Raw genomic sequence first — 42016 nt, 5'->3', positions numbered from 1 at the left:
TAGCATACCCGATAGTCAATCGACTACCCAAAGGTAGACTACAATTGCGAATTGTGAGTAAGTGCGAATTGTGTGGCAAATCGGCGAATGCGACAAGAAAACCCTCAGGGGTGCGAGCCGAGCAAGATGCTTGATATGACCGCTTGGAACATGCGGTCCTATCCACTGGTCGATATGACGGCGATCAGAGCGTGTGAAGCCGCCCCTAGAAGGGCGGTTTCGCTGGATCACCGCGGCTGTAGCTGCACGATTGACAACCCACGTCAGGGTGAAGTAGCTTTCTGCGTGGATTCAGCCCTTCTTTGAGATCACAGATCTCTGCTCGTTCCGAATTCAGAGTTGTGATAATCATTCCGTCGATAAGCGCTCTTACGTAAACGGCGAGACCTGCCATCTCGGCGCTTGCGGGAGCTTGTACTGTCGGAGTTGTGCCAGCGTTGATACCGAGCGACTGCAGCTGAGAGGAGATAAGGAACCACGTCGCCCGCCAGAGTCCGACGGCATCCGCTTCGGCGAAGCCCAAACCGCGCGCACTAGCGATGAAGGGTTCCGCGACGAGGATGGGCGGTGCTCCAGCCTGGGTGCTGGCACGTAACACGTCTGGTATCCAGCTGTTGGTTGCTAGGGCTTGGTACACGTCTAGAGCGTGGCTGACCAGCTCATCACGCGGAGACTCGGGTGCGCTGGTCCACGCGATCTGCTCCGCAACCTCTGCCACGATCAAGTTCAACAACACTGCCTTATTGGGCACATAGTAGTAGAGCGTCATGGGGCGGACGTTGAGCGCGGCTGCAAGCGCCCGCATACTAAGTGCAGACGCGCCACCGGTGTTCGCCAGATTGACCGCGCAGGCGATGATCTGTGATCTACGCGCGGACAAGGGACTTGACACGGATGTACCACCGTTTCGTCATTTCATAAAAGCTCTATAGTGGCAACCCGTGCAGATTGCGCAGTTGTTCATCGCGGTCCGCGATCTGAGCAGTCGTTGTGTAGCAGCTCTGAATCAATTGATCCGGTCAGTACTGTGATCTCCGACACGTTCTGTTGTTATGGTTTACGAAAGTTTCCAGTCGATCAACGATAATAACGACGCAAGGGTGATCTTGATGTAGTCCGGTCGGACGAATCTGGCGTGAGGTGAGTATGGCATGGGGTTCCCTAAGTGTTCACTTTCATTCACCGAGTGTGTGGTTCCTCTGTAGGTTGAGCATTGCGAGTCGGTGGGACGGTTGAGCAGAAAACTTGTCGTGCAACATAACTCAGCGTCGCCGAGATGGGTTCCGGTTGGGCCTACCTGGGCGTAGACCACGGAGTGGGCGTCATCTGAATCGATTGATTTAGATACTCCGGATTGCCTGTTCGCGTGCTGAGCCTTATCTTTTTCGTACACGTGCGAGACGTGTGGAGCTCGTCAAAATCGAACGATCAACCAGCCCACGGGCTGCGGGTTGCAGAACTTCGGTTCCGGCAGGCCGCCAGGAATGAAAGGTGCCGCCGCCGATGCCGCAGGGTGATCGACCGCTTCGTACTGTATGGGGGCAGACGTGACAGCAGAAGGTGGTTTCGACTTCGGGCCAGCCGGGGCCGAGTCGCGAGGATGGTCAGTCGATACTGACCGGCGTGTGGACTCCAAGCGTCGGCCTTGGGTCGATGCATACCTCCGCAAGGTCGCGTGTAGCGATGTCGTCATAATTGCGCTCTCGCTAGTAATCGCCCAGTTCGTGAGATTTGGGTCGCCGGGGTTGATGGCGCCGCATGGACCGTTCGGTATTCCTGCGCTCCTGGTGTGCCTCACGCTCGGCGTCGTATGGGCAGTCGCACTGCGTCTGGTTCGAACCTATGATTCGCGGATCGTCGGCGCAGGTGCGCAGGAGTACAGCCGAATCGTGACAGCAAGTGTATGGGTCTTCGGAGGGCTGGCGATCCTGGATCTGTTGTTCCATCTGAACATCGCACGCGGCTTCTTGGCTGTTGCGCTGCCCGTCGGCACCCTTGGCCTACTGACATGTCACCGCTTCTGGAGGCATCAACTCCACCGGCGCCGCGTACGTGGAAGCCACCTAGACGACCTTCTCATCGTAGGAAGCTCGGAATCAGCGCTTCCACTTGCCAAGCGCGTACTTAAGGACCCGTCACTCGGCTACCGGGTTGTGGGCCTTTGCACGCCACCCGGCCGGCCCAGTGCGCCGGCGAGCATCGCAGTTGCCGGACATATCGTCCCTGTGATCAACGATGTAGACGCCGTTAGCGTTGCCGTGAGGCAGAGTTGTGCGACAGCTGTTGCCGTGAGCTCGACAGACGAGTTTGGGTACGAGGCGCTCCGGGAACTGTCGTGGGAGCTGGAAACCGACAATATCGATCTGATGGTTTCCCCGGGAGTAGTGGACGTGACTGGCCCACGAATGCTCGTTCGCCAGGTAGATGGACTTCCTCTTCTTCACATAGACAAGCCCAGATACGGAGCGGCGCAGAGCTTGCTCAAGTCCACTCTCGACTATGCCCTCGCTACGACCGTGTTGATCATCCTTACGCCAGTGATGATCGTAACTGCATTGGCCATCAAATCCCATGACGGTGGGCCGGTATTCTTTCGGCATTTGCGTGTGGGGAAGGACGGCCAGACATTCCGAGTTTGGAAGTTCCGGTCAATGGCCACGGACGCTGACAAGCGTATTGGTGAAGCGCGAGAAAAGGCGCCGAGCTCAAGTTCAGTATTCTACAAGTCTGAACATGACCCGCGGATAACTCCGATAGGACGTTTCATACGAAAGACCAGTATCGACGAACTGCCGCAGCTATTCAACGTTCTCGCACGGCAGATGAGCATTGTTGGCCCCCGTCCTCTGGTACCTGGGGAGGGATCTGAGATACCAAACTTCGTGGAGCGAAGGCTACTCGTGAAACCTGGGATAACCGGACTATGGCAGGTATCTGGCCGCTCCAATCTTGCCGAGGAAGACCGCATTCGGCTCGACCTTGTTTATGTTGAGAACTGGACAATGGTCCAGGACCTAGTGATTCTCTGGCGCACAGTTAAAGCTGTGATAGCCAAAGACGGTGCGTACTAGGACCTAGTGGGTCCAGTAGCCAGCAACTGCCGAAACTCAGATCTTGAACAAGAAAAGCGATGGACTCTACGAATGACTAGCTCTTCCACCTATATTGTGCATGAGTGGATCGAAGGGGTGGGTGGAGCAGAGAAGGTACTCAACGAGTTTGCGCGCATGTTTCCAAATTCCGATATTCGATGCTTGTGGAATAGTGCGCCCGGGCAGCATGTCGAACTGGACAGGCGGACGACACCAAGCGTGATCGGACGGATTGGACTGCGCAATAAGGCTCTAACGCTACCTTTCATGTCTCCCGTGTGGAGGACAATGAAGTTAGACTCGGCGGACTGGATATTGGTGAGTAGTCATCTATTCGCTCATCATATTGCCGCAAGTCGGCCAGATATTCCCACGTTCGTATATGCACATACGCCAGCCCGATATATATGGTATCCCGAACTTGACACTCGGTCCGCTAGGGTTCCCCTAGTTAGACCACTTCTTAAGACCCTACGCGAGTACGATCGCTATTGTGTCACCAAGGGGAATGCCAAGTATGCGGCAAACAGTCGATATGTGCGTGACAGAATATCGGCCTGTTGGAATGTTGAATCTGACGTAATCTATCCTCCTGTCGAAGTGGACAAGATTATCGGCGTTCGTGACTGGACAAACGAGGTTACCGGGACCGAGCAGGGCATCCTAGACAATCTACCCGAGACGTTTGTGCTCGGCGCTTCTCGATTTGTGCCGTATAAGAGACTCGACCTAGTGATCGAGGCAGCTGCACGCGTGGGTGTCGATGTCGTTCTGGCTGGGTCTGGCCCCGATCGACTCAAACTCGAGCAGATCGCAGAGCGTGCTGGCACACGGTGTCTCTTCGTTGACCGTCCGTCAGATTCCCTACTGTATGCACTGTACCAACGTGCCGAGGCGTACGTGTTCCCAGCGATCGAAGACTTTGGGATCATGCCGGTCGAGGCGATGGCGGCTGGAGCGCCGGTGATCACTGGCAGCCTGGGTGGCGCGACGGAGTCCGTAATAGACAAGAAAACCGGAGTCCATCTAGCGGAATGGGACCAATCTAGCTTTGACAGCGCTCTGCGTCTTTGCAGTCAGTTGAAGGGAGAAGCACCGAGGTTGCGGGCAGCAGAATTCTCCAATCTGCGGTTCGAAGAGAGGATCAAAACGTGGATGCACAGCGTGTTGTAGTGAATGGATACTTCCGTAGTCAGCAAGTCACGGGGCAACAACGCTATGCCCGTGAAGTCGCCGACCGATTAGTGACCCGCCCAGGTTTTCGGGAGATCGGTTCGAAGTCGGAATCGAGCAAGTACGCAGACTGGATGGCTGTGCAGCTCCTTCCTTTCCGAAGTGACGGCAGCGTCGTCCTCTCTCTGACATCTAGGGCACCATATGTCGGAAGTCGCCGCGTCTGTGTAGTACATGACCTCTTCCCAATAACTCACCCTGAGTGGTATTCCGCTACGTACGCTTCGGTTCACGCGAATCTTCTCCGTAGAAATATTGCGACAGCAGAGAAGCTGGTTGTGGTCAGTCCGGTTGTTGCAGATGAGATAGCCGAACTATCTGGCCGGCGATGCGAGGATATCGTGGTGGCTCCCAATGCGCCTAGCTCCATCTTTTGTGAAGAAAAGATCAGTTCAAAGTTTGATCTTCGCAAAAGATTCGAGATACCTCCTGAAAACTACACGGTCCTGGCGGTAGGTTCGCTCGAACCTAGGAAGAATCTTGAAAGGCTGATACGCGCCGTATCAATGATTAACGATACGGGCATCAACCCCACCACTCTCTTGCTTGTCGGTTCTTCGGCATCAATCTTCGCCCCCGTTGGAGATCTGGGTGCTCTCAATAACGTCGTGTTTGCGGGCCGCGTAACAGACCAAGAGTTGGCTTCTTTGTATAGCGAGGTTGACCTTGTCGCGTTCCCGAGCTTAGCCGAGGGTTTCGGTCTTCCCGCTGTCGAAGCACTGGCATGTGGAGCACGTCTTGCGGTCTCGGATATTCCAGTCTTCCGATGGATTTGCGGGGATCATGCGCAGTACTTTGATCCGTACGATGAAGAGTCCATAGCGGCAACGATATCTATGGATCTAGTTCGAGGCTCTAGCGTGCCAGACGCTGAGCGGATGCGGGATAGTCCTCGACATATACTAGCCGAGTTCGACTGGGATAGAACTGCTGAGCTGATATCGACGGTTTGCCTAGGACTCCGATGACAGTCCGGCAGAACGTCGCCAATCAGGAGAAGCATCAGGAGAAGCTTGGGGCTAGAAAAGCCCCTGCAGTCCTGCGGAGTATTGCCAGGCTTTCTTCACCTACGCTCTCGGCGATCTTGAGTCGGATGTCGCAGTTCTTGATCTTGTTTAGTCTAACGGCAATCTCCGACGCAAATGACCGCAGCTCTGCAGTGGTGGCATTTGGGCTGATTAGCGCCGTCGGGATAATGGCGGACACCGGCGCGGCCAACTATCTGTTGACCCGCACTCTCGATGAGGCTACGCAAAAGACATTCATTCGGGTGGTTGGTGTGCAAGCTGTTTCCTCTCTAGTCGGGGCTGTCGGCTGTATTGCGTACGCATCTGCCGTCGTTCACCTATCCCACACCACGATTTCTGTAATAGTGGCGCTGTCTTGTGTACAGGTGTTTGAGGCTGTGGGTAAAGCTGCGCGGGCGCCATATCTGGTTCTTCACCAACCGGTCCGGTATGTGGTCCCGGAGGTTCTTATTGCGATAGTGAAAGCGTTCTGTGCAGGTTATGTACTGTTGGTTGGCGCATCAGCGCTACCGTACTGGCTGTTGGCCGTCTTCTCCGCGATGGTGATCGGTATTGTCGCCATACGAACCAAGAAGCTGCTAGTGAGCACGGGACCCGAACGCTCGAGGGTAACCGAGTTGCGGGACGTGCTCCGCTTTGGACTATCTGGAGCAACGAGTGCAGTATATTCACAAGTTCCGCTCTTGATCGCTCCACTTGTAATGCCAGTTGGTGAGGCAGCAATTGTAGCCTTCGTGCTCCGAATAATTCAGCCTCCTGAAGTTGTTCCTGCAACGATTTCCGCGCAGCTACTTCCTAGGCTGCGTGACGCAACCAGTCGAACGACTATCCTAACCTGGTGGGGATTCTTAGCAATCGGGCTTGTTACGGCAGTGTCGATTGGCTCAGTTAGTGGTTGGGTAACCGAGATATTCTTTGATTCACCGGTCAGTCTATTCGTACTGATTGCATTCTTGATGTCTATGGTCATAAAATCTGGAAACTACGGGTTGGTCGCTGTCGTTCTTGCTCTTCGGCGTCCTAACGCTAGGTCGATATGCAACATTGGTATTGGGGCCATTGCGGTTTTGGGCGCATGGTATGGCGGTACCTCGGCTGGCGCACGAGGGATCGGGGTCTCGATGCTCCTATGCGAGGCTTTGCTATCGGCCTGCCTTCTCCTAATAGTTCTTGTTCCAAGGCGGGTGCACAAATGAAGATTGCGATTATATCTGCTGATCGAACTGTGGATGGCGGGTACCCGCAGAACATCGGTGATGCATTTCTTACCGATCGGCTTGCGCTTCAATTGGCGAAGCTGGGCCATTCGGTTGTGGTACTGGACCTGGGGCCTTGTAGGTTGGGCGAAGTCCGAAGGGCGCGGTTGGTGCCGTTTATTCGCGAATTGCGATCATCGGATCTTCTGATTGTCGGCGGTGGCACATTATTGCAGGATGACCAGGTGGATACTCTATTCTCGGGGCTTCCACGCTTGTGCATTTTTGCACGGCTACTGGGCCTAATCTCACGAACGCGAACCTCCTTTTGGGGTGTCGGTGCGGAGGAGATCGAAAGAAGGCGCGCCGTTCTCGCGCTCAGGCTATCTCAAGTGGGATCATGGATCTGGGTACGCGATGAACGATCGCGGGAGATTGTTCGGGGTCAACTGAACGCGAAGCAAGTCCGTATATCTAGGGACGCCTGTCTATTGGGCGGAGCTATTTCCATCGGTAGTGAAGATCGGTTTGGCGGCGCAATTGTGGCGCTATCGTCGGCGGAAGCTGGAGATCTCAGAAGAGCCGATGTCCAGCATCTTCGCGAATTATATGGGAGTGTTTCCTTCATTTCTATGGACCAATGCGGTGCGGGGTCGGATCTGGACGCGATGGAAAAGGACGTCGTCGGCGAGTTCGATCAAGTGTATATTGGAATTGGATGGGATGAGTGCCTCACTATTATCGGTAGTTCCCGGATTCTACTCGCATCTAGAATGCATGCACTGTACATGGGACTACTCACGCATTCCGATTTACTGGCAGTAGGAGAACGTCCGAAGGTGCGACAGTTTTGCGTTCAGTACGAAGTCTCGTGCAATGCCGGTGTGCCCGAGGCTTTAGCGCACCTTGTAGATCGTGGTGCTGATTCAAACAAGCAATCACGTGAGAGAATGACACGCGATATTGAAGAGGCTTCTATCGCGTTGGCTGAGATGTTGGCTGGAGTGGCGAAGTGACTTCAGCCGGCCGATATCCAAGGATTCCTGCGATTATTGGCATGGGCTGCCTCGGGCTGCTAGTCGGATTCCTATCCAGTCTCTCGATTTCTGGGCTTCTTGCTTTGGCAATTTTGGCCGGATCAATTATGATTGTTTGTGTTAGTGTGGTAGCTATCGAGTTTCGGCTGTATGGAGATATACTAACGGCGGCAGGATTGGCGGCGGTTGCTGCGTGTGCATTTTTCGTAGTGCGACCCGTCGGTGTATTGCTAGAGGGTAGTACTACGGCTGGTGCTATGGCCGACTCCCGTTACTTGTCTGCGTCTTTGTCTGACGCGTTGACTAACTCTCTGCATCAGGCGTTGCTGTTTCTTGTGGCGTGCTTCGGTGTCTATTGGCTCTTGACTGCTAATAGGGGCGGCGACGGAATTCGTGAGCGGGTCAAACGCCGCTCGGCGGTACGCGGTCCGGTATGGACTCCGTCTGCCGATGTGACTAGATGGGCAGTGGTGGTAGCGTCGGCAGTTGCGCTTATCTGCGTGGTGGTTCTCGTATCTCGCGCCGGTGGGATTGGTGGGTATTTTGGCCAGATTGCCAATCGGAGCAGCTATCTGCGTGGCTCAAACTACCTGGTTTATTCATACCTGCCGCTCCTGGCTTCATGCGTAGTGCACATTCTTTCGAGGCGCAGGGAATCTCTTGCACCAGGACTCATTGCCTATGTCGGCGTTTCGTGCCTTTTTATTGTTACATTCGTTAGCGGCGGCCGGGGGCCGTTAATATTTGGTGGTCTTATCCCTATGTTGCTCGTCTTCCAGACGGGTAAGCGGCCGCTATCTATTGGTAAGCTGGTCGGTGTTCTGGCAATAGGTGCCGTTGGTGCAATGGCCTACTCTGTCAAGTTTCGTGAGAGCCAGTTCGCCACTGGAGATCAGTTGGGTGGTGGTGCAAGTATCTCGCCATCGTATCTATTTGAGCGGTTTATGGCCGGTACTGAACTTCGGCCAGTCGATAGCCTGATTAGACTAAATGAAGCAAACAGCGTTGGACAGCTCGATTTTCAGAACGGTTCAACGTACGCTGCGAGCTTGGCGTGGTTCGTTCCTCGTGCGGCCTGGGCATCGAAGCCTGGTGGTGGTGCAAACACCTGGTTTACTCAGCGTTATCTTCCTCGATTTTACGGTAGTGAACGTGTGGAAACGAGTATCTCTGCTGTTGGCGAGGCATTTGCGAACTTCTCGTGGTTGGGCGTGATAGTTGCGGGGATGGCCTTTGGTTTGGCTCTGTTCGGGCTTCGTCGGTCTCTGGTTCGTAGCGACCGGGTTTTTCAATCTTCGATCGTTATCGTGTGTACGCCGTATGTGGTGTCGTTGATGCGAGGAGACCTCTATCAGAATCTTGGTCAAGTTGTGGTGTTGATTTGTATTGTTGCCGCACTGTGTTGGATTGGGGACGTGCGATCGAAGGCCGATCGAGTTTTGGAAACGAAGTCTGTTGGTATTGTTCGGGGATCGTTCGGGACTTCTGAACCGGTCATGAGATAGTCGCAGTGGCCGCGGCACGTGGCATCTATTGTTTCGAAATATTCATGAGAGGTGAGGGTGATGAGAAGTCTGGCGGCAGTTTTTGTTCGTAGATGGTGGGTAGTAGCTTTGGTGTCCCTTCTTGCGGGCGTGGGATCTTTGATTTCATCGATGCTGTCGACACCCGAGTACCGTGCGTCTGCACGGTTGTTTGTGTCGAGCTCATCTGGGGCATCGGGAAATGACCTGTACCAGGGAGGTCTCTACTCGCAGCAGGTTGTGGCGTCGTACACCCAGTTGCTGACGGGCGAAACGCTTGCACGACGTACAGTTGAAAGGCTGGGGCTTGACGAGTCGGCGGACGATCTCCGTTCGAGGGTGAGAGCAACTGCGGCTCCAGGAACGGTTCTCATTACGGTGACTGTGAGTGATGAGTCTCCGTTCCGAGCCGCGGACATTGCGAATGCGCTGTCTGATGAGTTCGTTGAGTTTGCGTCTGAACTGGTCGGCTCCGATAGCGACGTGAAGGCAGAGGTTGTCCCGACACGGGTCGTAGTAGAGCAGCATGCGACACCGCCGGCAACTGCGGCGACACCTAAGGTGGCAAGGAACCTTGCGATCGCTTTGATCCTTGGTGGGTTCGTTGGTTTTGGGCTTGCATTTGCCGTGGATCGTTTTGACCGGCGTGTACGCACGCGTGATGATGTAGAAGCACTGGAGCTTGGGCCTGTTTTGGCCAGCGTGCCAAACGACAATGGTTTGGCGGAAGGTGGGGTCGTGAGTTTTTCGGAAGGTAGCAGCGGTGCTGGCGAGGCCTTTCGGCGGCTTCGTACGAATCTGTCCTTCGTGAGTGTGGACAATGGTGCTGATGTTATTGCTGTGACTAGCTCGGTAGCTGGAGAGGGAAAGACATCGGTCACGATTAATTTGGCAGCGTCGTTAGCTGAGTCTGGTAGGTCTGTAGTAGTGGTTGATGCGGATCTGCGGAGGCCAAAGGTCGGCGAGCGGCTAGGTGCGGTGGGAACGGTGGGATTTACAGATTTCCTCCGTTCTGGTTCGTCGATTCTAGATTTCGTGACTCCGACTAAGGTGGATGGCCTTAGTGTTTTGCCTGCGGGATCTTCAGCCCCGAATCCGACGGAATTGTTGGGGTCGCAGCGCGCGTCTGATGGTATAGCTGCGCTTCGCGATTGTTTCGACTTCGTACTGATTGATACTGCGCCTGTCTTGCTCGTAAGTGATCCGACAGTGATTGGCGGTTGTGCGGATGGGGTTGTAGTGGTTGCACGTCGCGGAGTGTCGGATATGAAGAATATTGGTTCTTCGGTGTCTCAACTTTCGATGGCTGACATTCCCCTGCTTGGATTTGTCTACAATGGTGACCTGTCGACATCTGGAGCCTATGGCTATGGTGAGTCGTACTCTTCGGTGTGAGCGGAATAATTTACTAGCGATCTAGCGATCGCTTGGTGTTCCAGGTGATTGGGGAATTGTTGCTGTTGGTTCGGTATTGAGGGATCGTGTTTCATCTGGCTGAATTTATTGTGAAGTAGGGGTCATTGTGACGTCCGGAGCGCTTCATTGAATCATCGTGACATCTTTGCGGTTAATTGCACGCAATTTGCATTGCGTGCAGTTCAGCGCCTGAACCCAGACGTTCCACTGAATGTGGTTCAGTATGTCGAGCTGCGTGGTCGCATTGACGTTGGGGTGTTCGTTGAACGTACTAGTACGACGACTCGTGCGGCTAAGTTCGCGCAGGTGAGGTTCGAGGACGCTCCGGATGGCCTCATTGGGATCTATGATTCGGGTCTGGATTGTTGGCTTAAGGTAGTTGACCTGCGAAGCGTGGAGCACGGCACGTTGGTGGCGTTGCAGGCTATGCGAGAGGATTACTCGAGTCCAGTCGACCTGCGTGTAGATCGCACAGCTCGTGGCATTCTGTTCCAGCTCGCCGACGAACACTTCCTGCTCTACAACCGTGTCCACCATCTGATCACCGACGGGTACGGCGGCAAGGAGCGGATGAGCGAGGCTCTCCGCGCCTACTCGGCGGGTGTTGCCGGCGAACCGCTGCCCGAGATCGAACCGGTGGACTTGGACCTTCCGGCTCGCGCTGATGCCGAGTACCGGGCCTCGCGGCGGTACGTCACGGATCGGGCGTACTGGCGTGAGGCGATGGAGGGCGTTGGCCTTCCACGAACGTTGGCACGTCGGTTTGCCCGGCCTGAGGCGGTTGCTCGTCGTGTCGCCGAGCCGGTTCCCGACCGGACGATGTCGCTGTTGCGGCAGGTGGCCGAACAGCACTCGGCGATTCCGCCGGCCGTGATCGTGGCGGCCTGCTCGGCGTACATGGCCCGGGTGGCCAGTGGCGACGAGGTGATCTTCCAGTTCCCGGTGGCCGCACGCACCACAGCGGCGTTGCGGCGGACACCGTTGCCTGTCTCGAACGTGGTTCCCCTGCGGACCGGCGTCACCTCCGAGAAGACCGTCGCGGACGCCCTGGTGAGTGTCCGGACCGCGCTGATGGGTGCGTTGCGCCATCAGCGTTTCCGCGGTGAAGAGATCTGGGCCGACGTCGCGGCGGATGAAGAGAGCGGTCGCACCCCGCGCACCGATGCCCAGCTGCGATCGGGACCGATGCTCAATCTGATGCTGTTCGAGCGTCAGATCCAATGCGGCGAGGCCATCGCCACCTACCATGTCCTCTCGACCGGCCCCGTCGAAGACATCGCCATCAACATCTACAACCAGGCCGGCGACGGAGACCCCGACGGCCTGATGCTCTGCCTCGACGCCAACCCCAACCGGTATGACGAGGCAGAGGTCGCCGAGCATCATCGCCAGTTCATGACGATGCTCGACACCTTCGCCCACGCCGTCCTCGACGCACCCGAAACGCTGGTCGACGACCTACCACTGGTGGTCGACGAGCCGCGCGTCGTGGATTCGGAGGCTGTTGACGAGACCGCGTCGTCGGCGAGTGCCGATGAGTCGCAGCGGGCGAAGCGGTGGTTCCGGCGGCGCAAGCGCAAGAACGGGAGTGAGGGCGGCGCGCTTGGCGCGGACAGTCTCTCGCTCACCTGCGGTGTGTCCGGAACCCGGGTGGAGATGCCGGCCGCGGCCGTCGAGACGATCATCGCCTCGATGGCGGAAGCCTTCGACGCCGTCGCCGATGGAGGCACGCTCGCTCTCGACGTGGTGCCCGAGCTGGGCCGAGTCATGTCCGCGGCGTACGGCGTTCGGGTGGTCGCCGATCGGGCGGAAGCCACCCACTGGATCACCACCCCGACCCGGCTGGCGAATGCGGCGTCGGAGACCCTCCCGCACACCGTGATCACGCTGGGCGAGCGGCTCTCCCCGGCACTCGCCGCGCATGTGGCCCGCGACCATCGCCTCTACGACCTCGGCGGCCACCCCGAACTCCTCGGCGCCACCAACGCACTGCGCGTCGACGCCGGCATTCCACTCGACCGGCCGCTGCCCTGGGGAGCCACCACCACGGCGTGCACACCGGTGGTACTCGACCACCGACTCCGCCCCGTACCACCCGGAATCACCGGAGAGCTGTACGTCATCGGCGCACCGGTGGTGGGCTACGCCGACGAATCAGGGATCACCACAGGCTCATTCGTCGACTGCCCGTGGAGCCCCGCGCACCGAATGTGGCGCACCGGCGATCGCGGCCACCTCGAGGCGGGCACCGGGACCGTCGTGGTGGACCATCGGCCCGGAGAGATCGTGTTCCCGCAGGGAATCCGCGTCGACACCGCCGAACTCGCCCGCACCGCAGCACCCGCCGACGGCGTCGTCGACGTGGTGATCGTCGACCGTGGCGATGAGCTGGCCGTGGGAATCGTGGCGCAGCGAGACGCCGACCGCTCCCGGGTACGCGCTGCAGTACGCCGACGCGTGAACGGTGCACTCCCGCAAGTATTGTGGCCCCGCCACGTCGCGGTACTCGATGCGTTGCCGGTCGATGACGCCGGCACACTGGACCGACCCGCCGTCGCCGAACGGATCGCAGCAACCCCCGAACCCGCGGCGCCCTACCGCGCCCCCGCGACCGACACCGAACGACTCGTCGCCGACGCCGTGACCGACATCCTCGGCGTCACCAGCCCATCCATGGACGACGAACTGGTCAAACTCGGCGCCACCTCGCTGGCGTTCATGCAGCTGGCCGTGCAACTCGGGCCCGCGCTCGGCGTGGTGGTCAGCATGCGCGACCTGGTGGACGTCACCACCCTCGCCGAACTCGCCACCGCGATCGACGCCGCCACACCGCGTCGGACCTCCGCCGACGGACAACCCGAATACCGGCCCACCCGCACCCAACACGAGATCTGGCTGCTCAACCGCGCCGACCCGAACGCCATCGTCTACCACCTCCCACTGCACCTCACCGTGGCTGCCGGTGTGGAGGTGTCGGCCGTGCGGGCCGCACTGATCGACGTCGCCATCCGACACGAAGCACTCCGGACGATCCACCCCGACGTCGACGGCGAACCCGTAGCGCGCATCCGCGACACCGACGGACTCCGGGCGACCGCGCCGATCAGCGAAGGCATCCTCGACGTCGCCGGCACCGAACGCGCCGTCGCTGCACCCTTCGACCTCACCGTCGACCTCCCATGGCGCGCCGTGATCGACACATCCGGCGACATCGTCGAGCTGGTGCTGGTGGCCCACCACATCGCCATCGACGAGTGGTCGGTGCCGATCGTGCTCGGCGACTTCACCATCGCCCTCGACGCCCGCACCGCCGGACGCGCCCCGGAATGGGCAGACGAACCGATCGGATTCGGCGCCACCCTCGAAGCGCGCGCATCGACCGACACCGGGGCCAGCGGGCTGTATTGGATGCGTGCCCTGCGCGGTGCGCCGGAACGGCTCTCGCTGCCGGAACCGGCCCAGCGCACAGAGAACGGACTCACCTACGGTCCCGCCACCTATCTGACCCGGCACATCGACCCTGAGGTACGGCGCCGCGCCGAAGCACGCGCGCAGCAGGCGGGCACCACCCTCAACACGCTGCTCAGTATGGCCCTGGCACAGACACTGTCGGTGTTCTGCGACACCGACGACGTCGTCTTCGGGATGCCGGTCGCCGACCGGCGCTCATCGGACGAACTGCAACAGGTCGGCATGTATGTGCAGACCGTTCCGGTGCGGGTCACCGGGGTGCGGGAGATGGACGTCGACACCGCCCTGCGCCGCGTCGGGGGAGTGGTCGGCAAGGCCGTACAACGCGCCGCGACCGCGCCGAGTGGGCTACCCGATGTGGTATTCGCCTATCACGGCGTAGACGTGGCACCCCCATCCGGTGGTGCCGGTGCGGTGCGCGCATTTGAGGGACTGCGGACATACCGAGCGCGCGTTCCGCTGGAACTTGTTGTCGACGACGGGGAATCGCCGCTGGTGACGCTGGTTGTTGCCGGGGGAGCGGTGGATGTTGTTGCGGCGGAGGGGATGGTTGAGTATTTCGTTGGGCGTGTTTCCCGCGTAGCCGGCTTGGGTGCCTCGGGTGACGGAGGTTTCGACACGGTCTCGGCTAGCGCCTCGACCGGCTCAACCATCGTTGGGGGCGCCTCGACCGGCTCAACCATCGTTCGGGGCGCCTCGACCGGCTCAACCACCAAAGACTGCGCCTCGACGGGCTCAGCCATCGTTGGGGGCGCCTCGACGGGCTCAGCCATCGTGGGGGGTGGGGCGGGTCTGCTTGATGTGATCCGGTCGCATCCGGCGGGGGCGACGGCCGTCGTCGGCGATGGGGAACACCTAACATATGGAGAAATTGTCGGGCGGGCCGACGCGTTCGCGGCGCGCCTGCGAGATACCGGTGTCCGCGACGGCGACCGCGTCGCCCTGATCATGGGGCGTTCCGCCGACACCATCGTCGCGATCGTCGGCACCCTGATCGCCGGCGCCGCCTACGTACCCATCGACCCCGACCACCCGACGTCGCGGATCGAACACCTCCTCGCGGCCACGCAGCCGGCCGCGATTGTGCGCGACGGACTGCAGATCACCGACGGCCCGGGCCTCGGGACCGCCGAACCGATGCCGGGTGCGGCGTACATCATCCACACCTCCGGGTCGACCGGCGTGCCCAAGGGCGTGGTGGTCACCCTGGACAACCTTGCGGCGCTGCTCGATGCGGAACTCGGCCGACTCGGTGCGCGCGCCGACGACGTGTGGACGTGGGCGCACAATCACATCTTCGACTTCTCCGTGTGGGAGATCTTCGGCGCGTTGACCTCCGGCGGCTCCGTGCTGGTGTTGTCCAACGCGGTGCTGCGCGACCCGCGCCGCCTGGCCGCCACCCTCGACCGTCACGGCGCCACCCTGCTGTCGCAGACCCCGACGGCGTTCGCCGCACTCACCGACCCGGCCGTCGTCGGTGCTGCTGCACTGAGCACGCTCCGCATCGTCACCCTCGGTGGCGAGGCCCTCGCACCCGCCACCCTGCGGCATTGGGCCGCAACGCATCCCGACTGCCGGCTGGTCAACCTGTACGGTCCCACCGAGACCACCGTCGGTCTCACCACCGCCGAGGTCGACCTCACCGACGAACGCAGCGTCATCGGTACCCCGCTCGACCACGTCGAGTGGGCCGTGCTCGACGCCCGGCTGTGCCCGGTCCCGATGGGGGCGATCGGCGAACTGTACGTGTCGGGAGCCCACGTCTCCCACGGCTACCTCAACGCGCCCGCACTCACCGCCGCCCGCTTCGTCGCCGGACCCGACGGCACCCGCCGCTACCGCACCGGCGACCGTGTCCGCGAGATCGCCCCCGGTGTGCTCGCCTACCTCGGCCGCTCCGACGACCAGATCCAATTACGCGGGCACCGCATCGAACTCGGCGAAGTGGCTGCCGCGCTGCGCGCCGTCGACGGGGTCGGTGACGTCCGCGTCCTTCTCCAGCCCGGTGCGCGCCCCGGCGACGAGCGGCTCGTGGCGTTCGTGACCGCCGACGGATTCGCCGACCGCGCCGCACTCGACGGACTCACCGAACCGACCCTGCTCGCCGCCTGCGCCACACGGCTTCCCGCCTATGCCGTCCCCGCACGGATCGGCGTCGTCGAGGGATGGCCGGTCACCCCCACCGGCAAGGTGGACAAGATCGCGCTGCTCGCCCAGCTCACCCACATCGAGACCACCCGCACCGACACCGCACGGGCCCTCACCGACGACGAGCAGACCATCGCCGATGCGGTACGCGAGATCGTCGGCGAGATGGCCGGCGAGCTCACCCCGCACACCAATTTCTTTGCCGCGGGCGGAACCTCGCTCTCGGCGGCACGACTGGCCGCCACCCTCAACCGTGACGGACATGCCGTCGGTGTGGCCGACATCTTTGCCGACGCCACCATCGAAGGCCTCGCCCGCCTGATCGGCACCGCCCCCGAGCAGCCGCTTCCGGCCCTCGCCGAGCACCGCGTCGAGCCCGACCGGCTGCCGCTGACCCCCGAACAGCTCGACCTGTGGCTGCGGTGGCGCGCCGAACCCGACTTCACCGGCTACCTGCTGCCCATCGCCCTGCCCACCACCGCCGACACCACCACCCTCGGCGCCGCCCTGCGCGAGGTGCTGGGCCGCCACGACGCGCTGCACACCAGCTACCCCAGTCACGACGGCGTTCCCCATCAACAGCGCTGGGGCACCGAAGAACTCGACTCCTTCATCGCGACGCACTGCATCGTCACCCGGGTGCACGACGAGGCCGAGCTGGGGGCCGTGCTCGCCGAGGTCGCCACCCCGCTCGACCTGGCCACGGCCCTCCCGTGGCGCATCCGCATCGTCGAGATCACCGATGCCGGCACCGGTCCGCGCACCTGGATTCTCGGCGTCGTCCACCACATCGCCGCCGACGGCGAGACCCTGGCGCTCTTGCGCGCCGACCTGCAGGCCGCGCTCGCCGGGACACTGCCGCCCGCACCGCCGGTCGGCTACCGGCAGTACAGCCTGTGGCGTGCTGCGACCCTCGCCGCCCGCCACGACGAGCTCCTCGCACACTGGACCGCAGCCTTCGCCGAACCCGTGACGTCCCTGCGGCTCCCGGACATGAACCTGCAGGCCGTCGGGGGTGCCGCCACCACCGTGCACCGCGCCCGCCACACCCTCGACGCCGAGCTCACCGCCACCCTCGACCGCCTCGCCGTCGACCACCACACCAGCGGATTCATCGTGGTGCACACCGCCCTCGCCGCCGTCCTCGCGCGGCAGAGCGGGGCCGGGGTGATCACCGTCGGCACCGCGGTGTCCGGGCGGATCGACCCGCTGCTCGCCGAACTGCCCGGACTGTTCGCCCGCGGCGTCCCACTGCACACCCCGATCGACCTCGACGCCACCTTCGGGGCACTCCTGCGCGAGATCACCGGCATCGACGTCGGGGCCTTCGCGCACGCCGACCTGCCGCTCACCGAGATCACCGCGCTCGCCGATCCCGGCCGAGCCCGCGCCGGCACCCCGCTGTTCGAGGTGTCCCTCGGCGCGGTACCCGACGACCTGTTCGCGAACGACGCAGGCCCCGGCGGACTCTCGGCCGATAGCCTCGCCGCCCTCGCCGTCCCGCTCTACGGAGTGGACGTGTCGGTGCACCGCAGCGGCGGTGCCCTGCACCTCACCATGACCTGCCGCGACACCGTCGCCACCGCCGCCCGCCTGGACGCACTGTGCGCGGCGGTGGTGGAACTGCTGTCTCGCGGTGTGGCACAGCCGGATCGGGTGGTCGGTGAGCTGCTGACCGGGACAGAGAGCGTTGTCCCCGAGGCGGCGGCGCCGGACATGCTTGCCGCACTGCTGGAGAGCGGACTACGGACGGCTCCCGATGCCCTCGCCGTGGTGGACACGCGTCACCCGGTGCCCGGATACGGTCCGCACCTGACCAATGCCGAGCTGGATGCGGCGTCGGCGGGGCTGGCACGCCTGCTGATCGCCCGCGGTATCGGCTCCGGTGATGTGGTGGTGCAACACCTTCCGCGCTCGGCGGTCGCCGTGGTCACCACCCTGGCGGTGGCGCGTGCCGGGGCGGCCTTCGTCAACGTCGACCCGGCCGACCCCGACGAGCGGCGCCGGGTGATCATCACCCGTGCCCGCCCGGCCGCCGTGCTGGCGCTCGATGCAGCTGCGGTGCCCGGCGAAGCGCCGGTGATCGTGGTGGACGAGACGGTGTGGGCGTCATCGGAGATGCCGTTCGACGCGCGCGAACGTGTGCGACCGCTGACGGCCGACGACCTGGCCTATCTCACCTTCACCTCGGGAACCACCGGAACCCCGAAGGGGGTGCAGGTCACCCAGCGGGGGCTCGCCGGATTCGCGCGGAGCACCGTCGAACGCCTCGGCCTGCAGGCCGACGATCGTGTACTGCACACCTACGCACCAGGATTCGATGCGCAACTGATGGGGCTGCTGCCTGTCCGGGTGGCCGGCGCGACCATCGTCGTCTGCCCGCCCGAGGTGATCGCCGGTGACGACCTGACCCACCTGATCACCGACACCGCCGTGAGCATGCTGTTCACCACCCCGTCGGTGCTCGCCACCCTCGACCCGGCCGACATCCCCGGGGTTCGCCACGTCGCCGTCGGCGGTGAACCACTTGGTGCGGGCCTGGTGCGCGACTGGACGCAGGGCCGCTCGATCACCAACGAGTACGGACCCACCGAGACCACCGTGGCCGTCACCTCCATCCGCTTCGACACCGCCGAAACCGGGGCCGACGGCATCGGGATCGGGATCGGGGGCATCGGGATCGGGGCGGCACTGCCCGGCATCGGACTCCACGTACTCGACGAGGCGCTGCGCCCGCTGGGCGATCACACCATCGGCGAACTGTACGTCTCCGGGCCGGCCGTGGCACGCGGCTACCTCGACGACCCGGCGCGCACCGCAACCACATTCGTCGCCGGACCCGACGGCCGACGCCGATACCGCACCGGCGATCTCGTCCACCGACGCACCGACGGCACCCTGGTGATCCACGGCCGCAGCGACGACCAGGTCAAGGTCCGCGGAATCCGGCTGGAACCGGCCGAGATCGACGCCGCGGTGTCGGCGCAGGACGGGGTGGCCACCTCGGTCACCGCGGTCCGCGCCAACGGCGGCGGCGAGAAAGTCCTCGTCAGCTGGCTGGTGCCCGAGCCCGGCCACGCCGTCGACCTCACCGCGGTACGGACCGGCCTTGCGCAAGTACTGCCGCGCAGCATCATTCCCACCTACCTCGTGGTGGTGGACGAACTGCCCGTCGGCCGCAACGGCAAGGTGGACATGACCCGGCTGCCCGAGCCGGTGGCCGACGGCGTGGCGTCGGAACTCGTCGGCGCCACACAAGAACTCGTGGCCGCGGTGTGGGCCGAGGTACTCGACGTGGAACCCGCCGGGATCGGCGCCGGCACGGACTTCTTCGGGATCGGCGGGACATCGTTGTCGGCGACGCAGGTGGCCTCGCGGCTGTCGGCGGCGACCGGCATCGACGTCGGGGTGCGAGTGCTGTTCGAGGCACGCACCGTCGCCGGGGTGGCCGCGCGACTCGCGGTGTCCGACGGCGCCGACGACGAAGCGGCCTCCGACGGAGTCGATCTGATCGTGCACCGCGAGATCGACGGGCCGGTACTCCTGGCATATCCGCAGCAGCGCATGTGGATTCACCATCGCTACGATCCCGATTCGACGGCCTACCATGTGCCGCTGGTGCTTCGGCTCGGTGACGCGGTGGATGCCGAGCGGCTCACCACCGCGGTGGATGCGCTCGTCGCCCGGCATGCCGTGCTGCGCACCGTCTACCCGGACGTGTCCGGGGAACCGATGCAGCGGGTGCTCGCCGCCGGACCGCAGATGGCGGTGCGGGAAGTGGCCACGGCCGACGTCGACGACGCGATCGAGGAGTTCCTGGCGGCACCGTTCGACCTGGCCGTCGAACCCGGATTCCGGGTGGCGCTGTTCGTGGTTCGGGACGGCGACGGGGAGACCGATCGGGTGCTCGCGGCGTCGTTGCATCACATCGCCGTCGACGGCTGGTCCATGCGTCTGCTGTTCGAGGATCTGCTGCGTGGCTACGCCACGGGTTCCATCGAGGCGACAACCGCGTTGACGTATGCCGACTTCACGCTGTGGCAGGCGCAGCGGCTCGGGGACCCCGCCGATCCGGACAGCCGGTATGCGCGGGAGATCGCCTACTGGCGTGCGGTACTCGACGGTGTCGGGGAGCCGGTGCGGTTGCCGGGGCTGCTCGAGATGTCGGGGCGTGCGGCCGGGCGGGCCGGACGGATCGTCGAACATCTGGATGCCGACGTCGCATCGAAGCTCTCCGAACGTGCGGATGAGCTGTCGGCGAGCATGTTTCACGTGGCACATGCCGCTCTGGTGTCGGTGATCGGTGGATGGACCGGCCGACGGGATGTTGTTGTCGGCGTGCCGGTGCACGGGCGCAGCGCTCCCGAATGGGAATCGGTGGCCGGCATGTTCGTGAACACCGTCGCGATCCGGACCGTCGTCGCCGACGATGCGCCGTTCGACGACGTCGTCGGCGTGGTGCGCGAAGCGGCGCTCGGTGCCGCCGCCCACGCGGAGGTGCCGTACGAGGCCGTCGCGCGCGCCGTCCGCCCCGATGCCGCCGGTGGCGACCCGCTGATCTCGGTACTTCTCGTCAACCAGGACGTGGTGCCCGAGGTGTCGGCGGGTGTCGGGGAGCTGGTGTCGGTGGTGGATTCGGCTGTCGACGTCGTCGATGCGAAATACGACATCGAGGTCGTGTTGTCGGCGTCGGGTGGATCCCCGGCGGGGCTCGACGTTCGAGTCGTGCACTCGGGTCGCGTGCCTGCCGTGGTGGCGTCGCGGTTCCTGCGCGTATTTGTGGAGGTCTTGGCGCGTGTTGCCTCGGGGGATGTCGGGGTGAGGCGTGCTTTTGGTGCTTTTGGTGCGTTGGGTGCGTTGGGTGCCTCGGGTGGCGGAGGTTTCGACACGGCCTCGGCTAGCGCCTCGACCGGCTCAACCATCAATGACTGCGCCTCGGATGGCTCAAGTAGCAATGACAGTGCGTTGGGTGCCTCGGGTGACGGAGGTTTCGACACGGTCTCGGCTGGCGCCTCGACCGGCTCAACCATCAAGAACTACGCCTCGGGTGGCAATGACAGTGCCTCGGGTGGCTCAACCAGCAATGACTGCGCCTCGGGTGGCAATGGCGATGAGCTGGTTGCCGCGATCATGGCCGAGGTGCTCGGCGTCGATGCCGTCGGTGCCGATGACGACTTCTTCTCGATCGGCGGGTCGTCGCTGTCGGCGACGCGGGTGACCTCGACGCTCGGCCGCGAACTCGGTGTCCGCGTCCCGACCCGCCTGCTGTTCGAGAATCCCAGCCCGGCGCTGCTCGCGGTGGCGGTCGACGGCCTGGCGGCCGAACCGGAGATCTCCACCCCGGTGGTGGCGGCCGGTGTCGACCTTCCGCTCGCGCCGACACAGCGTCGGATGTGGGTCACCGCGCAGATGCTCGGGCCGCTGTCGATCTATGCCGTGCCCGTGGTGGTTCCGGTGCCCGACGGCGTCGACGACCAGCGTGTGGCCGCGGCGATCGCGCACGTCGTCGACCGTCATCCCGCGCTGCGCACCCACTACCCGTCGAGTGCCGACGGGCCGCGGCAGCGCGTCATACCCGGCTGGCTCCCCGAGCTGCGGCGGGTGGCGATCGCGCACTTCGGGGCGGGGACCACCGACCCGGAGGCGTTGCTGTCGGTGTTCGGCCGGCCCTTCGACCTCGAGGCGCAACCGCCGGTACGGGCCTGGATTCTGGTCGATGGCACCTCCTCGGCGGTGGTGATCGTGGCCCACCACATCGCCTTCGACGGAGAATCGGCGGCGGTGGTGGCCACCGAGCTGGGCATCCTGCTCAACGGTGGCGACCTGGGCCCGGCACCGCTGGGATTCGATGCGGTGTCGGCACGGATGATCGACGAGCAGGCGCGCACCCACACCGCCGACCTCGCGTTCTGGCGGCAGACCCTCGACGGCTACAGCGGCCGGCTCGACCTGGTGCCGCACCGTCCGGCGGCCCGCGACCTGCTCACCGCAAGCGTGGACATAGCGCTCGGCGGGGATCGCTCACAACGGATCGGGGAGACCGCACAAATCCTGCGCGCCACCGACTTCCACGTGCTGCACGCCGCGCTCGCGCTGGCACTCGGTGCGCAGGCCGGTGTCGACGACGTGGCGGTGGCCACCCCGGCGTCGATGCGCCGCGACACCGATGCCGCCGACGTCGTCGGCATGCTGGTCTCCACCGTGGTGTTGCGCACCCGGATTCCCGGTCGCGTCAGCATCGGCGACTGGGTGACCGCGGTGCGCGACGCCGACCTGGCCGCCTTCGACCACGCGCTCACCGCCTTCGACGACGTCGTGGCGGCGGTGGACCCGGTCCGCGAACCCGGACGGCACCCGCTGGTACAGGTGGCGTTCTCCAGCATCACCGCAGGACCGGACACCGTGGCGCCCGGCGCCTTCGACGACGTGATCGCCGCCCGCAGCGAGTTCGACCTGCACGTGATCGCCGTCGACGACCGCGGACGCCGACGCCTTCGCCTGGAGTACGCACGAGACCTGTTCGACGAGAACATGATCGATGCCTTCGGTGCGCGGATACTGGCCGCCGTCGACGCCGTGGTGGGCGACACCGGGCGCACCCTGGCGAGCCTGGATCTGCTCGGCGACGACGAACGGGCCACCGTACGCGCCCACGCCACCGCCACCGATGCCGATCGGCCGCTGTTGCTCGCCGATCTGCTCGCCGATGCCGTGGCGCGGTATCCGCGCCGGGTCGCCGTCGACGACGGAGAACGGGTACTGACCTATCGGGGCCTCGACGACTGGGTGTCGGTGACTGCGCGAGCGCTGCGCGACAAGGGATTCGGTGCCGGTGATGCGGTGGCCGTCGGGGTGGCGCGCTCGATCGAATCGGTGGTGGCGATCTGGGCGATCAGCCGCATCGGTGCGGTGTGTGTCCCACTGGATGTGAGCTATCCGGCGTCGCGGCTCGCCCAGATCGTGTCGGCGTCGGGTGCCCGGGTGATCCACGCCGACGACATCCCCCGACGACCCGTCGACCGGGTTGTGCCGGAACCGATCACGCGGGTGTCGCCGGATGCGTTGGCCTACATCATCACGACGTCGGGGACCACCGGCGCACCGAATCCGGTGGGCGTCAGCCATCGGGGCGTGCACCGCGTCGCCGGGCTCGGGGACGTGCGCGACCGCGATCGCGTGGGCATGACGATCAGCCCCGGATTCGACGCGACCTTCCACGACATGCTGCTGCCGCTGGCGACGGGGGCGACGCTGGCCGTGGTGCCCGCACAGATCATCGGCGGCCCGGAGCTGACCGCGTGGCTACGGGATCAGCGGGTCAGTGTCTTCACCGCCACGCCGTCGGTGATCCGCACGCTCGATCCGGCGGCCATCACCTCGTTGCGTCTGGTGTACATAGGCGGTGAGGCGCTGACCACCGACCTCGCCGATCTGTGGTCGCCGTATGCGCAGGTGATCGACATCTACGGGCCCACCGAGACCACCGTGACCGTATCCACCGGGCACTACCGCCCGGGTGATCCGGTGCGGATCGGACGGCCGGTGCCCGGCGTCGGGTGCATCGTGCTCGACCCGTGGCTGCGCCCCGTACCGCCCGGCGTGGTGGGTGAACTGTATGTCTCGGGAAGCGGCGTCGCCCGTGGCTACCTCGGTGACCCGGCACTCACCGCAACACATTTCGTCGCCGGACCCGATGGACGTCGGATGTACCGGACGGGCGACTTCGTGCGGTGGGAGAGCGTCGCCGGTGCCCGGTCGACGGAAACGAGTGCCCGGTCGACGGGATCTGGCGCCCGGTCAACGGAAACGAGCGCCCGCTCGATGGAAACGGGTGCCCGGTCAACGGGGGGCGGGGAGCCGGCGATGGAGCTGGTGTACGTCGGGCGCGCGGATCGGCAGATCAAGATCCGTGGGCAGCGCGTCGAACCGGCCGAGATCGATGCCGTGCTGACCGGTGCCGGGGCAACCGGATCGGCCACCGTGCTGCGGGACGGCCCGGCCGGACCCGCCCTGGTGTCGTATGTGACTGCGCCGACCGTGTCGACCGTGGCACTACGGGCCGCATGCCGTGCCGGCCTGCCGCGGCACATGGTGCCCGCGCAGATCGTCGTGGTGGACGAGCTACCCCGTACCGGCGCAGGCAAACTCGACGAACGCGCGCTGCCCGAACCTCAATGGGCGCAGTCCCGTCGCGCCCCCGCACCGGGTCCCGAGTCCGAGCTGGTGGCGTCGTTCGAGGCCGTCCTGGAGGTGCCGGTGGGCGTCGACGACGACTTCTTCGCCGCCGGCGGCAACTCCCTGGCCATGCTGCTGCTGCGTGACGAGATCACCCGGCGGACGGGCGTGCAACTGTCGGCGACCGATCTGTTCGCCCACCCGACACCTGCTGAACTCGCCGCACTGATCGTCGACCCCACCCGGATGAGCAACGACCGCGTCGTCGAGCTGTCCGGTCCGACAACCGAATCCGACGATGTGCCGATCGTGTGGTGTGTGCACACCGCGGCCGGGATCGTCGAACCGTTCCGGCCGCTCGCCGACGCGATGGAACATACGCGGGTGCTGGGGCTGCAACTGCCCGAACTGGTCGACCCGGCGCTCGAGCTCCCGGCCACCCTGCCCGAACTCGCCGCACGGCATGTCGCGGCACTACGGTCGGCGCAACCGAGCGGACCGTACCGATTGGTGGGCTGGTCGCTCGGCGGACTCATCGCCCACGAGGTGGCCCGACAGCTCGTCGCCGCCGGCGAGCAGGTCACCCACCTCGCGCTGCTCGACGCGCGCACCCCCGCCGAACTGCAGAGCGCTCCCGACGACGAGCTGCACGGGGAATCGCCGCTGCGGCAGGCGGCATTGCAGCGTGACCCCGACGCGGTGCGGCGCTTCGACGAACGATCCGAGGCGCTGGCCGCCGCCGCCCGAGGCTACGCGCTGGTAACCGCGGGAGTGGGTAAGGTTCTGTATCTCGCGGCCGCGGAGAATCCCGACCCGGACGCGTGGGCACGGGAGGTCGGCGACGGGGTCGAGGTGGTCCGTGTGGACGCCCGCCACGCCGAGCTGGGTGACCCAGGGGTACTGAAAACACTTGCGCGACTACTCGAGGAGGAGCAGCTGTGAGCGCACCGGAGGACCGTCCGACGTCGATCCTGTTCGTGTGCACCGGCAACATCTGCCGGTCACCGATCGGTGAGCGGGTGCTGCGCGACCTCGCCGCCTGGAGTGGCGCGCAGGTGACGGTCACCAGCGCCGGTGTGGGTGCGGCCAACGGGCAGCCGATGCACCCGTCGTCGGTGGAGGTACTCACCGAACACGGCTATGACGCAGCGGGATTCGAGTCGCGGTACCTGCGTCCGCAGATCCTCGAAGAATCCGACCTGGTGCTCACCATGACCCGCGAACACCGTGCCGCCTGCCAGCGTGCACTCCCGGCCAGGTGGCGCCGGATGTTCACCCTCGCCGAGTTCGTCAAACTGCTCGGCGATGCGCCCGCCGACGCGGAGGGACTCTCGGAGCTGGTCGCCGACCGCGGCCGAGTCGACACCAACGCCGACGACCTCGACATCGCCGACCCGATGGGCAAACCCACAGCCGAGTTCGAACGCTGCTTTGCCGAGATCGAACCGCTTGTCGGGTCGGTTGCCGCGTGGTTGGGCGGAGATGGGGAAGTGCTCGGGCGGGTGGGGGCGTTGGGTGCCTCGGGTGACGGAGGTTTCGACACGGCCTCGGCTAGCGCCTCGACCGGCTCAACCATCAATGACAGCGTCTCGGGTGGGGCGACCGGCAACAGCAGCGCCTCGGGTGGGGCAACCACCAACAGCGGCGCCTCGGGTGGGGCGACCGGCAATGACAGTGCCTCGGGTGGGGCGACCACCAACAGCGGCGCCTCGGGTGGGGCGACCGGCAATGACAGCGCCTCGGGTGGGGCGACCGGCAATGACAGCGCCTCGGGTGAGGCGACCGGCAACAGCAGTGCCTCGGGCGGGGAAGACACCAAGGATGGCGCCTCGGGTGGGAGTCACCGTCGTCGCAGGATGCTGATCGGTAGCGGCATCGTGGTGGCGCTGATCGTCGTCGTGGTGGGCTGGCTGGCGTACTCGGCGTTCGGGATCAAGTCCGATCTCGAGGATGCGCGGGTCGACGCCAATGCCGCACGCAAGGCGGTGCTCAGCGGTGATCAGGATGCGGCGACGAGTCGTGCGCAGGCGGCGGCGTCGTCGGCGAAGAGTGCCTCCGATCGGGCGCACGGTGTGGTGTGGGCGGCGGCGGCGTCGGTGCCGTTGCTCGGCTCTCCGCTGAAGTCGGTGCAGGAGATGAGCGACACCGTTGCCGACTTCGCCACCGAGGTGCTGGTGCCCACCGCGGATCTCGGTGCGGCCCTGGACCCGTCGGAGCTGCGTCGGGGTGACACCATCGGCACCGCTCCGCTCGCCGCCGCCCAGCCGCAGCTGGCGAAGCTGGCCGCCGCATCCGACGTCTACGTCACCCGGGTGGAGGGGATCGATCCGAGCTGGCTGGGGCAGGTCGCCGACGCCCGCGACGAACTGTACGGCCTGGTCCACGACGCATCCGGCACCCTGAACGGGTCCAATGTTGCGGCGCAACTGCTTCCGGCGATGACCGGTGCGGACGGACCACGCAACTACTTCGTCGCATTGCAGACGCCGTCGGAGTCGCGCGGTACCGGTGGTCTGGTCGGTGGTTTCGCCATCCTCAATGCCACCAAGGGGCGGCTGACGGCCCCGGAACTCGGCGCCAACAACGACTTCCGGTATCCCACCACCCCGCAGACCGATCTGGGCTCCGACTTCAACAGTCTGTATGCCACGTTCCACCCGTACACGGACTTCCGGAACGCCAACATGTCGCCGAGTTTCCCTGATGCGGCACAGATCTGGATCGCGAACTGGCATGAGGTGACCGGCGAGCAGCTCGACGGTGCGATCGCGCTCGACCCCATCGCGCTCAGCTATGTGCTGAAGGTGACCGGCCCGCTGACCCTGCCGGGCGGGGAGAAGATCACCGCCGACAACGTCGTACCGATCACGCTGTCGACGTCGTATGAGCGGTTCGCCGACAACAACCAGGCCCGCAAGGACTACCTGCAGTCGATCTCCAAGGCCGCGGTGAAGCAGCTGTCGACGTTCAAGGGCGACACGTCGGCACTGCTGGAAGCGCTCGGGCGCGGGGTACACGAACGACGGATCATGGTGTACAGCACCGATCCCGACGAAGAGAAGATCCTGCAGACCACCAACCTCGGCCACGAGATCGGCGACGTCGACGCACCGTATGCGTCGGTGACGATCCAGAATGCCGGCGGCAACAAGCTCGACTACTACCTGCGGCGCAAGCTCGAGTACGTGGCGGCCGGATGCAGCAGCGACAAGCGGGATTCGGTGATCACCATGCAGCTCACCAACACCCTCGACGACCTGTCACTGCCCGACTACGTGATCGCCCCCAACGGCACCGCCTTCCCGATCGACAAGGGCACCGCGCTGAGCAACGTGGAGTTCCTGCTCAGCAAGGGCGCCACCGTCAAGGGCGTGTTCGTCGACGACCAGGAGGTGCTCTACCAGGACGGCACCCTCGGCGGGCATCCCTATGTGGGTGCGATGGTGCAGGTGCCGCCCGGCAAGACGGTCACGGTGAAGGTCTTCGCCACCGAACCCACCTGGCCCGGTGAGGCCGTCGTGCCGGTGCAGCCGCTGGTGGACAACCCGGAGGTCACCGTCCGCGTCCCGGAATGCGGGTCATAGGTTTCGCCAGAAGGTGGCGGTCGAACGCGGGGCGTGTGGATCATCCACACGCCCCGCGTCAGCTCGCCAGGTTCTGGACGGGCTTGCGCTGACGCGGGCCGCGATGGTGGCCGGCGCGAACGGTCGCGATGATCGTTTCCTCCGTCCGCGCCCAGTTGAACACCACGTCGGAGTAGGTGAGTCGCATCCGCAGATACCCGAGCCGGGCCGCGACCTGGTCACGGCGACGATCTTCGGCATAGTTCTCGGCGCCGGTGTGGTGGGCGACGCTGTCGACCTCGATGATGAGCCGGTCGCCGACGAGGAGATCGACCCGGCCGAGATCGGGGATGAAGACCTGCGGACGCACCTTGATCCCACGCCTGCGCAGGCGGAGCCGCACCAGTGTCTCGGTTCCGGACTGGGCCCGCCCGTCGGACAGATCCAGACAGCGTCGTACACGCTGTGGGGCACCGGTGAAGGCAGCGGTGACCTGGGCTGGTGTCAGAACTCGGGTGGACGGTTCGCGTGACAGGTCGAGCAGGGAGTCGACGACGATGACGATCCCCTCATCGTCGAGGCATCGCAGTGCGTGGCGAAGGGCGGTCTGGGCGTCGTCGACGGCCGCGGTCACCGCGAACGGACGGTCATAGCTGCGGCATAAACGGCGGGGGTGCTCGGCATGGGCGCTGCGACCGCCCCGGATGTGGACCTCGCGCGGGTGGTCAGGAATCCACACGCCGTGTCGGGCGAGGGTGGTCAGGCAGGTGAGTGCACCGCCGAGCCGCACGGCCTCGACGAGTTGGATGTCGGCATCGGGAGTCGAGTACCAGCCGTACCGGAGCTTGGTCAGCGTCTTGTCGGCGAGATGGTGTCTGATCGCGGTCTGGTCCAGGCCGAGACCGAGGAGCTGGGCCCAGGTGTACACGCCGTCGGAGAGCATGGGTCGAGTGTGGGGGAGTTCGAGGTCTGCACCGATCGTGCGTACACAGCCTGTGGATCGCGGTTCGGTGGCGGTGCCGACTTCCGGAAGAGCCCAGAAACCGGCGGCATTTCGTGAGCCGTGGGGATAGTCCCATCGGCCCTCCGAACCCGTCCAGTTTGTGGCAGAAGTGAATTCAATACGCCAAATAGTCTGTACTGCTAAAGAAATGATGCGGTAACGAAAGGTCTTGCCGTACAGTCCTGTCCGGGTCGGGCCCAAAATACTTGTGAGGCGTTTCGTATGCGTGTGGGTGGACTGCGGTCGACGGTTGCCATGATGACGGCGGCAGCGGTGAGTGCATTGGCGCTCGGAATGGCCGGACCGGCCCATGCCGTCGACCCCGACCGGCTGCGGGACGGCTGCAGATGGCTGTCCGACGCCGACGAGGCCAACCATGTGCAGACGTGCACCATCCACTCCGAGGCGTTGGGCCGAGACGTCGTGGTGCAGATCCGCGCCTCCGACAATGCGGCCGGCTCGACCGAACACGCCGTGTACTTCCTCGACGGCCTGGGTTCCAACGACGAGTACTCGACGTGGTCGAAGGACGAGGCCGGGGCGCTCACCTCCTACAGCAGCGCCACCAACCTGGTGATGCCCGCCGGTGGCGCCGGTGAATGGATGACCAACTGGCAGGATGCGCCCACCGGCAGCGAGACCGCGCCGCAGTGGGACACCTTCATCGGCGACGAACTGCCTGCCTACCTGGACGAGAACTTCGATGTCCAGCAGACCGGCAATGCGATTGTCGGGGTGTCGATGTCGGGGGCGCCGGCGGTGATCATCGGTCTCAACCACTCGGACACGTTCACCGTGATGCGCTCCTACTCCGGCTACTACGAGACGAACAATCCGCTCGGCTGGATCCTGATCCCCTACATCCAGGGGGAGCGCGCCGACATCGACAACGGGTTGTCGGCGATGTGGGGACTGCCGTGGAGCTCCGGTAACCAGTGGGCTGCCAACGACGTCTTGACGCGCATCGCCGAGGCGAAGGCCAACGGCCAGACCGTGATCATCTCCACCGGAAACGGCCTGCTCACGCCGAAGGAACTGGAGATCGCGTGGACGGTGCTCCAGGAGGCCGTCCGCGACACCCCCGAGCAGCTCCCCACCCTGCTGGCGGCCGCGGCGTCGGGCATGGTGCTGGGCGTGACCCTGGAACTCGGGGCGCTGGTGTCGACGGCCATCCTCAACGTGGGCGCCGTCGCCCTGGATCTGCCGGTGGAGTTCCGGTACTCCAACGGCGGGCACAACTGGTTCGCCTGGGCGCAGGGCGAGGACGAGGACGCCGCCCACATCGAGGATCTGCTCGGTATCACCTCGACCACCCAGACCGCCACGACCCAGAAGACGGCTGCGCGTACGGTGGCCGCCGCTGCGGTGGAGGGTGACAACACCGGCACGGGTGAGGCTGCAGCAACGAATGATGCTGGGACGCCGACGACTTCGACGGTGCAGGCCCCCGCCGTGACCGAGACCCCCGCCGTGGCCGAGACCCCCGCCGTGACCGAGGCTCCCGCGGTGACCGAGAGCGATGTTCCGGCGGCGACCACACCGGCCGAGACGACTCCCGAGACGAGTGAGCCCACGGAGTCATCCGACACCGATACACATGACACGGATGCACACGACACCGATGCACCCGACACCGATGAGACCGTGCAGACTCCCGAGGTGGTCGGGGCCGCCTAGCCGATGCCGGTGGCCGGGGAAGACGCCGGTGGCCACAGGGAAGCCCGCAACGCCCGCCGGTCGATCTTTCCCGGTCCACGGAGGGGGAGGGCGGCCACCGTCACCACCTCCCGGGGTGCGGCATACCTGCCGAGCCGGTCGGTGACGGCATCCTGGATGCGGTGGGCATCCACCGTCATTCCCGGCTCCGGAACCACCACGGCCACAACCTTTTCCCCGAGCCGTTCGTCTGCGACGCCCACCACGGCACACTCGGCGACGGCCGGGTCGTCGGCGATGACGGCCTCCACCACCTGCGGGACGACGGTCAGTCCGCCGGTGGAGATGGCCTCGTCGGCGCGGCCGGTGATCTGTAGGACACCGTCGACGACGCGACCGAGATCGTCCGTGCGGAAGCCCCCGGCGTGTGCGAAGGCGGGATGGTCGGGCAGCAGCCGATAACCTTGCGCCACCATCGGTCCCGACAGCGACACCCGCCCCACACCGTCGGGGCCGGCGTCGACGATCTCGATCTGCACACCGTCGAGCGGGATGCCGTCGTAGACACATCCGCCGGCGGTCTCGCTCATCCCGTAGGTCCGCACGATCGGGATGCCGGCGTCGATCGCCTTGTGCAGCAGGGCCGGTGGGGTGGCGGCACCGCCGACCAGCAGGGCGTCGACGCCGGTGAGGGCGGCGACGGCGCGCGGCGAGTCGAGTGCCTTGCGCAACTGGGTGGGAACCAGCGAGGTGTAGCGGCGCGGACCGTCGAGCGCCTCGAGGGCGTCGGCGAAGGCGTCGGGGTGGAATCCCGCTGCCAGGTCGAGCACCGCCGGGGTGAAACCGGCTGCCAGCGAACGCAACAGCACCTGCAGTCCGGCGATGTGGTGTGGCGGCAGGGCCAGCAGCCAGGCACCCGCACCGCCGAGATGTGTTGCGGTGGCCTGCGCCGACGCGGTGAGGGTCGCCGCGGTGTGTTGTGAACCCTTGGGGGTGCCGGTGCTGCCCGACGTGGCGATCACCAGCACCACGTCGTCGTCGATCCCGGTCCCGATCCCGAACGCCCCGGTGAGCAGCTCCTGCTCACGGGGGTCGTCGGGGACCGGTGCGAAGGATGCCTCACCGGCCAGCAGGGCGCGCAGGTCGTCGAGCCGGTCGAGGACGGCAGGACCGGACGGAAGGGGAAGTGGCCGTAGGACTCTCAGGACTCGTCCTCGTCCGTGTCGGGCCGGTCCCCGCCGTCGTCGGTGGTGTCGGTGTCGGGCGGCGCCAGCGGCGAATCGTCGAATGGCCAGCCCTGGTCCTCCAGATAGGTGCGGACGCGTGAGATGTCGGTCTCGTGCGGCAGTTCCTGGGTGACCTCGGTGATCTTGACGCCCGCGTCGATCTTGGAGATCGGCTCGGGTGGGGGAGCCGACTCGGCGATCAGCTCGGACGACACCTGCTGGACCTCGTCCTCGGTCAGCTGGCGGCGCAGGATCGCCAGGAGTGGAACGTAATCGTGTTCGGGAACGCCGTTGGGATATCCGGCGCGCAGCCATTCGATGATCCTGCTCACGAGGGATCGCTCGGCCATACGTCAAACCCCCTCTCCGTGGTGGATGGTGGCTATTGGGTGATTGTACGAAAGACCCGGCCGCACTCCGAGGGGTGCGGCCGGGTGCTCGTCGTCTGTCTGGCTCTCACACCGCCGTCGTCGCGAGGGGCCAGCCGGCGGAGGCCAGCCGGCCTGCGACCTGGTTGATCTCGTTGTCGGTGGGCAGTTCGGAGGTGACATGCGCGATGGCGTCGCGGATGGCCTCCTCGGGCACCGGCACGTTGACGTCGTTGTCGCGGGCCAGGCGCAGTGCGACCTGGGTGACCTCGGTCTCGTCGAGCTCGGACCGGATCAGCAGGGCGAGCAGGGGCGGGAAGTCGGTGGACGGGATGCCCTCCGGGTAGCCCTTGCGAATCCAGCCGACCGCGGACTCGAACAGCGAGGGGTTGCTCATCGGTACCTTCTCAACAGTCTCTCGGGGGGCCTACTTGTAGGCCCAGCTCGGGAAGATCTTGACGTCGGTGTAGTACAGGATCGTCTGGCGGGTGATCCACAGGATGCCGAACACGATGGCCGCCAGGACCAGGGCGTAGAGCACGTAGGCGGCGAACTTCAGTGCCGGGTTGGGGGCGGTGACGGTGCCGTCGGCGTTCGCGTCACCGGAGCCGGCGGCCTGCAGGCGCAACCCCACCGCGAAGATGGCCGGCAGACCCGCACCGAACAGCAGCCCCACGATCAGCACCTTGCCGATTGCTTCGAGAGTGTGCATCGTCGAAATCCTTTCGGGCCGGCGCTCAGGCGACCGGGGTGGACTTGGGCGAGTCGTTCAGCTCGGCCGGGATGAGGCCGGACTCCTCGTCCCATTCGGCGTTGACGTTGTTGGCGTCGATCTTGTTCTGCTGTGCACGCCAGTACATGAAGGCGGAGAGCGCCACGAGGATCGCGAAGATGACGATCGCGCCGAGGACGTTGCCGAGCAGGTGGGCGATACCGAAGCAGATCGCGCCGACGATGCCGGCGGCCGGCAGGGTGGTGACCCAGGCGATGGCCATGCGGCCGGCGACGCTCCAGCGGACCTGGGCGCCCTTCTTGCCGACACCCGAACCGAGGATCGAACCGGTGGCGACCTGGGTGGTGGACAGCGCCATACCGGCGGCCGACGAGGTGAGGATGATGGCGGCGGAGCTGGCCTCGGCGGCCATGCCCTGCGGCGAGGAGATCTCGACCAGACCCTTGCCGAGGGTGCGGATGATGCGCCAGCCACCGAGGTAGGTACCCAGGGCGATGGCACCGGCACAGGAGAACACGATCCAGAACGGGAGACCGTGGCTGACGCTCGAGGCCTCGAGGTGGCCGGAGGCGATCAGCGCCATCGCGATGACACCCATCGTCTTCTGTGCGTCACCGGTGCCGTGTGCCAGCGAGACCAGTGAGGCGGTCGCGATCTGCCCGTAGCGGAAGCCGGCCTCCTTCTTGGACTCCATGATCTTCTTGGTGATCGCGAAGACCAGCCAGGTACCGCAGGCGGCGACGATGCACGCGATCACCGGCGCCAGCAGGGCGGGCACGATGATCTTGGAGATGATGCCCTCCCAGTTGAGGCCGGAGAGACCGAGAGCGGCGATACCCGAACCGATGAGGCCACCGAACAGGGCGTGGGAGGAGCTCGACGGCAGGCCGAACAGCCAGGTGAAGAGGTTCCAGAGGATGCCGCCGATGAGGCCGGCGAAGATGATCAACAGTGCTGTGGTGGCACTCAACCCGGCGATCAGCTCGCCTTTGTTGTCGCCGCTGGTCTGTTGGATTTTCAGGACGTCTTTGGTGATGGTGGCAGCGACCTCGACCGAGAGGAACGCACCCACCAGGTTCAGGATTGCCGACAGCCCGACGGCGACCTTCGGCTTGAGTGCGCCGGTGGCGATCGAGGTCGCCATGGCATTGCCGGTGTCGTGGAAGCCGTTGGTGAAGTCGAACCCGAGTGCTGTGATGACGAGCAGCACAAGGATCAGCATCTCTCCGCTCATGGGGACAATCATGCTTGCCCGGAGGTCGATTTTCCTAAACTTCGGAGCCCCGAAATCGCGGATGAATCAGTCCGTGACCTCGCCGTTTTCCTCCCCGTGAGTCAAGTTCACCAAGTGTTCACTTCGGTGACTCTCGGTGTCTATCGAGGAGGGAGTGGAACGAGCGCTCGGAAAGTCCTGCCCAGGGGGTGATTTCGTGTGGAAGAATCCGCGTCCATGACATCGATGACGTTGGGCATGCCGATCAACTACGCGGGCGACTTCCGCGAGACCATCGACAATCTCGCCGATTTCGAGGCTGCGGGTGTGGGGAGAGTCACGGTGCCCGAGGCCTACAGCTTCGACGCGGTGAGCCAGCTCGGCTACATCGCCGCCCGCACCGAGAAGATGGAACTGCAGACCGGCATCCTGCCGATGTACTCACGCACCCCCACGAATCTGGCGATGACCGCCGCCGGGCTCGACTACATCTCCGGCGGCCGCTTCATCCTCGGCATCGGCGCCTCGGGCCCGCAGGTCATCGAGGGCTTCCACGGCGTCAAGTACGACTACCCGGTGGGCCGTGCCCGCGAGAACGCCGACATCTGCCGCAAGATCTGGCGCCGTGAGAAGAGCGAGTACCAGGGGCGTCACTACACCCTGCCGCTCACCGAGGAGAACGGCGGCACCGGCCTGGGCAAGGCCCTCAAGATCATCAATCACCCGGTGCGCGACCGTATCCCGATGCTGCTGGCCGCGATCGGTCCCAAGAACACCGAACTCGCCGCGGAGATGTTCGAGGAGTTCCAGCCGTTCCTGTTCCATCCCGAGTACGTCGACGCCGCCTTCGGTCCGGCACTGGCCGCGGGCCGCGCCAAGCGTGATCCGGCACTCGGCGAGCTGGGCATCGTCGTGCAGGCGTCGGCGCTGATCACCGAGGACGCCGACCAGATCGAGAACGCCCTGCAGCTGGTCCGCCACCACGCGGCGCTCTACATCGGCGGCATGGGTGCGCGCGGCAAGAACTTCTACAACACCCTCGCCGTCCGCTACGGCTACGCCGACGAGGCCAAGCTGATCCAGGACCTCTACCTCGACGGCAAGAAGGCCGAGGCCGCCGCCGCGGTGCCCGAGGACCTGGTGCGGGCGATGAGCCTGATCGGACCGGTGTCCCTGGTGGCCGAACGCGTCGAGGCATTCCGCGGCGCCGGCGTCACCGTCATGCTCGCCTCGCCGGTGGCACCCACCCACGCCGAACGTGTCGAGGACATGGGTCAGCTGGCCGAGCTTGTGTGAGAGCCACTCGGACCCTGCCGTCGTCCTCGCGCTCGCATTCGACCCGTACCGGCAGGCCACCGTCGCCTACGAGCGGTCGGAGACGATCGGACGGGCCGAAGCCCTGATCGCCCTGGTCGGTGCGTGCCCCGATGTCCGGGTACGACGCCGTGGTGATCTGGACTGGCTGGTGTTCCTCGACAGCGACACCGGTCTGGACGACCAGCCGGTGTCGTCGTACGTCAGGAGACCGAGAGTCCTTGCCCGCCTGGGGGCGTCGACCGCCTCCTTGCCGGTCGCGGCCGGGGTGGCGCGGGTCGCCGACCTTCCCGGATTGCCGGTCGACCGGCTGATCCGCCTGGCCGACGCCGCACTGGGTGAGGCGATCGGTGCGCATCGCAGCACCGTGTTCGCCGATGTGCAGACCCTCGAGCGGGTGGCGGCCGCGGTGACGGTGGCGAGCCGCCTGGCCGCCGCCGGCGAGGACGAGTTCGTCGTCCACCATCAGCCGATCGTCGAGCTCGGGGATCGGCGCATCGTCGGGTTCGAGTCGTTGATGCGGTGGTCCACCGATGACGGCCTGCGGTTGCCCGCGGACTTTCTGGAGGTGGCCGAACAGACGTCGATGATCGTGCCGATCGGACGCCACACCACCGAACGCGCGATCGCCGACCTCGCCGAGGTCATCATCCCGCGGTACGGCGACGACGCCTTCGTCACGATCAACATGTCGATCCAGGAACTCGTCGCGGAGGGGAACGACCCGCACCTGGCCGGTGTGCTCCGGCGGCACGGGGTGAACCCGGCGAATGTCTGGATCGAGCTGGGCGAGACCCAGGTGATCACCGCCGACGGGCAGACGGCGGCGGTCATCGGCGATCTCCACGATCTCGGGTGCACGATCTGCATCGATGATCTCGGTGCGGGATTCTCTGCGCTGCGTTACGTGTTCGACCTGCCGGTGGATGTGCTCAAGGTGGACCGGTCGCTGATCTCGGCGCTCGGCGCCGGTGGCACAGCGAACGCGGTGGTGCGGGCGATCTGCGGCATCGCACGCGGCGTCGGCGCGACGCTGGTCGCCGAGGGGATCGAGAACGAGGAGACGCTCACACGTGTCGATGCGCTCGGCTTCGACCTGGGGCAGGGGTATCTACTCGGCAGGCCTGCCCCGCTGACCGGCGCTACCGACTGACCGGCGTGGTGGGCTGACCGGCGAGAACCGTTGCGCCGCCTCCATGTCCGGGCCGATCACTTGTCGCATCCGAGGACCGCGGCCTTGACCAGGCCACCGTACTGATAGGCGTAGACGTGTGACCAGAACGCGAACGACGACGGGTAGGTCCGCGGGACGGCCCGCATGACGACGTCGCCGTCGAAGCACTGACCGAAGATGTAGCGCGCGCGAACCAGGTGATAGCGCCAGCTGACCACGATCACCGATGTCCAGCCGCGCTCCTCGGCCAGCTGCTGGACCTTCATCGCCTCACCGCGGGTGGTCGATGGGTCGGGGTCGAAGCAGATCACCTCGATGGTGTCGGTGCCCGCCGAGCAGACCCGTTGCATCAGTTGGGTGTTCGACTTGCTGTGATCGTCGAGATAGGGATTGGAGATGACCACGGTGCTCGCATAGCCCTCCCGGGCGAGCTGCAGGCCGTAGTCCTCGCGCCCGTCGTGCTCTCCACCGAGGACCACGATGGCGTCGGCGTGACGTAACGGATCGGAGTGGTCACGGTAGAACAGCTGGTAGCCGAGGCCGTAGAAGGCGGCGGTGGCCACGAGTGCGGCCACCGCGACGATCAGTCCGGCCCGCCGCCATCGTCGGCGGGCCGTCGACGGACCGGGCACGTCAGTAGTAGTAGGGATAGGCGTCCCAGTCGGGATCGCGCTTCTGCAGGAAGGCGTCACGGCCCTCGACGGCCTCGTCGGTCATGTACGCCAGGCGGGTGGCCTCCCCGGCGAACACCTGCTGACCCATCAGCCCGTCGTCGGTGAGGTTGAAGGCGAACTTCAGCATCCGTTGTGCGGTAGGCGATTTGCCGTTGATCTTGCGGGCCCACTCGATCGCGGTCTGCTCCAGCTGGGCATGGTCGACGACCCGGTTGACCGCACCCATCCGGTGCATCGTCTCGGCGTCGTAGGCCTCGCCGAGGAAGAAGATCTCGCGGGCGAACTTCTGGCCGACCTGCTTGGCGAGGTAGGCGCTGCCGTAGCCGGCGTCGAAGGAACCCACATCGGCGTCGGTCTGCTTGAAACGTGCATGCTCCCGCGAGGCGAGGGTGAGGTCGCAGACCGCGTGCAGGGAGTGTCCGCCACCGGCCGCCCAGCCGTTGACCACGGCGATGACCACCTTGGGCATGGTGCGGATCAGGCGCTGCACCTCGAGGATGTGCAGCCGGCCGCCCTCGGCCTTCGCGCGGGCCTCGTCCACGCCGCCGGCGCCGGCGGCGGTCACGTCGGAGTCGTGGGAGGTGGCGTACTGGTAGCCGGAACGTCCGCGGATGCGCTGGTCGCCGCCGCTGCAGAAGGCCCAGCCGCCGTCCTTGGGGCTCGGTCCGTTACCGGTCAGCAGGATGGTGCCGATGTCGGGGGAACGGCGCGCGTGGTCGAGGGTGCGGTACAGCTCGTCGACCGAATGCGGACGGAAGGCGTTACGGATCTCGGGGCGGTCGAAGGCGATGCGCACGATGCCATTGGCCCGACCCTCGCCGACGTGCCGGTGATAGGTGATGTCGGTGAGGTCTGCGAACCCGGGAACCGGGGCCCATTGGGCGGGATCGAACGGCTGCTCAGTCGCTGCGGAACTCATGGGTCAGAGCCTAGTCGGGCCGGCCGGTTGTATCCTCCAACGCATGGGAGAGGAGGGTCCCGCCCGGGGGACCAGACGACGGGGACAGACGCGTCGCCGCCTCCTCGATGCCTCGTTCGAGGTGTTTGCCGAACTCGGCTACGGATCGGCCTCGGTGGAGAAGATCGTCGAGCGTGCGGGCTTCACCCGAGGCGCCTTCTACTCCAACTTCGGGTCGCTCGAGGAGCTGTTCCTGGCGATGTGGGAGGACCGGTCGGCGGCGATGATCGGGGCCATCGGCACCGCGCTCGAACAGGCGGCGGTGTCCGAACCCGTCGGTGTCGACGACGTCGTCGAGCAGATCCTGGCGATGGTGCCGATCGATGCCCGCTGGTTCGGGATCAGCGCCGAGTTCACCGCGCATGCGCTCCGCGACCCGGCGTTGCGGACGGTGATCGCGCAGCGCGAGGCGGCGATCGCCGACGCCCTGCTGCCGATGGTGGTGGAGTTGCTCGGCTATCTCGGCCGGGTCATCCCGGACCCGGATGCCTTCGTACAGGCCATCATCGCCGTCCACGACGGCACCATGATGCAGGTCCTGCTCGACGACGATCTCGGCCCGGCGCTGCGTCGGCGGGCCGATCTGTTCCGGCATGTGGTGCTCGCCTACAGCGACGTCGCCGAGCGCGGGTCGCCTGCGGCCATGCGAGAAACCGACAGAAAATAGCCCTCGACCTCTGGCGATACACCAATGTATCCGATACGGTTCTGTATCCGTATAGGGGAGGAAGGCGATGTGGTGCGGGGGTCTCCCGTGCCGATCGCTGCGATCGAGGGGTTCGACGTGCGTGAAGACCGGCATTTCTCTGTCACCCGCCGCCAGGCGCTGCTGGCCGGCGGTGTCACCGCGGCGGCGGCCGGAGCCCTGCTGGGGACATCCGGGACCGGACCGGCATCGGCCGCGCCGGGGACGGGCGGGTCGAGGCACGACGCCGACGTCATCGTCGTCGGCCACGGATTGTCGGGTCTGGTGGCCGCCTGCGAGCTCGCCGACGCCCGCAAGAGGGTGATCATCGTCGACCAGGAGTCGGGCGAGAACCTTGGCGGACAGGCACATTGGAGCCTGGGTGGTCTGTTCTTCGTGGACTCGCCGGAACAGCGGCTGATGGGTGTCCGCGACAGCCATGACCGCGCCCGCCGCGACTGGTTTGCCACCGCAGGATTCGATCGCGGACCGAATCAGCCAGGCGGAGAAGACTTCTGGGCGCGACAGTGGGCCGAGGCGTACCTGCACTTCGCCGCCGGGGAGAAACGCGCCTGGCTGGCGGGGATGGGGATGGCGTGGATCCCGGTGGTGGGCTGGGCCGAACGTGGCGACGGCCGGGTGGGGCGTCCGGGTAACACGGTGCCGCGCTTCCACATGACGCTCGGCACCGGACCCGGGGTGGTCGAACCCTTCGTCCGCCGCATCCGTGAGGCGCAGGCCAAGGGGCTGGTGCGATTTCGGTACCGGCATCAGGTGGACGAGCTGATCACCTCCGGCGGTGCGGTCACCGGTGTGCGCGGTACCGTGCTGGCCGCCGACGACGCGCCGCGGGGCCACCGCAGCAATCGCACCCCCGCCGGCGACTTCGAACTGCATGCGCCGCTGGTGATCGTGGCCTCCGGCGGGATCGGCGGCAACCAGGCCACGGTCCGCAAGAACTGGCCCGCCCGGCTCGGCACACCGCCGGAGTTCATGGTGACCGGTGTACCCGCCCACGTCGACGGCCGGATGCTCGACATCTCCGAACAGGCCGGTGCACGGCTGGTGAACCGGGATCGCATGTGGCACTACACCGAAGGTCTGCGCAACCACTCGCCGATCTGGCCGGCCCACGGCATCCGGGTGCTCGCCGCACCGTCGTCGATGTGGTTCGACGCGGCCGGGAAACGGTTCCCGTCGCCGGGGATCCCGAGCTATGACACCCTCGGCACGCTCGAACTGATCCAGAAATCCGGATACGGCTATTCCTGGTTCGTACTTAACAAGCGGATCATCGAGAAAGAATTCGTGTTGTCGGGGTCGGAGCAGAATCCCGAACTCACGGCAAAGAATCTGCCGCTGTATCTGGCGAAACGGGCCACCGACGACGTGCCCGCACCGGTGCAGGCCTTCCTCGACCGTGGACCCGACTTCGTGACCGCCCGCAGCGTGCCGGAGCTGGTGGGCAAGATGAATCGTCTCGCCGGATCGTCGCTCGTCGACGCCGGTGAACTCGAACGCCAGATCCGTCATCGGGATCGGGAGGCGGCCGATCCCCGCTCGAACGATCCGCAGATCCGGGGAATCCGCCGGTCGCTGGACTATCTGGGCGACAGCCTGATCCGGACCGTGCCGCTGCACCCGATCCTCGACCCGCAGGCCGGGCCGCTGATCGCGGTCAAGATGAACATCCTCACCCGAAAGACCCTGGGCGGCTTGCAGACCGACCTGTCGGGACGGGTCATGGGGACCGACGGCAAGGTGATCGACGGGCTGCTCGCGGTGGGCGAGGCATCGGGTTTCGGCGGTGGTGGCGTGCACGGCTACCGCGCCCTAGAGGGGACCTTCCTCGGCGGATGCCTGTTCTCGGGCCGGCAGGCGGGACGGGCCGCGGCACGCATGGTGTGACGTTTGACTGCCATCGGATCGTCGGTGCCCGCCGGCAGCCGGCTGTGCAAGATCTGGGGAGGTTCTGACGCGTCGGAGTCAAGAGTCCGTTTGTTTGGCATCCTGGATGGGTGAGCACTTGGGCAACGGTTGCGGTCATCCTCGTGGTGTGGGTGGCGCTGTCGGTGGTCGTTGCGCTTGTGTTCGGTCGGATGATCGCCCTACGGGACCGTAAGGAGAGGCCGCGCCGACCACGTCGGGGGCATCCCGCGACGTCGGGCACCCACAATGGATCGCCGCATCGACACAGCAGCTGAACATCGGCTTCCAGCAGGTCGAGGACCGGCCCAAGTGGGCCTCGCCCGGTCGGTGCCGTCGAGGTGCCGATAGCGTAGCGGACATGAGTCCAGTCTCGCATTCAGAATGGGATCGCCCCGCGGACGCGTCGTCGCCGCATGAGGGCGGGTTCCGGGCGCAGATCGACATCTCGACCACGCGCGGTGGCCCACGCTATGGCGAGCTCAACGAGGAACTGCGGCGCCTGATGGATCTGGCGCGCTACGCCTGCCCGCCCGAGGAACTCACCGAGGCGATGATCGCGCAGGTCCGGGCGCTCAACGAGAACCTCGCGAAGGTTCAGGTGGACGAGTGGGAGACGCCCTCGGGGACGCGGATCGACCTGCCGTCGCGGGGCAACCTGACGTTGCCGCCCTATGTGGTCACCGACGGCGGACCGGACGGCGTGATCGCCGACGTCACCTTCCGGCCGTTCCATCTCGGCGGCAACAAGGCCGCGCACGGTGGACACATCGCCGTCGCCTTCGACGACCTGGGCGGTCTGGCGTCGGCGCTGAAGGTGGAGGGTGTGACACGCACGGCCTACCTCACCGTCGGCTATCGGTCACTGACCCCGCTGGACACGCCGCTACAGATGCGCACCTGGGTCGAGACCCTGGACGGTCGCAAGGCGTTCGTGAAGGGCACGTTGCACGACGGAGACCGGTTGTGTGCCGACGTCGATGCACTGTTCATCGCGCTGAAGCCCGGACAGCCGTGATCGGTTGACCATCTGATCGGTTCACGAGGCCGGTGCGAGTGGAATCCACTCGCACCGGCCTCTGTCGTATGAACGTGTGAAGGAAAGCGTTCTGGGTGTCCCCCAAAATGATTACGACGGCGCCGAATTCGTATCTTCGGACGACGATTTGGCGCTGTGTGCCGTACATGTCCGGTGCTAGTGGTT

Annotated in this window: 24 protein-coding genes and 1 pseudogene; 16 read left to right on the top strand and 9 right to left on the bottom strand. The window is 65.1% G+C overall.

Annotation, left to right across the window (positions count from 1 at the left end):
- Window positions 1-205: 205 nt before the first annotated feature.
- A complete protein-coding gene (locus GD1_RS24340; protein WP_083534218.1) occupies window positions 206-892 on the bottom strand; it encodes a TetR/AcrR family transcriptional regulator in 687 nt (228 codons plus the stop codon).
- 733 nt (window positions 893-1625) lie between these two features.
- Between GD1_RS24340 and GD1_RS24335 the strand changes: the two genes are divergently transcribed.
- The 10 genes and pseudogenes from GD1_RS24335 to GD1_RS14550 all read left to right on the top strand — a co-directional run bounded on the left by GD1_RS24335 (window position 1626) and on the right by GD1_RS14550 (window position 27903).
- A complete protein-coding gene (locus GD1_RS24335; RefSeq protein ID WP_244882738.1) occupies window positions 1626-3071 on the top strand; it encodes a sugar transferase in 1446 nt (481 codons plus the stop codon).
- A gap of 72 nt (window positions 3072-3143) precedes the next feature.
- Window positions 3144-3686, top strand: a pseudogene (locus GD1_RS25775) (glycosyltransferase); the annotation flags it as partial.
- Window positions 3687-3692: 6 nt separating this feature from the next.
- On the top strand, window positions 3693-4265 hold the full coding sequence (locus GD1_RS25460; RefSeq protein WP_059037777.1) for a glycosyltransferase: 573 nt from the start codon (window positions 3693-3695) through the stop codon (window positions 4263-4265).
- Window positions 4266-4399: 134 nt separating this feature from the next.
- On the top strand, window positions 4400-5293 hold the full coding sequence (locus tag GD1_RS24325) for a glycosyltransferase family 4 protein (RefSeq protein ID WP_083534214.1): 894 nt from the start codon (window positions 4400-4402) through the stop codon (window positions 5291-5293).
- Window positions 5290-6549, top strand: a complete 1260-nt coding sequence (locus GD1_RS25030) for an MATE family efflux transporter (RefSeq protein ID WP_162128867.1) — start codon at window positions 5290-5292, stop codon at window positions 6547-6549. The genes GD1_RS24325 and GD1_RS25030 overlap by 4 nt, the downstream gene beginning before the upstream one ends.
- A complete protein-coding gene (locus tag GD1_RS24320; RefSeq protein ID WP_162128868.1) occupies window positions 6546-7565 on the top strand; it encodes a polysaccharide pyruvyl transferase family protein in 1020 nt (339 codons plus the stop codon). Before GD1_RS25030 ends, GD1_RS24320 begins: the two co-directional genes overlap by 4 nt.
- 278 nt (window positions 7566-7843) lie before the next feature.
- Window positions 7844-9091, top strand: coding sequence for an O-antigen polysaccharide polymerase Wzy (gene wzy, locus GD1_RS24765; protein WP_162128869.1), 1248 nt, complete (start codon window positions 7844-7846; stop codon window positions 9089-9091).
- Between the two features lie 60 nt (window positions 9092-9151).
- On the top strand, window positions 9152-10504 hold the full coding sequence (locus GD1_RS24315) for a tyrosine-protein kinase domain-containing protein (protein WP_083534211.1): 1353 nt from the start codon (window positions 9152-9154) through the stop codon (window positions 10502-10504).
- A 147-nt stretch (window positions 10505-10651) separates the two neighbouring features.
- Complete coding sequence (locus GD1_RS14555; RefSeq protein WP_059037775.1) at window positions 10652-25261, top strand: non-ribosomal peptide synthetase; 14610 nt, start codon at window positions 10652-10654, stop codon at window positions 25259-25261.
- Window positions 25258-27903, top strand: a complete 2646-nt coding sequence (locus GD1_RS14550; RefSeq protein WP_307190346.1) for a DUF4012 domain-containing protein — start codon at window positions 25258-25260, stop codon at window positions 27901-27903. The genes GD1_RS14555 and GD1_RS14550 overlap by 4 nt, the downstream gene beginning before the upstream one ends.
- 58 nt (window positions 27904-27961) lie before the next feature.
- Here the strand turns inward: GD1_RS14550 and GD1_RS14545 are convergent, their stop codons facing one another.
- Window positions 27962-28825, bottom strand: coding sequence for an endonuclease domain-containing protein (locus tag GD1_RS14545; RefSeq protein ID WP_059037773.1), 864 nt, complete (start codon window positions 28823-28825; stop codon window positions 27962-27964).
- A gap of 282 nt (window positions 28826-29107) precedes the next feature.
- Here GD1_RS14545 and GD1_RS14540 point away from each other — a divergent pair, with 282 nt between their 5' ends.
- Window positions 29108-30562, top strand: coding sequence for an alpha/beta hydrolase (locus tag GD1_RS14540; protein WP_059037771.1), 1455 nt, complete (start codon window positions 29108-29110; stop codon window positions 30560-30562).
- Here the strand turns inward: GD1_RS14540 and menE are convergent.
- The 5 genes from menE to GD1_RS14515 all read right to left on the bottom strand — a co-directional run bounded on the left by menE (window position 30559) and on the right by GD1_RS14515 (window position 34102).
- Window positions 30559-31746, bottom strand: coding sequence for an o-succinylbenzoate--CoA ligase (gene menE, locus GD1_RS14535; RefSeq protein WP_238404055.1), 1188 nt, complete (start codon window positions 31744-31746; stop codon window positions 30559-30561). The genes GD1_RS14540 and menE overlap by 4 nt on opposite strands.
- Window positions 31743-32117, bottom strand: a complete 375-nt coding sequence (locus tag GD1_RS25455; RefSeq protein ID WP_059037782.1) for a DUF3349 domain-containing protein — start codon at window positions 32115-32117, stop codon at window positions 31743-31745. Before GD1_RS25455 ends, menE begins: the two co-directional genes overlap by 4 nt.
- 106 nt (window positions 32118-32223) lie before the next feature.
- The gene (locus tag GD1_RS14525) at window positions 32224-32532 is read right to left on the bottom strand and encodes a DUF3349 domain-containing protein (RefSeq protein WP_059037769.1); all 309 of its coding nucleotides are present in this window, start codon (window positions 32530-32532) and stop codon (window positions 32224-32226) included.
- A gap of 30 nt (window positions 32533-32562) precedes the next feature.
- Complete coding sequence (locus GD1_RS14520) at window positions 32563-32847, bottom strand: hypothetical protein (protein ID WP_020790245.1); 285 nt, start codon at window positions 32845-32847, stop codon at window positions 32563-32565.
- 25 nt (window positions 32848-32872) lie between these two features.
- Entirely contained in the window at window positions 32873-34102 is a 1230-nt protein-coding gene (locus GD1_RS14515; protein ID WP_174519059.1) for an inorganic phosphate transporter, read from the bottom strand.
- A 216-nt stretch (window positions 34103-34318) separates the two neighbouring features.
- Here GD1_RS14515 and GD1_RS14510 point away from each other — a divergent pair, with 216 nt between their 5' ends.
- Together GD1_RS14510 and GD1_RS14505 are read left to right on the top strand one after the other, a co-directional pair.
- Window positions 34319-35377 (top strand): LLM class F420-dependent oxidoreductase, encoded by a 1059-nt coding sequence (locus tag GD1_RS14510; protein WP_059037767.1) that lies wholly within the window; start codon window positions 34319-34321, stop codon window positions 35375-35377.
- Window positions 35370-36548: an EAL domain-containing protein gene (locus GD1_RS14505; RefSeq protein WP_059037765.1), complete on the top strand. Its 1179-nt coding sequence runs from the start codon at window positions 35370-35372 to the stop codon at window positions 36546-36548. The genes GD1_RS14510 and GD1_RS14505 overlap by 8 nt, the downstream gene beginning before the upstream one ends.
- Before the next feature lie 56 nt (window positions 36549-36604).
- Here GD1_RS14505 and GD1_RS14500 read toward each other — a convergent pair whose 3' ends face one another.
- Together GD1_RS14500 and GD1_RS14495 are read right to left on the bottom strand one after the other, a co-directional pair.
- Entirely contained in the window at window positions 36605-37201 is a 597-nt protein-coding gene (locus GD1_RS14500; protein ID WP_174519058.1) for a YdcF family protein, read from the bottom strand.
- Window position 37202: 1 nt separating this feature from the next.
- On the bottom strand, window positions 37203-38162 hold the full coding sequence (locus tag GD1_RS14495) for a 1,4-dihydroxy-2-naphthoyl-CoA synthase (RefSeq protein ID WP_053778849.1): 960 nt from the start codon (window positions 38160-38162) through the stop codon (window positions 37203-37205).
- A gap of 43 nt (window positions 38163-38205) precedes the next feature.
- Here GD1_RS14495 and GD1_RS14490 point away from each other — a divergent pair, with 43 nt between their 5' ends.
- The 3 genes from GD1_RS14490 (at window position 38206) to GD1_RS14480 (ending at window position 41830) form a co-directional block, all read left to right on the top strand.
- The gene (locus GD1_RS14490) at window positions 38206-38868 is read left to right on the top strand and encodes a TetR/AcrR family transcriptional regulator (RefSeq protein WP_059037763.1); all 663 of its coding nucleotides are present in this window, start codon (window positions 38206-38208) and stop codon (window positions 38866-38868) included.
- Window positions 38869-38955: 87 nt separating this feature from the next.
- Window positions 38956-40794, top strand: a complete 1839-nt coding sequence (locus GD1_RS14485; protein WP_280513268.1) for an FAD-binding dehydrogenase — start codon at window positions 38956-38958, stop codon at window positions 40792-40794.
- A 379-nt stretch (window positions 40795-41173) separates the two neighbouring features.
- Window positions 41174-41830 carry a PaaI family thioesterase gene (locus GD1_RS14480; RefSeq protein WP_053778847.1) on the top strand — a complete coding sequence of 219 codons (657 nt, stop codon included), beginning with the start codon at window positions 41174-41176 and terminating at the stop codon, window positions 41828-41830.
- Window positions 41831-42016 lie beyond the last annotated feature (186 nt).

The sequence above is a fragment of the Gordonia desulfuricans NBRC 100010 genome (assembly GCF_001485495.1).
Lineage (GTDB): Bacteria > Actinomycetota > Actinomycetes > Mycobacteriales > Mycobacteriaceae > Gordonia > Gordonia desulfuricans.
The sequence above is the reverse complement of the archived record's forward strand: the minus strand, read 5'-3'. Positions and strand labels throughout refer to the sequence as shown.

Bases quoted from the DNA above. Each gene is read 5' to 3' on its own strand.
- GD1_RS24325 (WP_083534214.1), top strand. From the start codon at position 4,400: ATGGCTGTGCAGCTCCTTCCTTTCCGAAGTGACGGCAGCGTCGTCCTC.
- GD1_RS25030 (WP_162128867.1), top strand. From the start codon at position 5,290: ATGACAGTCCGGCAGAACGTCGCCAATCAGGAGAAGCATCAGGAGAAG.
- GD1_RS24320 (WP_162128868.1), top strand. From the start codon at position 6,546: ATGAAGATTGCGATTATATCTGCTGATCGAACTGTGGATGGCGGGTAC.
- wzy (WP_162128869.1), top strand. From the start codon at position 7,844: ATGGCCGACTCCCGTTACTTGTCTGCGTCTTTGTCTGACGCGTTGACT.
- GD1_RS24315 (WP_083534211.1), top strand. From the start codon at position 9,152: ATGAGAAGTCTGGCGGCAGTTTTTGTTCGTAGATGGTGGGTAGTAGCT.
- GD1_RS14545 (WP_059037773.1), bottom strand. From the start codon at position 28,825: ATGCTCTCCGACGGCGTGTACACCTGGGCCCAGCTCCTCGGTCTCGGC.
- GD1_RS14540 (WP_059037771.1), top strand. From the start codon at position 29,108: ATGCGTGTGGGTGGACTGCGGTCGACGGTTGCCATGATGACGGCGGCA.
- GD1_RS25455 (WP_059037782.1), bottom strand. From the start codon at position 32,117: ATGGCCGAGCGATCCCTCGTGAGCAGGATCATCGAATGGCTGCGCGCC.
- GD1_RS14525 (WP_059037769.1), bottom strand. From the start codon at position 32,532: ATGAGCAACCCCTCGCTGTTCGAGTCCGCGGTCGGCTGGATTCGCAAG.
- GD1_RS14520 (WP_020790245.1), bottom strand. From the start codon at position 32,847: ATGCACACTCTCGAAGCAATCGGCAAGGTGCTGATCGTGGGGCTGCTG.
- GD1_RS14515 (WP_174519059.1), bottom strand. From the start codon at position 34,102: ATGAGCGGAGAGATGCTGATCCTTGTGCTGCTCGTCATCACAGCACTC.
- GD1_RS14510 (WP_059037767.1), top strand. From the start codon at position 34,319: ATGACATCGATGACGTTGGGCATGCCGATCAACTACGCGGGCGACTTC.
- GD1_RS14495 (WP_053778849.1), bottom strand. From the start codon at position 38,162: ATGAGTTCCGCAGCGACTGAGCAGCCGTTCGATCCCGCCCAATGGGCC.
- GD1_RS14490 (WP_059037763.1), top strand. From the start codon at position 38,206: ATGGGAGAGGAGGGTCCCGCCCGGGGGACCAGACGACGGGGACAGACG.
- GD1_RS14480 (WP_053778847.1), top strand. From the start codon at position 41,174: ATGAGTCCAGTCTCGCATTCAGAATGGGATCGCCCCGCGGACGCGTCG.